Below are 57,671 nucleotides of genomic sequence, written 5' to 3' on the forward strand. Positions count from 1 at the left end.
CCGGTCGCCCGGCCTTCCCTGCGCGGATGGTTTTAACGGTGTCCTTCGTGCTCTCCTCGGGGAGCGTTGCACTATTGCCCCCGTCGTCTCACGGATGGTCGATGTGCCGCCGGTTGGCGGCCACATCACCGCGAGCCTTGACGCCAGAACCCCGGGCGTCGGGACCACACGACTTCTCCGTCCGCGGACGGCCCTGCCGAAAGCATCGGAGGCTCGCGTGTGCTCGCCCCCGAAGTCCTGCCTGGCCGCTTTGACGGCGCCGTGTCGTAGCGCGTCGCGCATGACTCAACGGTCACCCGTCCCTGTCATCGCGTTCGCGCCGGCGCTGCCGCGTCCACCGCACCCCGACCCGCATCTCGTGACGATCGCGAAGCGCCCCTCTGGCAGGGCCGGGATGAGCGCTCTATGCCATAAATCCGAAATTCGGGAAAGTGGAATATTTTTGCAGCGAGGGGTTGACGGGTGTTGGGGTGTTTTGCCCGACGGGTCGTTTTGACCAGCCGCTTGGCGCCCCTGTCGTCCGACGAGATCGAGGTGCGCGGCAAAGTGAAGCCGTCCTACTTTGCCTCTCAGCGGGAGCGCCGCCGGGACCAAGCATCGCTTCGAGCAGCGGTCGAGCGCGGCGTCAGCCTTGATTCCACGGCAAATAAACGGACGGTCACCCGTAATCCGACAAGTGACGCTGATTAAGCTATAGAATGGGTTGACCTCCTGCGAAACCTTCCGCGTTGGGCGAAGCTATCGTACTGGCGGATCATGCCGCGCTACTCAGCGCGGCGTTTCACGAGACACACAAACAGCTCCCAATCGACGCTGCCACGGCTTCAGAGAGCGGGAGGCAATGGGTTGTTTCACAAAGACTTAACCCGATCCTACGGAGGGGTGCAGTCCAGCGCTGCCACGGCAACGTCACGTCACGTCCGGAATGACAACACTTCTACCCAATGGCCACCGTATATTCGGCTTCGAGATTGTCCTCATTTACATCAACGTCTTCGCCTTCCTCGGCTTCTGTTCCGGAATAGGCTTCTTTCCCTGTGGCCTGCTCAATAAGAGAAAGCAATCGTCTTTGCCGGTCCGCTAAGAATTCGTCGAAGCGATCAGCCCGCAGTAGCACGGGATCGATCAGATGCGTCTGGAGATATCTATCGAGATTGCGAGCATCAATGGGCGGCGTAATACGGCCGCCCTTCTCTAGCTTTGCAAGATACTCCGACGGAGCCACGCCCCCAATGATGATATTTGTACGGGACGAAAGCGGCGTCTTATTTATAATCGAGTCATAGACCTTGGGTTTAAGGCCTTGTTTTTTGCACCAATCTTGCGGAAAGATGTGATGGATGTCGACATTCTCGCCGAAGAAAACTGTGTGATCGAATTTTTGACCTGAGCGAAAATCCTGGGCGCCCACCTTCATAAGCAGCGCGTTCATGCCCTTGTAAGCTGCGGACAATCGCATACGCATTGATTTGAGGCGATCGGCGCGAAACAGTGTTTCGCTCACGGTCGATGGTTCCGGGCCGCCCTTTAGCCAGACCGGCACCTCCAAGAAATCCTTGGCAATGCGGGACTCTACAGCGGATCCGTAAAGCTCACCAAACACGCCATTCCAGTACCAGCGCTCGATTTTTGCGCGGGTGGCGTCATGCTCCCAACTATCACCAATATCGGCCAAGATCGCGGCAAGCGGCACTACCTGAGACTGATAGGGAAGATCAAATATCCGGTAGATGTGCAGCATAAGGAGGAATTTGGCGGCTTGAATAAAGCCGCGCTCTACCTGAGCTTCATACTTTTTGTATTCGGCCAGCGGCAAATTCAGGAGGGCTTGGCGATTGGCGGATACAGCTGGCAACTCCCTGCCCTGCTTGCCCGCGGCTTCGGCAATGCGTCGGCAATCGCGCGTGTAAAAAAGGGAAATGGCTTGCAAGAAGTCGGTGTTTGAGACGCCGGCGATAATGCTAGTTGTTGCGCCAGGCGCGCGTAGCGTCTCAGAAAAACGCTGCAGGCGGCCGGGTGTCTGTTCGTCGCCATACCAGTCTTTCCGCAGTTCGTGTCCTGACGCGGCATACATGGCCGTAACGAGTTCGAAGGCATCGAGCGCCTTGCCACCAGTATTCACCTTTTCGAAGACGACGCAGACCGCCTCCTTCGAAGTCGAGCGGTCGAGTGCAATTACGGGGACTTGATATCGCTTGAAGTTCTCAAGAATCTGTCTCTTGAAGGCACGAAATTCTTCGCGAACGACTTCGTTCTGATCTCCGCGCCAGTGCGCATCAAATCCATCTTGCCACCTATCCCAATCAAAGACTTGTGTGAGGGGATACATCAACAGGGCGAATTCAGCGGCGGGCGTTGAGAGATCCAACTCGACTGTCCGGCCAAAATCCTTGCGGATGATTTTGTCCTCGGGAACACCGATGATGGCCTCTTCCCGGTCTACAGATGGATCGAGAGCCTTTCGGATATCAATGTAAAACCAACGCTTGACCCTTTTCTTTTTGGGCGTTTCGGTTTCAACAACCTTGTTGCGCAAGGTCACCTGATAGAGCGAAGTCATTCGCTGCTGCCCATCGAGCAACAACGACTGAGGAGCTGTTTTCTTGGCTTCTGGAGGCGCCCCTTCAATGGGCCGCGGTTTGAAGTTTACCGGCCCGCCAGTCTCCAGAGACATCAACGCGCCGACCGGAAAGGCTCGCGAGACGGATGCGATGAGGCTTTTGATGCGGTCTTCGTCCCAAACCCAGCTACGCTGAAAATCGGGCAGTTGAATAATGCCCTCGGCACACTCCTCAAGAAGCTTGTTCAGTTCAAACGGATTGGTCTTAAATGTCGAACCGGCCATTTGCCTCCCCACAAGGGCGCACCCGGTGATTCCCTACCTTGGCCCCACACTTATTCTGCTATTGAGAATTGAACCTGAAAAGATATTAACTGTCAGTTGTAGAAGAAAAAGCACCTATGAGCGCCCTCTTTGCGTCTATGAGCGCATGCCTCTAACGACCCTCGGGAGTTTCGCTCGTATGACTGCCGGTGCTTGAAGCGCGGGTGACCTAAGACCAAGATAGACTAACCGGCATCATGATTCCCAAGTAGGCCACCGTGAATTGAGCGCACTGGAATACGATAGACAGGACGGGTGAACTCTTCGCGCAAATCCATCACCACCGCACCACAAATCGATGGATTGTCTTCTGTCTGCCCATCACACCATCGGCTCGCCCGACGGGGCGGTTTCGAAAGCGCTCCGCCAATCCTAGGACCTGCTTCGCTTCAACGAAAAAGGCCCGGTCGCGCGACCGGGCCTTTTCCTTATCTCACCCTCCGACGCCACTCACGCCGCCTTCGACACCAACGCCTCGCTCTCGATCAGCTCGGTGCCGATCAGATAGTCGCGGCAGCCGCGCAAGCTCCGCAGCGCGCGGTTGAAGTCGATACCGGTCGAGACCAGGGCATGCAGCGTCGCCGGATTGCGGACGATGCCGCGAAGCACGGCAGCGAGGTCGATCTGGCCATTCGGCTTGATGGCGGCGCGGGCGAGCGCCGGCAGCGCGCGGTGGGCGGGGTCGCTGATGACGCGGACCGCGGCAAAGGGCAGCCCGGCCTCGGCGGCGTAGGCGGCCGCGATGTGGCTTTCCATGTCGACGGCGGAGGCGCCGGTCTCGGAGTGCAGCGCGGCCTTGCAGGCGCGCTTGGTGACCACTTCCTCGGCACCGGCGAGGCTGCCGCGCACCACGCGGCGGCGGCCCGAGGTCAGGCGGTCGATGAGGTCGTCGCCGAGCGAGAGGCCGGCGGCCCAGCGGGTGTCGCCGGACAGCACTTCGGTCGCCAGCACGACGTCGCCGGAGCGCAGGCTCGGGTCGAGCCCGCCGGCCACGCCGAACGAGATCACGCCGCGAATCGTCTCGGGATCCACCACGGTCAAAAGCGCCCGCAACTGGGTCGGGCTGCTGGATGAGCAGATGACAGCCATGCCGGGGCCGGCCGCGATGCGGGCCTCCTGCACCAATCCAGTCACGATCAAGATCGGCCGCGGATCAATGGCATTGCCCGCGGTAAGATAGTCCCCCGTCCCCAAAGTCACATTCCGACCCCTACCACCCTGCTGTTGGTGCTCCGCAAGTTCCGATACCGCGCCAGTGCCCACAGCGGAAAGAACTTTGGGTAACCATGATACCGCAGATAGAACACGCGGGGGAAGCCTGTGGCGGTGTACCGCTGCTCGTCCCACAATCCTTTTTTGTTTTGTGTTGCAATCAGGTACTCCACCCCGCGGGCGACGGCCGGGTGATCAACCTCGCCTGCCGCCATGAGGGCAAGCAAGGCCCATGCCGTTTGCGAGGCGGTCGAGGGGGCGGCTTCCCAGCCCTTGTAATCGAGCCGGTAGCTGACGGCGTCCTCGCCCCAGCCGCCGTCCTGGTTCTGGATCGAGGCCAGCCAGGCTGCGGCCTTGCGAATCATGGGGTCGTCGTGACGGACGCCGGCCATGTTGAGGGCGCAGAGCACCGACCAGGTTCCATAGATGAAGTTCATGCCCCAGCGGCCGTACCAGGACCCCTCGGGGTGCTGGGTCTTGCGCAAGTAGGCGACGCCGGCGGCGACGTGCTTGCTGGTCGTCTCGGTCTCGCCGAGCTGGGCCAGCATCGAGATGCAGCGCGCGGTGACGTCCTCGGTCGGCGGGTCGAGCAGCGCGCCGTGGTCCGAGAACGGGATGTTGTTGAGGTAATATTCGAGGTTGTTGACGTCGAAAGCGGCCCAGCCGCCGTCGTCGCTCTGCATGCCCTCGATCCACTCCCGGCCGCGGGCGATCGCCGCGTCATAGCCGGTGGCGCCGTGCTCTCGGCGCATGCGGTCCATCGACATCACCACCACGGCGGTGTCGTCGAGGTCGGGGTAATGGGCGTTGTTGTACTGGAAGGCCCAGCCGCCCGGACGCACGTCGGGCCGCTTCACCGCCCAGTCGCCCTTCACCTCGAGCTCCTGCTTCGGGATCAGCCAGTCGAGGCCCTGCTTCGCCGCGGGCACCGCCTTGTCGCCGCCGGCTTCCAGCAGCGCATGCGCGGTCAGCGTCGTGTCCCAGACCGGCGAGACGCAGGGCTGGCAATAGGCTTCGTCCTCGCCGATGACGAGCAGCTTGTCGATGCCACGGCGGGTGACCGCGCGCGGCGGATAGTTCTCGTCCTTGCCGAGCGCATCGTACATCATGACGATGTTGGCCATGGGCGGATAGATCGCGCCCATGCCGTCCTCGCCGTTGAGCCGCTCCTCGGTGAAGGCGAGCGCGGCGTCGATCGCGCGCTGGCGCAGGCTCTTGGGAAACATCGGCTCGACCACGCGCAGGATCGCATCGAGCGAACGAAACAGCAGGAACCAGGCCATGCTCTGGTGCGGCGCCTTGGCCGTCATGCCGATCGAGCGCGGATCCTGCAGGAACAGCTCGTCGATGCCGACGCCCTTCGGATTCTTCGCGCGCGGCTTCAGCGCGGCGATGACCATCAGCGGCACCATGGTGGTGCGCGCCCAGTAGGAAATCTTGTTGATGTGGAACGGCGACCAGAACGGCAGCAGCACGATCTCGATCGGCAGCACCGGCACCGCGCGCCAGGTCACCACGCCGAACATGGCGAGCATGAATCGCGTGAAGACGTTGCTGTGAATGGCGCCGCCACGGGCGTGGATCGCCTCGCGCGCGCGCACCATGTGCGGGGCGTCGACGGAATCGCCGATCATCTTCAGCGCGAAATAGGCCTTCACGCTGGCGCTCATGTCGAACTCGCCGTCATGCACCAGCGGCCAGCCGCCATGGGCGCCCTGCACGCGGCGAAGATAATTGCCGATCTTGGCTTCGAGCACGGCATCGACCGGCTCGGCGAGATAGTGGCGCAGGAGGACGTATTCGGCCGGAATCGTGCAGTCGGCCTCGAGCTCGAACACCCAATGGCCGTCGGACTGCTGGAAGTCGAGGACGCCCTGCGTCGCCGATGCAATGCTCGATTCCAGGATGCCCGACTGAATGGCTTCGCGGGTGGTGGCGTTCACGGAATCCATCTGGCTCGATTGCTCCGATAGTCGATTGAAATTGACCGGGACACTTGCCCGTCAGGGCCGCCTTTCAGGATGCTTTGGCGGCCAGCACCAGATCGGCGGCGCGATCACCCGACCGGACCGATCCCTCGATGGTTGCTGGCAATCCCGTAGCAGTCCAATCCCCCGCAAGGAACAGGTTTTTCAGCGCAGTGACCGGCCCCGGACGCAGGGCATTCTGGGCCGGCGTCGCCGCAAACGTGGCACGGCGCTCGCGCACGATCTGCCACGGCGGCAGCTCGCCGGACACGCCGCCCGCCTTGCAGACGTCGTTCCAGATCGTCTGCGCCAGCTCCTCGCGCGGCATGTCGACCAGACGGTCGCTGTTGCTGATGGTGACGGACAGCCGGTTCGGGAACGCGAACAGCCACTCCACCACGCCGCCGATCACGCCGAGGATCGGCGCCGAGCCGGGCGGCGGCTCAAAGCGGAAATGGGCGTTGACGATGGCGCGGAATTCGGTCGGCGCCTTCAGGCCCGGCATGAGACTCGTCGCCGCGCGCGGCGGCACCGCCATCACGACGACGTCGCCTTCGGCGAGCTGGATCACGTCCTCGCCGCCGAAATTCAGCGCAGCCGCCTTGCCGTCGCCGGTCGTGAACGAGCGCAGCTCATGGCCGAGCTGAACGGTGTGGCCGCGATCGCCCAAGAACTTCACGGCGGGCTCGATCAGCACGGCGCTGAGGCCGTCGCGCGCGATCAGCGGACGGCAGGCCTGCCCGCCCGCAAGCAGCGTCTCGCGCACGATCGCGCCGGCAAGTCCCGCCGAGCCCTCGGGCGGATCGACGTTGAGGGCGGCGAGCAGCAGCGGCTGCACCAGGCGCTGATAGAGGATGCCTTCGGTCGGAATGGACTTGCCGACCAGCGTCTCCTCCGACGCCCAGATCAGCGGCGCCAGCTTCAGATAATCGACAAGGCCGGTGTCGGGCACACGGCGGCTCTCGTCGAGCACCCAGGTCGGCAATCGGCCAGCGCCGAGATCGATCTGCCAGCGCTGCCCGGTCTTGATGTCGACGAAAGGAAACTGCGCGCTCTCGGGTCCGACGAGGCCGGCCTCGGTGCCGATCGAGCGCGCATAGGCGCGCGCGTGGCTGTTGCCCGACAGCAGCAGATGATTGCCGTTGTCGATGGTGAGGTTGGTCGCGCCGTCGAAATAGGAACGGCAGCGGCCGCCGGCCTGGTGCGTGGCCTCGTGCACGGCGACCTTGAAGCCGGCATTGGCGAGCCGCACGGCGGCGGAAAGGCCGGAAATGCCGGCACCGATGATGTGAGCTGTGTTTTGCATCAGAGAAAAGCGTAACGGAGCAGGATCAGGATGCGTGTGATCTTCGACACACGTACCGGCTGGCGCGGCGCGTTGAAGCCGCGCGCAATCAGGAGATCCAGAATGGAATGATAGTATTTCGACATGATCCGCGGCGCGCGCACGACGCGGCGCTTGTTGCGGTTCATGATCTCGTCCGACTTCTCGAAATGCGCCTTCGCACGCTGCGTCAGCGGCATGCAGACCTTCGGCAGCGCGCGCTCGGCAATCACGCGGTTCGGATCGTCGGAGGTGATGCCGGCATGCAGCAGCGCCTCGCGCGGCAGATAGAGCCGGCCGAGCCCTGCGTCCTCGTCGATGTCGCGCAGGATATTGGTGAGCTGAAGCGCGCGGCCGAGATGATAGGCGAGCTGGATGCCGTCCTCTTCCGGCAGGCCGAACACCCGCACCGAGAGCCGTCCCACGGCGCTGGCGACGCGATCGCAGTAGAGATCCAGCGTCGCCATGTCGGGCGCGCGGATGTCCTGCGGCACGTCCATCTCCATGCCGTCGACGATCGCCAGGAAATCCTCGCGCTTGAGCCCGAAGGTCTTCACCGAGGCGACGTAGTCCTTCAGCCGCGGCGGCGGATTGCCCTGATAGAGCGCCTCGATGTCGTTGCGCCACTGCTGAAGCGCGGCGAGCCGCTCCTCGCGCGGACCGTCGGAATCGGCGATGTCGTCGACCTGGCGGCAGAAGCTGTAGATCTGGAACATCGCTTCGCGCTGGTCATGCGGCAGGATGCGCATCGCGGCGTAGAAGGAGCTGCCGGATGCGGTCGAGCCATAATCGGCGCCGGGCGCTGTCGCCTCAAGCGTCATGGGCAGTCCCCGGTCTGGAAATGGCCTTGCGTCCGATCGCGCGGCGGCCGGCCTCACTGAGCATTCCGGCAAGGCTGAAGACGAGCAGCTCGAACTTGTTCAGATGCACCCGCTCGCGCAGGGGATCGCGCACCTTGAGCAGGCGCACGATGCGGTCGGCATAGGCCTGGATCACCGCGACGTCGATGCCGAGACGGAAATCCCGGATCTCCGCAGCGAGTGCCCTGCCCTCGTCGAGCAGCGCTTCGTTGCGAACGGCAAGCGCCTGCAGGCAGGCCAGCATCGCCGGCGGCGACTGCGAAAGCCCGAGCTGCTCGACCGAGGCACCGTGTGCTGCCAGCGCATCGCGCGGCAGATAGACGCGGTTGAGCTCGCGGAAATCCTTGCCGCAATCCTGGAGGTGGTTGTTGATCTGCAGGCCGGCGCAGAGCGCGTCCGATGCGGCCCAGGTCGAGGTGCTCTCGCCGTGGACGTCGAGCATGAAGCGGCCGACCGGCATCGCCGAGTAACGGCAATAGTGGATGACCTCGTCCCAATTCTCGTAGCGCAGCTTGGTGACGTCCATGCGGAAGGCGATCAGCACGTCGAGCGCGTGGCGCGGCGCCATGCCGCGCTCGGCCAGGGCACGGCGCAGGACGACGGCTTCGGCCTGGGTGTCGCCCTTGCCGAGCAGCTCCGCCTCGAGCAGGTCGAGATAGCTGAGCTTCTGGTCGGGCGGCAGCGTCGCGTGGTCGGCGATGTCGTCGGCGGTGCGGACGAAATTGTAATAGGCCAGGATCAGCGCACGATGACGCGGATGAATGATCCAGGACGCGACGGGAAAGTTCTCGTCGCGGTCACCCTTGCCGGATCGCAATTCGCTCGCAGAGGTCATCGAGGGCTGGTTTACAATCGTTTGGACAGAAAGGGCTTCTTCGCTCGCGGGCTCATGCCGGCGATCCGCCGCGGCCCCCATATAGGGGAATACGGCCGCAAAACCAATCCTGTCTGGCGATGGCTGCCCTTCCGCGGATCGGCCCGGAAAAGGCGGCCCTGGGGCCGCCTTTGTGGGCCAATGGCTTACTGGTTGTGGTTCTTCAGGACCTGGTCGCAAGCCTGCGAGATCTTGGGCCGGTTTTCCTTGAGGCAGGCCAGGATGGTGAAATCGCCCTGGTCGATGACCGGGCGGCAGAACTTCTGCACGTCACGCGTGCAGGCCTTCTGCTCGGCGTCCGTGCCACGCCCCTGCTGGGCGAACGCCGCCGTCGAAACAGATGCCGACAGCAGGGTGAGAGCGACGAGAAGCTTACGCATTGTATTCCTTCATTCTGGCGGCAGAATCGCACCGGCCCCGGACCGCGCGGGGCGGACGACCGGAACGGATTGTTCTGATAGCAAGTCGCCGCGACAGGTGCGGCCTCAGAGAAGGCACAAGCACTGGCAAATGCGGCCAAATTGGCGCCGCGTCCACCAAATCAGGTCTTCCCTCAACCTCCATTGACAGATGTAAGGGGTTGATACTACATCATAATTCAGATACATCGTATTTTACTGCATACCTGTTGCAGAGCTGCATCTGTCCGCACCTCGTTTCCCGCCAGAAACATGCCGAAACAAGGCAAATCAGCGGATCGGGCCTGGCACGCGGTGACGTGAACCACCATCTCTGGCGCCCTGGCTTTGAACCTGACACTGGCTCGGAGCACTAAACTTTCGATGTGGCGAGACGTTATCACGCGTAAGCGGGCGTCATTCCAAAACGGGATATTCGAGATGACATTCTTTGGGCGATCTGGACTGGCAATCAAGGCGGCCGGCATTGGGGCGGCACTGCTCTTCTCGATTTCGGCGAGCCACGCCCAGTCCTCCGGCCCGTTTGCCGGTTTCGACGGCGCATGGACCGGCACCGGCACGGTGTCGCTGTCCGACGGCTCCACCGAGCGCATTCGCTGCAAGGCCGACTACAAGGTCGCCGGCAGCGGCCTCAATCTGAAGCAGGCGCTGCACTGCGCCTCCGACAGCTACAAGTTCGACCTCACCAGCGACGTGACGAGCCAGGGCGAGCGCATCTCCGGCAATTGGAGCGAGTCCAGCCGCAACATCTTCGGCAATCTGCAGGGCACCGCCGGCGGCGGCCAGATCGACGTGTTCGTGGAGGCCAACGGCTTTGCCGCCAACCTCTCGCTGCGCACCAACGGCAGCAAGCAGACGGTGCAGATCTCCTCCAAGGGCGAGATCCGCGGCGTCAACATCACCATGACCAAGAGCTGATACGCTCTTCCCAGCCGAGAGACATACGGCCCCCGGTTCTCGCGAGCCGGGGGCTTTTTGCTGGCATGAGCTCATCCGCAACGGACGTGCCGAGATGGACCCGATACGCAGACATCTGCTCAAGGCCGCCGGGCTCTTCGTGGCCACTCGTGCCTTCGCCAACGATCAGCAGGGAGCGACCATGCAGCCTTCATCCGTGAAGCCGCGTCACGTCCTCTGCTTCCTCGGCAAGGACGACCGCCTGCTGCAGCCGCCGAAAGCGGTGGCCAAGACGATCGCTGATTTCGGCTTCGAGATCGACCGCACCTATTCGCAGGCAAAACCGGATCCGAACATGGCGCGGTCGTTCGGCGTGTGCTGGGACCGCGTCTTCCCGAAAGCGTGGTCAGCGGCAGACGAGGCCGCCGTGGCCAACCACAAATCGGTCCTCTACGTGCTCAGCCCGCGGATGGATCAGGAGAAAACAGCCGCCGGTTCGGCCGCAGCGCTGCAGATTGTGGACGAGATGTTCGACGCTGGCGCCATTGCAGCGAAAGGCGAAAGTGCCGGCGTGGCGCATGGCGTCGCGCGCTGGCGCAGCCTCGCCGAGCAGGCGCGCAACGGCGCGAAGACAGACCAAGGCCTCCGCATGACGCCCGCCGCCGCCAGGGCTTGTCGGCTTGCTTTCGCCAAGCGCCCGCTCGCGGGGGATCGCTATTTTGAGAGCGTCGGCTACCACCTCGTCGGCTTGCCGGACGTCTATGTCGCGAAATCGCGCGGCAACGACCGGTCCGCGGTGACGTTGATGGACGAGATCGCCGACGCCATGGCCGAGCGCGGCGTCGATGCGACGCTGCGCGAGCGCAAGCTCACGCTGTCGCGCGAGCAGGACTACGCCGAGCGCGATTTCAAGTTCAATCCGTACGGGATCGTCCGTATCGAAGCGTGAGCGCAGGGCGGCCTTCGCCGCCCCGCGCTCAGATCGCCGGCTTGTCGGTCCCCTGCAGCCTGGCGTGCAAATTGATCAGCCACATCGCCGTCGGCCTGAGGATGAAGAGGTCGGCGACCAGCGCCATCACCATCGAGAAGGCGCTGAGCCAGCCGAACAGCCGCAGCGACGGCAGGTCGGAGAACACGGTGACGACGAGGCCGCAGGCCAGCACCACCGTGGTCAGGATCAGCGCAGGTCCGACCAGCACGGTCGCCCGCTCCACCGCGAGCGCGGAGCCCACCCCAGGTTTGTTCTCGAGGCGCAGGCGGTTGAGGAAGTGGATGGTGGCGCTGAGGCCGAGGCCGAACGAGACGGTGAGCGCGACGACGCTGGCGAATTGCAGCCCCTCGCCCATCGCCCACAGCACCGTGCCCGACATCACCACCGGGAAGATGCCCGGCAGGATGCAGGCGAGCGTCACCACCCATGAGCGGAAGGCCAGACCGATGAAGATCGCGACCAGCGCGAATTCGATCGTGAGGCCATGATTCAGCTTCTCGATCATGCCGGCCGAGTTGCGCGCCGCGATCGCGGCAAGACCCGTCACTGCGATTTCGTAACCGGGATGCTTGTTGCGGACGGCATTGAGCTCGGTATCGAGCTTGTCCACGATCGGCAGGAGCTGGCTGGAATCCTTGTCCGGCACGCGGCCGGCGACCACGACGGCGTCCTGCTCGGCGTCGATGAAGCGCCGCACCAGATGCTCGGGGATGACGCTGACATATTCCTTGAGGGTCGCGACGTCGGCACTGCCGGCCTTCTCCGCCAGCCAGCGACGCAGCGTCTCCAGCGACCAGACGTTACCGACACCGGCGGCTTTCTCGACCGTCGCATGCACATCCGCGATGGTCTGGAGCGTCTCCGGCGAGTACAGCGTCTCGCCCTTGGGAAACGCAACGAGCACGTTGACGGGGTTGGCGCCGGTGAGCTTGGCATCCAGCCGATCGCTCGCGGCGACGGCCTGGCGCTTGTCCGGCACCTGGTCGGCAAGCCGGTAACGCGGCTCCAGATTGGCGTAAATGACGCCGAGGCCGCCGACGAACAGCACCGCGATCAGGCTGAACAGGCCGGGACGGCCCACCATGCGCACGGCGATCCAGTAGCAGAAATTGCGCAGCGCCTGGACGCCGGCATCGGCGCCCTGGAACTTGACCGCAAAGACCTTCTCGTTGCGCACGAACAGCACGCCGAACACCGGCACCAGCGACAGCACGGCGACCAGCGCGATGATGGTGGCGGCAAGGCCTGCCTCACCGAACTTGCGGATCAGGTCGGAATTGGAGAACTGCAGCGCGATGAAGGAAATGCCGGCGGTGCCGTGCGTCAGCACGCAGGCCGGGCCCACGACGAGGACCGCGTTCTTGAACGCGGTGAACTTGTCCTGGCCTGCGATCAGCCGGTCACGCGCGGCAAAGGTGAGCTGCATCGAGTCCGAGAAGCTGATCACCATGATGAGCGGCGTCATCACGTTCAGGAACATGTTGAGATTGAAATTGGCCCAGCCGAGCGCGCCCAGCGCCAGCAGGATCGCGATCATCGGCGGGAATGCCGCCGCGATCATGAACGAGATCTTGCGGAAGAAGATGATGGCGATGACGCAGCCGGCGAGAATGCCGAGGATGTTGTAGGTCAGCCCGTCGCGCTCGACGGCATTGCGGATCTCGAGCTGCATCACCGGCACGCCGGAGAGCTGCACGTTGAGCCCGGTCTCGCCGAGATCCTCCTTCATCAGCGCGCGGATGTCGCCGACGGTCTTGGTCAGCTTGTTGGAGGCGACGACCTCCGGATCGAGCGACAGCACGATCAGCGCCAGCGTGCCGTCTTCCGACAACAGCTTGCCGCGGATGATCTCGTTGTTCTTGACGGTCTCGATGAACTTGTCATAGGCCGCGCCCTCGGGCAGCTCGGCCGGAAACAGCGCCGCCGGCAGCTTGCCCGGCGCCGGCGCCTGGCGCGCCGAGAACAGCGAGACCAGTCCCCGCGTGCCCTCGACCAACTGCAGATCGGTGACGAAGTCGCGCAGCTTCTCGAGATTGTTCCGCGCCAGCAGGGTCTTGCCCTCGACCACGACGAGGACGTCGAATTCCTCGGCCGGGAACTTCTTGGTCACCTCTTCATACTGCTTGAATTCGCGGGTGTCGGAACGAAACAGCTGCGACAGCGAATCGTCGATCTTGATTCGGTGGATGCCGAACACGGCACCGACGATCAGCGCGAGCAGGATGATGCAGGAGACGATCGGCGCCCGGACGGCGATCAGCCCGAGACGTTCCAGCCCGAAGGCGATCGAGGACGCCGGTCCCTGCTCGACCTTGTCGACATGAACCTCATTCTCGCTGTGCTTTTCGAGCATGCCTTATCCAGTTCCTAAATCGGCTCGGTGTTGAGAGCTTGTTGCGCCCCGCGAACGGCTTGAAAACGCCATACCAATGGGAGGCTTGCCCCTTGAAAATGCGCGGAAAATCGCTGGCAGCGGTTTAGCAGGTCAATCGCCCCTCTCGCAAGCAGGCGAAGGGTGGGCAAATCGATCAAGATGCGGCGATTTCGGGTCCTGCTCCCGGTCAGCACGCCGAGAATGTGCCAATTCGACGCGGCGCGCGGTCCGCGCTCTCGTCCTTCAGCGCCACGCCACTAACCTCTCGGGCCAGCCCCTCGCGGACCAGCCAGGCGATCTTGAAGGCGCCCTCGTCATAGCTCAACCCGGCCTTGTGGATGTTCGAGACACAATTACGCTCGGCATCGGTGCGGCCGGGCTTCGGCGCGAAGGTCAAATAGGCGCCGAGACTGTCGGGTGCGGACAGGCCGGGGCGTTCGCCGATCAGCATCACGACCATGCGCGCGCCGAGAATGGCGCCGATCTCGTCACCGAGCGCAACGCGCGCGCCTGAGGCGACGACGACATGGCCGAGCGCGACGTGCTCCCCTTCCGCGAGCAGCGGCAGCAGGCGCCGCACCAGCGCCACCGCATGGGCATGAACCGCCGCCGCCGACAGGCCGTCGCCGATCACGAGTGCGAGCTGGCATGGCTCGGCGGCACTTTGCGCGAGCACTTCGGCGGATTCTGCATCGAGCCGTCGCCCGAGATCCGGCCGGCGCAGATATTCCCTGCGGTCGAGCGCCTGGCTCCTCACCTCGGTGACGACGAGACCCAGTGCGTGAAGATCCGAAACCAGCCGCGGCGCGTCGAAGGCGGCATGCACGGCGTCGCGCGCACGGGCATGGTCCAGCGTGAAATCGAGCAGCGGCTTCGTCGGCACGCTTGCCCCGCTGCGCCCGAGCGCGACGCGCGCGGGCGTGAACGACCTGAGATCGATGGTCGGGCGCGCCGGAGCGGACTTGTCGCTCATTCGGCGGGAACGGCGGCCTCGCGCAGCCGAATCGAATAGTTCGAGGCGTTCTGCGCGCCGCTGGAGGCCGCGCGCGCGAAGGTGATGAGATGGTGTGCGATCAGCGTGCAGCCAATCAGGCCTTCGAGGTCGCCGCGCCTGATGCGTCCGAGCGCAAACTTCCAGAACGCGCGCCTGTAGTCGCCGAGCACGCCGACCTTCCAGAAGATGTTCCTGATCATGATCAGGCCGCGCCGGATGTTGGCCCAGGTCTTCATCTCGTCAGGCACCGGCATCTTGAGACGGTTGGGATAGGTGTTGTCGCACTGATACTGGAAGCGCGCGAACACCTTTTCGGGCTCGTAGGCGACGCCCATGGCATGCTTCCAGGACGCCACGACCTCGTCATAAGGCAGCAGGAAGTCGACGTTGGAATCGCGCCCCTCGTCCTCGACCAGGCGGCCTTCCCGCTCCAGCCGGTCCCACAGCGGCGTCTTCGGCAGCGCCTGGAGCAGGTTGATGGTGAGCAGCGGAATCCGGGATTCCTCGACGAATTCGAGCAGCGCATTGGCCGTATTGGGGCCGTCAGTGTCGAGCCCCATGATGATGCCGGACACAACCTCCATGCCGTAGGAGTTGATCGCACGCACGCCCTCGAGAATCGGGACCATCATGTTGTGATCCTTCTGCATCGCATGCAGCGCGTCCGGATCCGGCGTCTCGATGCCGCAGAAGATGGTGATGAAATAGGCCTCGCGCATCTTCTCGAGGATTTCGGGCCGCTTGGCGATGTTGAGCGTCGCCTCGCAGGCGAGCCGCACCACATAGCCGGTCCGTTTCTGCCATTCGATCAGGTGCGGCAGCAGGTCCATCGCCGCCTTGCGGTTGCCGATGAAATTGTCGTCGACGAAATAGACCGTGTCGGTCATGCCGCATTCGCGCAGGCGGTCAAGCTCGGCGATGATCTGCTGCGGCGACTTGATGCGCGGGTTGCGGCCGTACAGGCCCGGGATGTCGCAGAACTCGCACTGATAGGGACAGCCGCTGGAATACTGAATGCTGCCGAGCATGTACTTCTTCACGTCGGCAAGTTCGTAGGCCGGGATCGGAAACTCCGTCATCGGCACCCGGTCCTTGGTCGTGAGGACCACCTGCTGCTCCGGCCGCGAGGGGTCGCGCGACAAAATCTCGATCAGCTGGTTGGTGGCGTCGCCGAGCTCGCCGACATGGAGATAGTCGAACGAGGGATAATAGTCCGGACAGGCGCTGACGGAGGGACCGCCGAGCGCAACGGCCAGGTCGAATTCATGCGCGCGGCGGCAGATGTCGTTCATCTGCTGGCGCTGGATATGCATGCCGCTGACGAAGACCGCTTCCGCCCATTCGAACTCTTCCCTGGTGGTGCTGCGGAGGTTCTCGTCGACGAACTTGACCTGCCAATCCGGCGGCAGATAGGCGGAGATCAGCAGCAGCCCCTGCGGGGGCATGAAGGCGCGGACACCGTCGGTCAGGGGATAGGAATGCTCGAACGTACCGAACGAGGAGGTGTAGCGCGGAAACACGCAGAGAATCCGCCGGGCCGTTCCGTTAATTGCAGCTCGCATCTAAGCTCCCCCGCCACGCTCGACTGATGGTGCGGAAATTGCCAGCCAGACATATAGCGTAATGCTGCCGCCGGAATTTCTCAATATTGTGGCACAAGCATAATTCCGGAGGATGCAGATAGTTTCCGAGGAGGGCGCGACGCTTCGAACCGCCTCAGGCGATCAGTCGCGAGGCAAAATCGGGCAACAGACCTGGATCGCCGGCAATGCGGAAATCGGCGCCTGTGATGCCCGACCGCGCCAGCCAATCGTCGAATTCCGGCGCGCGGTGCAAACCGAAGACGTCACGGACATAGAGCGCGTCGTGAAAAGACGTCGACTGGTAGTTCAGCATGACGTCGTCGGCCCCGGGGACGCCCATGATGAAGGTGACGCCGGCGGCGGCGAGCAGCGTCAGCAGATTGTCCATGTCGTCCTGGTCCGCCTCGGCATGATTGGTGTAGCAGATGTCGATCCCGAGCGGCAGGCCGAGCAATTTGCCGCAGAAATGATCCTCCAGCCCGGCGCGGATGATTTCCTTGCCGTCGTAGAGATATTCCGGGCCGATGAAGCCGACCACGCTGTTGACCAATAGCGGGGCAAAGGCGCGGGCGACCGCATAGGCACGCGCCTCGCAGGTCTGCTGGTCGACCCCGTGATGGGCGCCAGCCGACAGCGCAGAGCCCTGGCCGGTCTCGAAATACATCAGGTTCTGCCCGACGCTGCCGCGCCGCAGCGACAGCCCGGCCTCCTGCGCCTCTTTCAGCAGGGCAAGGTCGATGCCGAAACTGCGGTTGGCGGCCTCGGTTCCGGCGACCGACTGGAAGACCAGGTCGACCGGCACGCCCTGCCCGATCAGCGACAGCGTCGTCGTGACATGGGTCAGCACGCACCCCTGCGTCGGGATCCTCAGCCGCGCGATGATCTCGTCGAGCAGCCGCAGCAATTGCGCGATCACGGCCGGATCGTCGCTGGCCGGATTGATGCCGATGCAGGCATCGCCGGCCCCGAGCAGGATGCCGTCCAGGATCGAGGCGGTGATGCCCCTGGCGTCGTCGAACGGATGGTTGGGCTGCAGCCGCGTGCTCATCCGGCCCTTCAGGCCGATGGTGTTGCGGAAGGCGGTGGTGACCGCGCATTTCCGCGCCGCCAGGATCAGATCCTGGTTGCGCATCAGCTTCGAGACCGCGGCCGCCATCTCCGGCGTGATGCCGGGCGCGAGCGTCTTCAGGACCTCGGGCGTGGCAGCATCCGACAGCAGCCAGTCGCGGAAGCCGCCGACCGTCAGGGATGCCACCGGTGCGAAGGCCTTCGCGTCATGGCCGTCCATGACGAGGCGGGTGACCTCGTCGGCCTCATAGGGGATGACGGCTTCCTGGAGGAATTGGGTAAGCGGAACGTCGGCGAGCGCCATCCGCGCCGCGATCATCTGCTCGGCCGTGCCGGCGGCGATCCCGGCCAGCCGGTCGCCGGAACGCGGCGGCGTTGCCTTGGCAAGGAGATCGCGCAGGTCCGGGAACGTGTGGGTCGTGGCGTCGATGGTGTGGCGGTAGACCAAGGGTGTCTCCGGGGTTCGTCGGCCGGTGGCCGAGTCCGGTCGATCTTGAAGGCGATCCCTCCGTCAAGGAATACGCGCTTGGCGGCCGGCATGCACGCCAATGTGAGGGCTCTCCACGGGTTCGCCCGGGGGCGATCTGCCGAAAACCGACAGTCTCCCACCAACCAGCTGAAATAATTCGTCATTCCGCCGACCGGGCGCCCTCTTCCCGGGCCCCGCGTTAACGCCGCATCCATCTTCGCCCTGCATATTTTTGCATCAATTTTACACGATCCCGCTCACCGGCCACTTCAGGCCATTCCGGGCCCCTGAACACCATGACCTCAGACCGATCTGGGAATGCCGCCAAGCTGGCTGGCCGCTTCACGCTTGCCACCAAGCTCTATGCCATCTTCGCGCTGTTCGCGCTGCTCACGGCGGCGATCGCCATGCTGTCCGACTACAACAGCCGTCGCGGCGCCGACCTGACCAACGCGATCGAGACGGCGAACGCCGCCGCGCTGAATGTCGAGCGCGTCAACTCGCTGGTCTATGCGGTGGTGATGGAATCGCGCGGCGTCTACATGTCGACCGAGCCGGCCGTGGTGAAGAAATACGGCGAAGGCCTGCTCAAGTTCAACGCCCAGATCCTCGACGTCGTGAAGCGCTGGGAGACCATCGTCAGGGCCGACGATGCCGAGCAGTTCGCCACCTTCAAGAAGCGCATCGAACAATTCGTCGAATTCCGCAAGGAGCTGGTGCGCCGCGGCGTCGAGATCAATGCGGCCGCGGGCCGCGAATGGGGCGACAACGACGCCAACCGGGCCGTGCGTTCGGCGCTGAACAAGGATCTCGAGGCGCTGTCCAAGGTCTATGCCGAGCGCGCCAGGCAGATCGCGCGCGAGACGGAGACCATCCGCACCCTCTCCTTCGTGCTGACCTGCCTCGGCGGCGTGGCGCTGGCCCTGGTCGTGGTCGGCATCGTCATCATCGCCCGCTCGGTCGCCCGGCCGCTCGCCACGATCACCTCCACCATCAAGCAGGTCGCCGACGGGGCTGAGGGCGTCGTGGTGCCGCACGCCGACCGCGCCGACGAGATCGGCGCGCTGGCCCGCGCCATCCAGGTGTTCCAGGAGGCCATGGGCCGCAACCGCAACCTCGCCTCGCGGGTCTCGCAGGACTCCGCCGCTCGCGAGGAGCGCGCCCGCCACATCGAGCAATCCGTCGAGCAGTTTCGCGAGGCGATCGGCGCCATCATGCGCGGCCTCGGCGACAACGCCTCCGCCATGCGCGAGACCGCGCAGACCATCACCCGCGTCACGGCGGACGCGAACAGCCGTGCCGGCACGGCGGCCAACGCCACCGAGCAGGCCTCCCACAACGTCACGGCGGTGGCGAGCGCCGCCGAGGAGCTGTCGGCCTCGGTGGAAGAGATCGGCCGCCAGGTGCGCCAGAGCGCCGGCGCCGTCGAGCAGACCGGCCAGCGCACCGAGAAGTCGATCTCCGAGATCGAGAGCCTCGCCGCCGCCACGCAGCGCATCGACGGCGTGCTCAATCTGATCCAGGCGATCGCCGAGCAGACCAATCTGCTCGCGCTCAACGCCACCATCGAAGCGGCCCGCGCGGGCGAGGCCGGTCGCGGCTTTGCCGTGGTCGCCCATGAAGTGAAGACGCTCGCGGGCCAGACCGCCAAGGCGACCGCCGAGATCAGCGAGAACGTCGCGATGATCCAGGCCTCGACCCGCAACGCGGTCGACGCCGTGCGCGAGATCGGCGGCGCGGTGCGCGAGATCAACGAGGTCACCTCCGCAATCGCCGGCGCCATCGGCCAGCAGGACGCCGCCACGCGCGAGATCTCGTCCAACGCGCAAAGCGCCGCGCAAGGCAACGAGACGCTGGTCGCCAACATCACCTCGCTGCGCGACGCCATCGGCGAGACCGACACGGCGGCAGCTTCGGTGCTCACGGCCGCGAGCAGCCTGACCGCGACGGCGGACACGCTGTCACGGGAGGTGGAGACGTTCTTCCAGAACCTGCGCTCGGGGGCCACGGACGGCCGTATCACCAAGGCGGGGTGACGGCGCGCCCGCCGCAGCCGGGCGGCGGGTCCTCCAAACAAAAAACTGCAAAACAACCCCATGCACAGTAGCAGGGGGCAGGTTTTTCAATGAGTTGGTGGCCAGCGCAAAACCTGCTGTTCTTACCGGTATTGATTTTGACTCGTCGGGCAAAACAGAGGCACGATGCGGTCAAGCAGTGCCGGGCAGGACGCGGTGCGTGTCGGCGCGGCTGACTGCGATTGCATAAAAAAAGAACAAAGGAATTCCATGAGCCCGACGCGGCGCGTTCTCTCGGCGCAGGTCGCCCACGAGACCAACACTTTCTCGGTCATTCCGACGACACTCGAGGACTATCGCAAACGGCTGTTCCTGCGTGACGGCGAAATCGCCGCGGCGCTGGCCGACACCAGAATGGAGATCGCCGCGCATCTGGCCGCCGCGAAACGCTACGGCTGGACCCTGGTGCAGCCGGTCGCCGCCGCGGCCACCCCGTCCGGGAAGGTGACGGCCGCGTGCTGGGCCGAGCTGCAGCGGCTGGTCTTTGCAGCCTGCGAAACCGGGCCGTTCGACGGCGTCATCCTGGCCTTGCACGGCGCGATGGTGACCGAGACCGAGGACGACGCCGAAGGCGCACTGCTCGAAGGATTGCGCAAGCGTCTTGGCGACACGATCCCGATTGCGGTGACGCTCGACTTGCATGCCAACGTCACCGAGCGCATGGGCCGGCTGGCCAGCATCATGCTGCCCTACCGCACCTATCCGCATATCGACCAGTACGAGACGGCGTTCCGCGCCGCCGAGCTGCTGCAGTCGGCGATGGACGGCACGACCCGCCCGAAGGTCTTCCGCTCGCAACCGGCTCTGCTCGACGGCTGCAATCACGGACGGACCCAGGGCGGCGTGATGAGCGACCTGCTGAAGCGTGCCGCGGACATGCAGGCGCAAACGCCCGGGTTGCTCTCCGTCGACGTCTGCGCGGGCTTTAGCCGCTCTGATATCGCCGAGGTCGGCCCGAGCGTTCAAATCACCTACGATTCCTCCCACAACGCTGCCGAAACGGCGGCGCGGCAGGCTGCAGCGGCGCTCGAGGACGAGATGGTCCGCCGCCGAGCCGAAGTGACCGTCACAGCGCTCGATTTGCCGGCCGCGACGAGGCTTGCCGCGGCAGCCGCAGCCGATGTCGCCGACACCCGCCCCCTCGTGATCGCGGACTTCAGCGACAACCCGGGTTCGGGCGCCTACGGCGACGGCATCCGCCTGCTCGAGGCGCTGCTGCAGGCCGGGATCCGCGGCGTGCTGTTCGGTGTCCTCGGCGATCCCGAGGCCGCGGCGCGCTGCCATGACGCGGGCCTTGGGGCGAGCCTCGATGTCGTTCTCGGCGCCAAGCGCCACCCCGAAAGCTACGGACCTCCGCTCACGCTGACCGGGCGGGTCACCGGACTGTCGGACGGCGCCTTCGTCTGCGAGGGGCCGATGAATGCCGGGCAGCCCCTGACGCTCGGGCCGAGCGCCTTGCTCGAGGTCGACGGCATCTCCATCGCGATTTCGACCAACACGCTGCAGACCTATGATCAGGAAATGTTCCGGATTCTGGGAGCCGAACCGGCTCAATTCCGGATCGTCGCGGTCAAGTCTGCGCACCACTTCCGAGCTGCTTTCGGGCCCATGGCCAAGGAGGTGATCCTGGCCGATAGCGGTGGCCTTGCCACCTTCGATCACAGCAAGCTGTCGTACCGAAAAGTCCGCCGCCCGATCTGGCCGCTCGACGACGTCATGCCGGGGTGAACCTGCCCGCTCGGCCTTCGTCAGCATTGACATTCCCCGTAGGGTGCCGGCGAGACTGTTGGTGTGTCTGCGAAAGAGCGGCGTATTCTGACAAATTTTCCTAGTTTGCGTCGTTACCGATAGGGCAAGGCTTCATGGTCTTGGGCGGGGTTTGTCCTCCGCGATAAAAATAACAAAATGAGCTGTAGTGGACTTGTTCGAAAGTCAAATAGGTGACGCATCCGGTAAGGACGATCACTCTTTCTTTAGTGTTGATATTGCCCCGCATTGCGCCTTCGCTGACAGGAAGAGGGAAGCTTCCCTTACCCGGAAACACGACGCGGCCCGGTGGAGTGCTATTTGTGTAGCGGCATTGCGCTAAGTTTTTTTCGATTCTTGCCTTGCACGTTTCTCCGGTGGCTCGGCCCTCCGGGTCTGAGCCATCGATATTGCACTCGCTATCAAATCTCGGGACAAGTTCCGGGGGCACATTGGAAGGGATAGTAGCCGTAAAGCTGTCGGTTCTGTCGAAATTCACATTCTTTGCGGGCTCCTTTCCGAAGTTGGCATAGCCCACCGCGAGGACGAGAAGTTCTTTGACTCTAGGCGGGTCAGCCAATTCGATTTCGTTTATTCCCACCCAAGCACGCTGATCCGCCTTCATTATCTCGTTGGCCTGCATGTACGTGCGCAACTGCAACGCACCTATTATGACCAGCAAAAACGTGAAGAACGTTATTGGGTTTGGCACTCTGTCTTTCCACCATTTTGCAAGGCGGAATCGCCAATCGTCAGATGCCTCTTGATACTCGCTCGGGGGAGCGTTCTGTTTATCGGAAGCGTCACCGGGCATTTTAAGTCCATTAAGAATTTTGCTCTGCTTCCCTCGAGAAAGAAGCAAAGGGCTCCGGATGGTACCAAATCTCAGCACCCAAGTACCGCGTAATCTCCGTGAGGTCGCGACTTACATCACCCCACCGCGCTTGATCAGCTCCTTGCCCACCGCGGCCAGATGCACCTGGTCCGGCCCGTCGCCGATGCGGATGAAGCGGGCGTAGACATAGGCGCGCGCGAGGAAGGTATCCTGCGAGACGCCGGCGGCGCCGTGGATCTGGATGGCGCGGTCGATCACGCGCGCGGCCATGCTGGGCACCACGATCTTGGCGGCCGCGATCAGGTCGCGCGCGGCCTTGTTGCCCTCGCGGTCCATCTTGTCGGCGGCCTGCAACGTGAGCAGCCGCGCCTGCGCGATCTCGCAGAAGGAGTGCGCGATGTCCTCGCGCACCGAGCCCTGCTCGGCCAGCGGCTTGCCGAAGGCGACGCGCGAGACGGCGCGCCGGCACATCAATTCGAGCGCGCGCTGGGCGCAGCCGATCAGCCGCATGCAATGGTGGATGCGGCCCGGGCCGAGCCGGCCTTGCGCAATCTCGAAGCCGCGGCCTTCGCCGAGCAGGATGTTCTCCGCGGGCACGCGGACATTGTCGTAGACGATCTCGGGATGGCCGCTAGGGGCGTCGTCATAGCCGTAGGTGAGCATGTCGCGGACGACGTGGACGCCGGGGGTATTTCTGGGCACCAGGATCATCGACTGCTGGCGATGACGGTCGGGATCGTCGGGCGCGGTCTTGCCCATCACGATCAGGATCTCGCAATCCTCGTTCATCGCGCCGGAGGTGAACCATTTGCGGCCGTTGATGACGTAGTCGTCGCCATCGCGCGTGATGGCGCACTGGATGTTGGTGGCATCGCTGGAGGCGACCTGCGGCTCGGTCATCGAGAAGCCGGAGCGGATCCGCCCATCGAGCAGCGGCTTCAGCCAGCGCTCCTGCTGCGCCTTGGTGCCGTAAGTCGCCAGCACCTCCATGTTGCCGACATCGGGCGCCGAGCAATTGAAGACCTCGGGCGCCCAGAGGATGCGACCCATGATCTCCTTCACGGGGGCATATTCGAGATTGGTGAGACCCGGACCGTGCTCGCCTGACAGGAACAGGTTCCACAGCCCCTGCTCGCGCGCCATTTGCTTCAGGTCCTGCAGCACAGGCGGCGTCTTGTAGCGCGAAGCCTCCGGCTTCACCTGCTCGTAATAGAGCTCCTCGACCGGCTCGACATCGGCGCGCATGAATTGCCGCACGCGCTCTTGCAGCTCCAGCGAACGGGGAGAGTGTTGAAAGTCCATGGGGGTCTCCTCTTTCCTTCTCCCCTTGTGGGAGAAGGTGGCGCGAAGCGCCGGATGAGGGGTTCTCTCGACTCGTGAAGCTGCTCACGAGGATAGAGACCCCTCACCCGGCTCGCCGCTTCGCGGCGATCCACCCTCTCCCACAAGGGGAGAGGGTGCACCGTCTCTGCTGCTACTCGCGTCCCACTCCTCACGTCCCCTTCAACAGCTCGCTCGCCACCACCCAGTCGTTGCCGTCGAACTGCAGCATGTAGCCGTCCTTGATCGGGCGGAAATCCTGCGGGGTGGTGTTCAGCGTGATGCCGGGCATCAGCAGCGACAGCGGCACATTCTTCAAGTTCGCCGCCTGCGCCATGATGTTCTCGCGCGTCAGATTGTCCTTGCACTGCTTCAGCAGCACCACCAGCGCCTCGGCGACGGTGTAGCCGTAGAGGCCGGCGACGTTGTTGACGTCGGCGTTGGGCAGGCGCTTCTTCATGAAGTCGATATAGGCCGTCATCGCCGGATCGTCCTTCGGCTGCTCGACGAAGGGTTTTAGCGAGCCGAGCGACAGCACGCCCTTGCCGGCCTCGAGACCCGCCGGCACCATCACGGTCGCCTTGTTGGCGCAGCCCGAGGCGAGGAAGCGCGTCGGCTGCCAGCCGACCTCATGCGCTTTCCGGATCGCTTGCGCGCAGGCGCGCGGCGTCACCGAATAGATCATGAAGACGTCGGCCTTGGTATTGGCCAGCGTCAGCATCTGGGAATCGACGGTGGGGTCCGTGACCTCGAAGCTCGAGGCCATCGCGATCGCCTTGTCGGCGTCCGCGCCGAGCGCTTCCTTGACGCCGCGCAGATATTCCTTGCCGGCATCGTCGTTCTGGTAGAGCACCGCAAAGCGCGCGTTCGGGTTCTTGGCGCGGGCATAGGCGACGTCGATCGCGGCTTCGCTGGTGTAGTTCGGCGCCCAGGGCAGCGCCATCGACCACGGCATGTTGGCGGGATCGTTCCACTTCGAGGCCGAGCTGATCAGGAACAGCTGCGGCACCTTGTTGCTGTTCAGATATTTCGCGATCGCCGAGCTCGGCGCCGTGCCCATGGTCGCGAAGATGAAGGCGACACCATCGCCTTCGACGAGGCGCCGCGCCGCCTCCATGGTCTTGGGCGGCGAGAACGCATCGTCCAGCGAGATCAGATTGAGCTTGCGGCCATTGACCCCGCCCTTCTCGTTGACCTCGTCGAAATAGGCCGCGATCACCCGGCCCGTGATGCTGAGCGGCGAGGCCGGCCCGCTATAGGGCATGGTGTTGCCGATCTTGATCTCGGTGTCGCTGACACCGGGGCCGTAGGATTTTTGCGCGGAGACGGAAGTCGGCAGACAGGCGGCGGCCAGCGCCGCGGCCAGGACCAAGGCAGCTCTCATGGTTTCTCCCCGATGATCATCGTCCGCGCGAGACAACCGCGCGGCGTGCTGCTTTTTGTCAGCACGTCAGATCAGCGGAGTTCCGCAAGATGGTCTTGCGTCGAGTTGCTGATGGACCCGGCACGCACCACGCAGGATCTCGAGCGTTTTCGAGCGAAGTGGACACCGGTTCGCGTGAAGAAAACGCGTCAAAACAAGAATCTAGAGCTTCGGTTCTGATTCAACCAGAACCGAAAATGCTCTAGTGACGCCGCTTCAGGCTGAAGCCGAGACCGACCCATCCCGCACCCGCCATGATCAGGTCGATGCCGAGGAACAGACCGAGGATGTAGACGCTGTTCACCGGCCAGCGCGCCAGGATCAGCAGCCCGAGCAGCAGCGTGACGACGGCCGACAGCGCCACCCAGACCCACGGGCTTTCGCGCTTCATGCTGAAGGCGAGAAACAGCCTGACTGCGCCGGAGGCCAGCAGCGAGGCGCCGAGGAACAGCGTCAGCAAAACCGCGGCGAAGAGCGGGTTCTCGAAAGTGAGGAAGCCGGCGATGATGTAGAGCACGCCCAGCAAGGCCCAGATCGAGAACTTCCCCCAGCTCTTCATCTGGAAGGCGCCGATCACCTCGGTCACCCCGGCGACGATCATCATCGCGCCGACCACGATCACGCTCGCTACCGTCGCCATCACCATGCTGCCGAGCGCAACGAAGCCGGCGATGAGGTAAACGACGCCGAGCGCAACGATCCAGCCCCATTTGGCATGTAGCGCAGAGATACTCGAGCCGAGACTGTGGGGCGCGTCTGAAGCACTTGTCATGGGCCACTCCTGCATGCGAAGCCCGCGGGCACGCGCCAGGATAGCACGCACCCGATCGGGACGACAGCCAGCAGAGCAGCCCTCACCTGCTGCAACCTTGACGCAAATCAAGATCGAATGCGGCGCGTCGGCCGCGCGAGCCAGCGCCGGTCATTCGTCCGAATTGGCGAGCCCCAGCAGTTCCTGGCGCGTCAGCGCATCGTCGCGGAACACGCCCCCGCGCGCGGTCATGCGGTGATGCATTGCCTTGATGATGACGCCGACGCGCTCGGGCTTGAGCACGTCGTTGAGACTGCCTATGACGCAGCCGTCTTCCGGACGTCGATCACGGCCTGCGCCCATTCGGCGGGCCGTTCCTGCGGCAAATTATGTCCGGCATCGGTGAAGACGCGGCGCTCGAATGCGCCCTCGAACTTGCGCGCGTGATGGGCGGTGCCGGGATTGACGCCGTCGCTGTCGCCGTCGATCGCAATGGTCGGGACGCGGATCAGCGGCTGGCCGGCCAGCCTCGCCTCGATGGCGGCATAGGCGGGGTCGCCCGCGACCAGCGCGTAGCGGTGGCGGTAGGAGTGGATCACGACGTCGACGAAATCAGGATTGTCGAACGATGCCGCGCTTTTCTCGAACGTGGCGTCGTCGAATTTCCATTTCGGCGACCACATCGCCCAGAGCTGGCGCGCAAAGCCGCGCCGGTTGCGCTCCAGCGCACGGCGGCCGCGCTCGTTGTGGAAGAGATATTGATACCAGAGCGCCGCCTCCTCCGGCGGCGAGGCCGGCTCCATGGCGCGGGCGATGTTCTGGATGTTGTAGGAATTGCCGGAGACGAGGCCGATCACCCGCTCCGGATGGAGCGCTGCGACCACGCAGGCCGCACGCCCGCCCCAGTCATAGCCGCCGACGACGGCGCGCTCGATGCCGAGCGTGTCCATGAAAGCCAAGAGATCGGCGCCGAGCGCCGCCTGCTCCCCGGAGCGCAAGGTCGACGCGCTGCGGAAACGCGTCGGCCCATAGCCGCGCAGCCACGGCACCAGCACCCGCGCGCCGGCCTCTGCAAGGATCGGCGCCGTCTCGGCATAGGCGTTCACGTCGTAGGGAAAGCCGTGGCCCATGATGCAGGGCCAGCCGCCGGGCGCGCCATATTCGCGATAGGCGATGTCGAGGACGTCCGTGGTGACGGTTTTTTCTTGCATGGTTTTCTCACGGAATTGGGAGGCCGTAGCCCGGATGGAGCGCAGCGCAATCCGGGATTCTACAACATGCACCGGCCCCGGATTGCGCTGCGCTTCATCCCGGCTACAAGAACGGCCTATTTCTGCGGCCCCGACAGCGAGATGTCGCGCTCGGCGCGGAACACGTTGCTGTAGAGGTTGGCGATCCATTGCCGGCCGATCTCGGTCTTGTTGAGATAACCGATCTCGGTCTGGATGTGCGGTGCGACGCTGTTCCAGTAGAACTGTGGATAGCGGTTCACGATGTCGGCCGGCGAATCGTAGCCGAGCTGGCGATTCATGCCGACCTCCTCGAACTCGTAATAGAGCGCGTTGGCCTTGCGCAGATAGTTGGGGTCGCCGAGCTGGCCGATGAAGTCGGCCGCGCGCAGGATCGAGGCCTCGTCGTCGTATTCCTGTCCCTGGCGGGCCGGAAAGCGCGTCCCCTCGATGGCGCGGGCAACGCGCTCCGGATCGACGCCGGGAATATGCCGCAGCCGCCGCGTCACATACAGCTTCGAGCGGTCGACGTGATACATCATCAGGCTCGCGTCCGACGCGCCGCGCGGCAACGAGATCTTGGTGTCGGCCGCGTCGATCACGAAGCCGTCGGAATCGTCCTCCTCGAACAGCCCGCGCACATAGCCGATGTCGTGGGCGAGGCAGGCGATCAGGACGTGGACGTAATCCTCGGCCGACAGATGGGTATGAAGGCTTCGGCCGCCGAGGATGGCCTGGGCTGCCAGCGTCACCAGCATCGTGTGCTCGATATTGTGATAGAGCGCATCGCTATTGCCGATGCATTCCATCGCGGTGCGGGTCGCGCTCTCGACGATATTGGCGGACGTCTCATCGTACCGGCGACGCATGAACTTCCCGAGGAAGTCCTCGAGGGATTCAGCCGCCAGTCTCGGCAAGGTTATCATGGATGCAGCCCCGTCCGCCGCTGGTGTCCCATGCCATCTCCCGACGTCTCTGTTGTTCTCGGCGCGGCGCCAGCATAGCCCATCTTGGGCCGGCTGACCAAATTCCGTATCAAAAATTCGTAAATATGTTACATTTCCGCTGCGCAACATTGCGGTTGTGGTTATGCTTCGCTACAGCCTGAAGGCGATTGCACCGGAAGGGCCCGGGCCTGCCTGTCGCTCTACGGGGCCGACAGGATGTCGGCGCCGTCTGCCGAGCGCGACAGGCTTCTGGCCAGATAGAACAGCTCGACCAGCTTGCCGCGTTTGCCGGCCAGCGAGAAGATGTATTCGGGCGATTCCGCCTCGATTTCCGCGATCGCCACCTTGGCGATGCGATCGACGCGGCTCGAGCCGTGCTCCCAGACAAAGCCGACACCGAGCCGGTTGGCGACCGCCTCCAGCATTCCTTCGCGCGTGTTGACGACGATCGCCGGAGCAGCACGCAGATTGACGGCGCGAAACGCCCTGTCGACGACGCGCTGCGTCGCGGAATCCCGGGTCCGAAACACCAGCGGATATTGCATCAGGCTGACGGCGGACACGCGCGATTCCCGACTGAGGTCGTGAACGGGATGGCAGATCGCGACGACGCGCTGCTGCACGCAGGGCTCGCGACGGAAGCGATTGTCCTGCGGCACCTCCGGCAGCACGGCGACATCGACGCGCTGGTCGACCACCGCCGCCATGATCGCAGACCAGCTCCCGATCTCGATATTGATCTGGATCTTCGGATACAAATTGCGAAACGCCGCGATCAGCGCCATTCCCGGCATGGCGTTGCCGAGCCCGATGCGAAGCTCGCCCCCCGACAGCTCATCGCGCTGCTCGAGGATGGCCTGGGCATCCGCCTCGAGTGCCTGCATACGGTTCGTTGCGGCGTAGAGTCGCCGGCACAGCGGCGTCGGGATCAGGTTCTGTCCGTGGCGGTCGAACAGCGCAACGGCGAACTCGGCCTCGAGATCGCGCACCAGCTGCGCAATTGCGGGCTGCGACACGCCCAGTTTCCTGGCCGCGGCGGCAAAACTGCCGGTGTCGAACACCGCGTTGACCGCCCGGACACGCGACGACGTCAACGCCACGACAAGAACTCCAAGACCGGCATCCCGGATTCAGGACGCCGCAAAAGCAAAACCTGGGATCAGCATAGGCAATGCCATTGACCGTTATGTGAATGTCAGATGCCGTCCCTACTCCTCATGCGCCGCAACAGGCAGCAGGGGACCAGCGCGAATGGCGCAAATCGAGCTTTCCACGATCCGCAAATCCTTCGACGGGACCGACGTCCTGAAAGGCATCGATTTCCGGATCGAGGACGGCGAGTTCATCTCGCTGGTCGGTCCTTCCGGCTGCGGCAAGTCGACCCTGCTCCGCATCATCGCCGGGCTGGAGCCGCAGAATTCCGGCCAGGTCCATATCGACGGCCGCCCCGTAGACGGCATTCGCCCGAGCGCGCGCAACCTCGCGATGGTCTTCCAGTCCTATGCGCTCTATCCGCATTTGAGTACCTTCGACAACATCGCGGTGCCGCTGCGGATGCGGCGCCTTTCCGCGATCGAACGGCTGCCGCTGCTCGGCCCGCTGCTGCCGGGCCGGCGCGCCAAGGAACGGACCATCCGCGCCGACATCACGGCGATCGCCGAGCAGCTCGACATCGCGCCATTGCTGCGGCGCAAGCCAGGGCAATTGTCCGGCGGACAGCGGCAACGCGTCGCAGTCGGACGCGCCATGGTGCGCGAGCCCCGCGCCTTCCTGTTCGACGAACCGCTCTCCAACCTCGACGCGAAGCTGCGTGTCCACATGCGCGCCGAGCTCGCCGAGCTGCATCGCCGCCTCAAGGCAACGTTCGTCTATGTCACGCACGACCAGGCCGAGGCGATGACCATGTCGAGCCGGATCGCCGTCATGATGGCCGGTGAGCTGATTCAGGTCGGGACGCCCGCAGAGATCTACGACGACCCCGGCGACATCCGTGTTGCCGAATTCATCGGCAGCCCCAAGATCAACATCCTTCCCGGGCGGGTCCGTAAGGACGGCGGCATCGACGTGCTGGGCACCGCTCTGCGGCTTGGGTGTGGCGCGGCCGCGGGCGACTGCCGTGTCGGCGTGCGTCCGGAGCGGATCGAGCTGGGCGCGGGGCCATTCTCCGGAAGTGTCGTTCATCTGGAAAACCTCGGCGCCGAGGCCTTCGTGCACCTTGCGATCGAAGGCGCCGGGGCACGCCTGATCGCGCGGCTTGGCGACGTCCGGCAGTTGCCTGCGATGGGCCGTGCCGTCACGTTCGGCTTCGCGCCCGACGCGGTGCGGGCTTTCGATCCGGCCGGGAAGCGGATCGAGCTCAGGGTCGAGCAGGCCGAGCGCATCCGTGAGCCCGCCCATGTCTGACGGCTCCATCACCATCGACGCGGCGATCGTCCCCGCCGGCACCGCAAGGCGGTCGCTGCCGGCGCATGGCAGCCGGCGCACATATTCCGCTTACGCGCTGGTGGCGCCGGCCGCCGCGCTCATGCTGGTCATGCTGCTCGGTCCGCTCGCCGGCGTGATCGCCCTCTCCTTCACCGATTATCAGCTGGGCGCGCCGCACTTCTCCTGGATCGGGCTCGCCAACTACCAGGACCTGTTCGCCGACAAGGTGTTCTGGACCGCGCTGCGCAACACGCTGACCTATGTCGTGGTCGTGGTGCCCGGCGCCGTGATCGCAGGCCTTGCGATCGCGCTTCTGATCCAGAGCGGCACCAGCCTGCGCAGCCTCTATCGGACCATCTATTTCCTGCCTGTCATGGCGACCCTGATCGCGATGGCGGTGGTGTGGGAATTCATGCTGCATCCGCAATTCGGTCTGGTGAACGGGCTGTTGCGCGGCGCGGGCCTGCCGGCCTTCGCCTGGCTGCAGGATCGCAGCACCGCCCTCTATGCGCTGTGCGCGATCGGCATCTGGCAGGCGGTCGGCTTCAACATGGTGCTGTTCCTCGCGGGCCTCGTCTCCATTCCCAGGCAACTTTACGAAGCGGCCGAAATCGACGGTGCCTCGAGCGGCTGGGCACGCTTCCGCCTCGTGACATGGCCGATGCTGGGCCCGGTCACGACCTTCGTCGTCGTGATCTCCGGCATCCGCTCGTTCCAGGTGTTCGACACCGTGCATGTGCTGACCAAGGGCGGCCCGTCGAAATCCACCGAGGTCCTGATCCACACCATGTACACGGAAGGCTTCGAGTTCTTCCGTTCGGGCTACGCCGCGGCGATCACGGTCGTCTTCCTGGTCTTCGTCCTCGCGCTCACGCTGATCAAGTCGAGGCTCGCCGATCGCGGCGTGCATTACACATGAGCAACACACATTCCGTCACGTTCCGGGCGATCCTGCGCCACGTGCTCCTGATCGCGGGCGCCGCGCTCATGCTCGCGCCTTTCATCTGGATGATCTCGACCGCGTCCAAGCCGCAGACCGAAATCTTCTCCAGCGAGCTGCATCTGATCCCCCACCGGTTCGCGCTGTGGGACAATCTGCGCGAGGCCTTCGCCAAGGCCAATCTGCTGCGCTTCCTGCTCAACGGCGTCATCGTCACGGTCTCGATCTTCGTGCTGCAGGTCATGGTGGCGCTGCCGGCGGCCTACGCGCTGGCAAAGCTTCGCTTCCTCGGCCGCGAGACGCTGTTCGCCCTGGTCCTGTTCGGGATCCTGATCCCGCCGCAGGCGACCGCGATCCCGGTCTTCCTGCTGCTGCACAAGGTCGGCCTGCTCGACAGCTATGCCGCGCTCGTCCTGCCCTTCACGATCTCGGTGTTCGGCATCTTCCTGATGCGCCAGTTCTTCAAGACCGTGCCCGACGATCTCGTCGATGCCGCGCGCATGGACGGCATCTCCGAGTTCGGCATCGTCTGGCGGGTGATGCTGCCCGCCGCGATCCCGGCCGTGACCGCGTTCGGCATCTTCTCCGTGGTCGCGCATTGGAACGACTATTTCTGGCCGCTGATCGTGCTCAACAGCGAGCAATTGCGGACGCCGCCGCTTGCGGTCGCGCATTTCCGCAACAACGAGGCCGGTACCAGCTACGGCCCGCTGATGGCCGCGGCGATGGTGATCATCGCGCCGCTCGTGATCGCTTTCCTCTTTGCCCAGCGCCGCTTCATCGAGGGCATCACCCTCACCGGGATCAAGTAACCGCGTCACCTCAAACAGGAGTCTATCCATGCTGAAGTCCATCATCGCCGCGGCGGCTCTGTCGCTTGCGGCCGGCTCTGCGCTCGCGCAGACCCAGACCGAGATCGTGATGCAGTATCCGTATCCGGAGCTGTTCACCGAGACCCACAAGCGCATCGCCGATGAGTTCGCCAAGGTGCACCCGGAGATCAAGGTGACGATGCGGGCGCCTTACGAATCCTACGAGGACGCCACCCAGAAAGTGCTGCGCGAAGCCGTCACCAATCAGATGCCTGATGTCTCCTTCCAGGGCCTGAACCGCATCCGCGTCCTGGTCGACAAGAACATCCCGGCCCCGCTCGACGGCTACATCGCCGCGGAAAAGGACTTCGACAAGCAGGGCTTCCACCAGGCGATGTACGACATCGGCACCGCCGGCGGCAAAGTCTACGCCCTCCCCTTCGCGATCTCGCTGCCGATCGTCTACGTCAATCTCGACCTCGTGAAGCAGGCCGGCGGCGACGTGAACAATTTGCCGAAGAGCTGGGACGAGCTGCTCACGCTCGCCAAGAAAATCAAGGCGCTCGGCAACGACACCAACGGCGTCACCTATGCCTGGGACATCACCGGCAACTGGCTCTGGCAAGCCCCGGTCTTCGCGCGCGGCGGCACCATGCTCAACGCCGACGAGACCAAGGTCGCCTTCGACGGCGTGGAAGGCAAGTTCGCCATCAACATGATCGCGCGGCTCGTCAACGAGGGCGGCATGCCCAACCTCGACCAGCCGTCGATGCGCGCGGCGTTCGCGGCCGGCAAGACCGGCTTTCACGTCACCTCGACCTCGGACCTCAACAAGGTCACGCAGATGACCGGCGGCAAGTTCGCGTTGAAGACGATTCCGTTCCCGGACGTGGCCTCCCCGAACGGCAGGCTGCCGGCCGGCGGCAATGTCGTGCTGATCCTCGCCAAGGACAAGGCCAAGCGCGACGCAGCCTGGGAAGCGGTGAAGTTCTGGACCGGCCCCAAGGGCGCTGCGATCATGGCGGAGACCACCGGCTACATGCCGCCCAACAAGGTCGCCAACGAGGTCTATCTGAAGGACTTCTACGTCAAGAACCCCAACAACTACACCGCGGTCGGCCAGCTCCCGCTGCTCACCAAATGGTACGCCTTCCCCGGCGACAACGGCCTGAAGATCACCGACGTCATCAAAGATCACCTCAACACGATCGTCTCGGGCGCCCGCGCCAAGGAACCCGACGCGGTCCTCGCCGACATGACGGCGGACGTGCAGAAGCTGCTGCCGAAGACCACCGGCACGGCGCGCTGAACATCACGACACCGCCAACCACGGGGCGCCGCCGGCGCCCCGTGCCGCAGGAACGGGAAAGAACGATGAAGCTGCTTCACTTGAGCGACATTCACCTGACGGCACCCGGCTCGACCATCGGCGGGCGCGATCCGCGCACCAATTTCGAGCGGGCGCTGGCGCATGCCTTGAAGGATCACCACGACGCCGAGTTGATGGTGATCACCGGCGATCTCTCGGATTGGGGCGATGCCGCCGACTATTACTGGCTCAAGCAGCGCCTCGACGACTATCCGCTGCCGGTCCGGCTTTGCATCGGCAACCATGACCGACGCGCCGCCTTCCTCAGCGTGTTCCCCGATCTCGCCGACGACAATGGCTTCGTCCAGGGCATCCACGACACCGCTGCCGGCCGCTGCCTGTTCCTCGACACCGCCCATCCCGACACGCATGCCGGCCGCTATTGCGACGACCGCCTCGGCTGGCTCGAGGCACGGCTTGCCGAGCATGACGGCCCGCTCCTGCTGTTCATGCATCATAACCCCATGCCGGTGCATCTCGCCCCGCTCGACCAGATCCGCCTGCTCGACGACGCACCGTTCCGGCGTCTCGTCGGCCGCAACCGGTCGAAGATCCGTCACGTCTTCTTCGGGCATTGTCACTTGCCTCTGGCCGGATCCGTCGCAGGCGTTCCCGTCTCGTCGCTGCGCGGCACCAACCATGCGAGCTATCCGCTGTTCTCCGAGACCAAATTGCTGAGCGCGTCCGACCTGCCGCAGGCCTATGGCGTCGTGTTCTTCGGGGAAGACTATGTGACCGTGCACATGGTGGAATACGGCTACGACGGTCCCATCCGCGTCGAAGGTTCGCCCGACTACCAGGCCTGGGATCGCGCGACCATGGTTCGGTGACCGGCGAGCGGCGAGCATCGGGGCGTGTACTCATAAACCGCGCGACACTTCTTGGAGAGTCCGCTCCGCCTCTGACAGCGGCGCGTTGGCGTCACTTCACCCAAGGTCGAAGATGGGCCAGAAGAGACATTCGCCTTGACGCCATTTCCACGGCCGGGTGCGTCCGCTGCTGACGCTCAGTCAGCGGACGCGCCGTAGCGGCTGAGCACCGGATCGATCTCAAGTTCGTTGGCCAGGAAATCGATCATTGCTCGCACCTTGAGCGGGACGAAGCGGCGTGACGGGTATACCGCATTGAGCGGCAGAGGCTTGGGCTCGTACGACCTGAGCAGAACCTGCACCTTCTTGTGCTCCACCTCATTCGAGAACGCGAATGCCGGGATGACGGCGATGCCGAGATCGGCAAGCACGCCCTCACGCACGGCTTCCGAGTTGTCGACGCGATAGCGGCCAGAGACATCCACCACCAGCGGCCCATCCTTGCTCTCAAAGTGCCATCGATTGCCCGTGGCGAGGCGCGTGTAGACGATGCACTGATGGCGTGCGAGGTCGGCAGGCGCGCGTGGTGTGCCGTGCGCCTTGAGGTAGGCCGGTGAAGCTACCGTAACCCGGCGCACCATGCAGATCTTGCGCACAACCAGGCTCTGGTCGGTGATCTCGCCAACGCGTAACGCCAGGTCGATGCCCTGCTCGACGAGATCGACGAAGCTATCGCTCATCGTCACGTCGATCGACAGATCCGGATAGCGCGAGAGGAAGCCGGCGAGGCGAGGCACGATATGTCGACGGCCGAGCACAACAGGTACCGCGAGGCGCAGCGTCCCGGTCGGCTTCGCCTGTCGCCGGCCGACCGCGTTTTCCGCCTCGCCGACGGCCTCCAAAGCGCGCAGCGCATGCTCGTAGAATGCGCGGCCGTCGTCGGTCAGCGTCAGAGCACGCGTCGTGCGGGTGAGAAGGCGCGAGCCGAGATGCTCCTCAAGCGCTGCGATCTGCCGGCTGATCGTCGGCTGCGTCGAGTTCTGTTCGATAGCGACCGCGGTGAAGCTGCCGGATTCGACCACGCGGACGAACGTCTTCATCGGGCCCAGCAGATCCATATCATTCATACGCCTTTCGTATCAATCATATGAAATCTGTAGGCGTTCCGCAAGTTCTAGACATGTTTCATTGATGCATCGCAGGCGACGACGGCGCCGCCGGGACGCAACGCTACGGAGATGATCATGAGCGCAGAAACCAACTCAGTACCGGCCTATTTCAGCCGCTACGCCCACCTCCGCATGAGCCGTGACGCAGACGGGATATTACTGGTCGAGATGCATACAGACGGCGGCCCGATCAAATTTGATGCGCGCGACCATGAAGGGTTCACGGACGCCTTTTACGAGATCAGCCGCGATCGGGGAAATAAGGTCGTCATCCTGACTGGCATCGGCGACTACATGGCCGAAATCGACTTTGGCAGCTTCGGCAATGTCGGCGATGCAAATGTCTGGTCGAAAGTGCACGACGAAGGCACCCAGATCCTCGAGAACATCGCCAACATTCGCGTGCCGATGATCGCCGCCATCGAGGGCAAGGCGCACATCCACACCGAGTATGCGCTGCTCGCCAACGTGATTGTTGCTTCCAAGACGGCGACTTTCCACGATCTGCCGCATTTCGCCGGCGGGATCGTCCCAGGCGATGGCGTTTACACGACGTGGTCGTATCGCGCTGGAGCGGGCCGGACCGAGGCGTTCCTCCTCAGCCCGCGTCCGGTCGCGGCTGAGGAAGCCGCAGCATGGGGCGTCGTGAATTATCTGGCGGATGCCGGCTGTGCCGTGACGGTCGCCCGTGATCTGGCGCAGCAATACCTCAAGCAACCCGAGGTGACGCGCCGCAATACCCGCATCCACTTCATCCAGCCCCTGAAAGAGCGGATCGTCCGCGAAGTCGGCTACGGACTCGCACTTGAAGGCGCCAGCGCGAACGCGCTCGTTCAACAGATGATGGCCGCGTCAAAAACCTGAGCACCGGTCGAAATTGGCCGGCTTCAATACCTTAGCCACCGAACATTCCGGAGAACGATCATGTCCCTGCAAACCGAACTCGACTCCTTCAAGACATCCTGGCGCGAACGCGTCGGCGCTGAAACCGCGAAGCTCGTCGACGACGACAATGCGGCGCTGCAGTCGCTGGCCGATCGCGCGCTCCAGGCCGGTGCACAGTTTCCGGAAAGGCAACTGCCGAACCAGATCGGTGGCGCGACGGATCTCGGCGCTCTGATCGCGAGCGGCCCCCTCGTTGTGACTTTCTATCGCGGTGGCTGGTGTCCCTATTGTAACCTCGAACTGCGCGCCTACCAGAAAGCACTGCCTGAATTCAAGGCGCTTGGCGCCCGCCTCGTCGCCATCTCGCCGGAGACGGCAGACAACACGCTGACGACCGCGGAGAAGAACGCTCTGAGCTTCGACGTGTTGAGTGATACGGACGGTGCGCTGGCGGATGCACTCGGCATCCGCTTCCAACTCTCGCCAGCCATCAAGGCACTTTACCAGAAATTCGGCCACGACCTGCCGACCCGCAACGGGGACGGACAGTGGTCGCTGCCAATGCCGGCAAGCTACGTCATCGAGAAGGGCGGCCGCATCGCATTGGCGAGCGTCGATCCCGACTACCGCAACCGGATGGATCCGGCCGTAGCGCTCTCGGCGCTGCGCAAGATCGCCGTCGCGTCCTGATCTGAGATCTTAAGAGCAAGAGAGATGGTCATGAGCACGTCCCTTTGCACGGCCGCCGTACCGAATTTGCCCTCGCAGGTGGCTCTGCGCGATCGCCCGGAAGTGCGCGGCCTTGCGCTCGGCTTACTGGCGGCGAGCATATGGGGCTCCTATCTGGCCATGGCGCGCGCCGGTGTCTCGGCGGGTCTCCACGCCACCGACATCGCAGCGATCCGGTACGGCGTCGCTGGATTGATCATGCTGCCGTGGTTGTTGAGGCGCGGGATCATGGACATGGCCGGCATGGGTATGAAGAAGGGCGCCTCCCTGACACTGCTGGTCGGGCCGCTCTTCGTCATAACCGGTGTGTCAGGCTATTCATTTGCGCCGCTCGCCCATGGTGCCGTCATCCAGCCGGCAGCGCTGACGCTCGGGTCTATCGGACTGGCATTTCTGGTCCTGGGCGATCGGCCGACGATTGCACGCGTTGCAGGTGTCGCCATAATCCTCGCCGGGCTCGCCGTGATTGCCGGGCCTGGCTTGATGACCGGGACGGCATTGACGCCGATCGGCGACCTGTTATTCGCGGCAGCCGGCCTGATGTGGGCAGTGTTTACGGTCCTCAGCCGCCACTGGGGCGTGTCGCCGGTCGCTGGCACCGCTGTTGTCTCGGTGCTTTCAGCAACTGTCTACGTTCCCGGCTACTTCCTGGTGATCGGAGCAGATCGTCTCTTGGCAGCTCCCTTGCCGATGCTCGCAGCGCAGATCCTGGTGCAAGGCGTTCTTTCAGGCGTCGTTGCTGTCATCGCTTTCTCGAAGGCCGTTCAAGTCATTGGTGCCGGGCGCGCCGCCGTCTTTCCGGCCCTCGTCCCAGCCGTCGCCATCCTGATCGGCATGCCAATCACAGGCGAGGTTCCGAACAGTCTCCAACTCGCAGGCTTGGCCCTGGTCAGCACCGGGTTGCTGGTGGCGCTCGGCGCGATCGCTCTGCGCAAGCCTCGGAGTCACTGAGAACCTGAGGCAACAAAGAGTTTGAAAGTCGGCAAAATGGAAACAACGACGCAGCCGTTGCGGCCGTCAGCGACAGCGCCGACTTCCGCAGCGGGTCACCAGTTACCGATGACATTCAAGATGGCAGACTTCCGCCCTGCGCTGGTACGCTCACGATTCTGAGCACACGCCCTACTCCACCAGCAGCACATCGACGGCGACGCCGAGCTTCTGCTTCGGCGAGCCGACGATGATGCCGTCGACCGGCGAGACGTCGGAGAAATCGCGCCCGACCGCAAGCACGATATGGTCGTTGCCGATCAGGAGATCATTGGTCGGATCGAGATCGACCCAGCCGAGCTCCGCCCCGCACCACAGCGACACCCAGGCATGGGTGGCGTCGGCGCCCTGCAAACGCGGCTGGCCCGCCGGCGGAATGGTGCGTAAGTATCCGCTGACATAGGCCGCCGGCAGGCCGAGCCCGCGCAGCCCCGCGATCATCACATGGGCGAAGTCCTGGCAGACGCCGTGGCGCTTGTCGAACACCTCGTTCAGCGGCGTCGAGATCACCGTTGCCTTGGCGTCGTAGCGAAACTGGTTGCGGATACGATGCATCAGATCGACCGCACCTTTGAGGACGCCAGCGCCCGATGGAAAGCTCTCGGCAGCATAGGCGCTGACCGGACGCAGCACCGGCACCAGCGGACTCGCGAAGACATAGCCGACCGGCGAGGCCGGTCCGAGGCTGGTCGCTTCGAAGGCAATGTCGCGAACGCTCTCCCAGGGTGGACTCGCGGCATCGCGCGGCCGCGGCTGACGCGACACCGAGACGCGCGAGCGCGAATCGATCCGCAAGTTGCGATGCGCGGCCTCGATCACGATGCTCTCGGTCAGCGCACCGAAGAAATCGCGCCGCACATTGCGCTCTGCGGGGCGCGGGCGGATCTCGACGCTGTGCGAGATCAGCTCCTGGCCGCCGCCGCTGCGCGGCTCCAGCCGCAGCGTACAGCGGGCGAAGCTGACCGGGTTCTCGTATTCGTAAGTCGTGACGTGACGGATGTCGTAGATCACGCCAGCCCCGTCAGCTTTTCCGGCCGGGCGGCATTGGGACCGTGCGGGAAGTAGTGCTGCCCGATCGCATCCGCGAGGTTCAGCAAATCCTGCTCCAGCCCGAACAGGGTCTTGACCTGGAGCTTCTCGGCCTCGGCCGTTGCAAGCATCGCCTGCAGCGCCACCGCGAGCCGCTGCGGCTTCTCGATCAGGCCGTGCTCCTTCAGGCTCGGGAGCGCGGCGATGTGCTCGTTCAGCGTCGCCACCTGGAACGCCACCGAGCGCGGATTGTAGGGATCGAGCACCGCGAGGTCGCGCACCGGCGCCAGGATCGGCGCCAGCAGATAGCGCGAGCGGTAGGTGATCTGGCAATCCACCAGCGTCAGCAGGATGTCGAGGTCCTCGTCGCCGGCCTCGTCATAGGCGAACTGCCGTGCGAAGCGCGTGGTATTGATGGCGCGCTCGGTGCGGCGGCCGATGTCGAGGAAGCGCCAGCCGGCGGCGCGGTTCATGTTCTCCTGCGCAAGGCCGGCGAAGCTCGCCAGCTCCTGCAAGGTCAGCTCGGCCGCGCTCAGCACGCTGTCGTCGTCCTCGACCTCGTAGGCAAGGCGCTCGGCCATCTCGGTGATGACCTGCCAGGCATCGGGCGACAGCCGTTCGCGCAGGGATGTCGCCGTGCGCTGCGCCGCGCGCACCAGCGACAGCGCCGAGCCGAAACGGGCCTCGCTCTGCAGCGCTTCGGCCACGATGCGCCCGGGGGCCGCGCGCGAGGTCTGCGAGACCGCGCCCCAGGCCACCAACAGGCGCTGGATGCGCTCGCCCGATTGCAGCGAGGCCGCGGTGCCCTTGTTGGGTCCGCTCGGCGAGCCCAAGGCGCGCACGAGGCGCAGCGTCGCCTCGGCGCGCTCGAGGTAGCGGCCGAGCCAGAACAGATTGTCGGCAGCCCGGCTCGGCAGCACGCCGGCGATACGGCGGATGCGGACCTTGTCGGTCGCCGGCAGCAAGGTCGCGGTCGAGACCTGCTTGTCGGACACGATCCAGACGTCGGCGGCGCGGGCGCCGTCGCCCATCGACACCGCGCGCGCATCCGGCTGTTCGGCGATCCGGCAGAAGCCGCCGGGCATGATGGCCCAGCCGTCGGGCGTGGCGGCCGCGAACACGCGCAGCACGAACGGACGCGGCATGATCTGGCCCTGCTCCCACACCGGCATGGTCGAGAGCCGCACCACCTCCTGGCCGACATAGTCCATGCCGCGCGCGGCGATGGCATCGATCAGGCGCTTGCGGTCGTTCGCATCGAGCTCGCTCGCGAGCACCGGCCCCGCACTGTCGAAGCCGGGCACCCCGCGCCGATAGGCGCCTTCGATCGCGACCTCGTCGAGCCGCGCCAGCACTTCGTCGCGCGCGACGCGCTGGCCGCACCACCAGGTCGCGATATGCGGCATCTTCAGCTCTTCGCCGAGCAGGCGGCGGCTCAGCGCCGGCAGGAAGCCGAGCAGCGCCCGCGCCTCGAGCACGCCGGAGCCCGGCATGTTGGCGACGACGACGCCGTCCTTGCGCAGCACGTCGATCAGGCCGGGCACGCCGAGATGCGAGGAGGCGTCGAGCTCGAGCGGATCGAGCGAGTTGGAATCGACGCGGCGGAGCAGCACGTCTAACCGCTTCAGGCCGGCGACGGTGCGGATGTGGATACGGTTGTCGCTGACGGCGAGATCGTCGCCCTCGACCAGCAGGAAGCCGAGATAGCGCGCCAGCGTCGCGTGCTCGAAATAGGTCTCGCTGAAGCTGCCGGGGGTGAGCACGCCGATCCTGGGCTCGTCGCGGTCGGCACGCGCGCGAAGCGAGTCGCGGAACGCCTCGAAAAACGGCGCGACGCGCGGCACGTTCATCGACTTGTAGAGATCGGAAAAGGCGCGCGAGAGCACCAGACGGTTCTCCAGCGCGTAGCCCGCACCTGACGGCGCCTGGGTGCGGTCGCCGAGCACCCACCAGCGCCCGTCGGGACCGCGGCCGATGTCGGCGGCATAGAGCGACAGATAGCGCCCGCCCGGCGGCGGCACGCCGCAGACGGGACGGAGATATTCGGGACTGCCGGCGATCGCCGCCGCCGGCAGCGCGCCCTCGGCGACCAGCCGGCCCTCGCCGTAGATGTCGCGCAGCACCCGCTCGAGCAGCTCGGCGCGCTGGGTGATGCCGGCGCAAAGCTGCTGCCAGTCGGCCTCGTCGATCAGGAGCGGCAGATGGCTGATCGCCCAGGGCCGGTCGGCACTGTCGCCGGGCGCGCGGTAGGTGACGCCGGCCTCGCGCAGATGGCGGTCGGCCATGCCGAATCGGCGCTCGATCTCGTCGGGGGCGAGCGCGCCGAAGGCATCGAAAAAGCGGCTCCAGACCGCGCGCGGGGCGCCGTCGGGGCCCAGGAACTCGTCGGGAATGCCAGGCAGGCGCTTATATTCGCGGACCCATTGCGCGAAGCGGCGCTGGCCTTGCACCTTGCCCGCCTTGTCGTCCTCTTCCACTGCGCCCTCGGCCATGCGCCTCTCCCTGCCCCACCATCATACTCATTGCAGGAGCGGAGTCCGCAAGTCGAGGGTCAGCGGGAACTCATTTGTGCGTTCCTCGGGGGGCGGCTGGACCGGCCCCGGCGTATGACCGTGGTCCTGGAAGCGCGCCAGCCGCCGCGCCTCGGCCTCGTAGGTGTTGACCGGCTTGGTGTCGTAGCTGCGCCCGCCCGGATGGGCGACGTGGTAGACGCAGCCGCCGAGCGAGCGGCCGTTCCAGCTGTCGATCAGGTCGAAGGTCAGCGGCGCGTGGACGGGAATGGTCGGGTGCAGGCCGGAGGCCGGCTGCCAGGCCTTGAAGCGGACGCCGGCCACGGCCTCGGCCGAGCGACCGGTCGAGGTCATCGGCAGGCGGCGGCCGTTGCAGGTGACGATGTGGCGCCCCTCGACAAAGCCCTCCGCCTTGACCTGGAGGCGCTCGACCGAGCTATCGACATAGCGCACGGTGCCGCCGGCCGAGCCTTCCTCGCCCAGCACGTGCCACGGCTCCAGCGCCTGGCGCAGCTCCAGCGTCACGCCGCCATGATGGATGCGGCCGAAGGCGGGAAAGCGGAATTCGAGCTGGGCCAGATACCATTCCGGCTCGAACGGATAGCCGAACTGCTTCAGCTCGCCGAGAACGTCGAGAAAATCCTCCCAGATGAAATGCGGCAGCATGAAGCGGTCGTGCAGCGCGGTGCCCCAGCGCACGAACTTGCCGGCCTGCGGCTCGCGCCACATCTTGGCGATCAGCGCGCGGATCAAGAGCTGCTGCGCCAGCGACATGCGCGGGTCCGGCGGCATTTCGAGCGCGCGGAATTCGACGAGGCCGAGACGGCCGGTCGGACCATCGGGCGAATAGAGCTTGTCGATGCAGATCTCGGCGCGGTGGGTGTTGCCGGTGATGTCGACGAGCAGATGCCGGAACAGGCGGTCGACCAGCCACAGCGGCGCCTGGTAACCGGGCGGCGGCACGTGCGAGAGCGCGATCTCGAGCTCGTAGATGCTGTCGTGCCGGGCTTCGTCGATGCGCGGCGCCTGGCTGGTCGGGCCGATGAACAGGCCGGAGAAGAAATAGGACAGCGAGGGATGCCGCTGCCAGTACAGCACCAGGCTCTTGAGCAGATCGGGCCGGCGCAGGAACGGCGAGTCCTCAGGACTGGAGCCGCCGATCACGACGTGATTGCCGCCGCCGGTGCCGGTGTGGCGGCCGTCGACCAGGAAACGGTTGGCGCCGAGACGCACCTTGCCCGCGTCCTCATAGAGACCGGTGGTGATATCGACCGCTTCGCGCCAGCTCTTTGCCGGCTGGATGTTGACCTCGATGACGCCAGGGTCGGGCGTCACCTTGATGACCTCGATGCGCGGATCGAACGGCGGCGGATAGCCCTCGACATGGACGGAGAGTTGCATCTCCTCGGCGGTCGCCTCCAACGCGGCGACCAGTTCGAGATAGTCCTCGATGCGCTCGACCGGCGGCATGAAGGCGCAAAGCACGCCGTCGCGGACTTCGACCGACATCGCCGTGCGGACCGGGACGGACGTGTTGAGTTGTTCGGGCGCGGCCCGCGGCGGAGCTTCCGGGCGCGCTTCGAGGGTGAACACCGGAAGCTTGCCGCGCGCCTCCATCGGGTCGCGCTCGACGACGTAGGGATATTGGTTGGGTGGAACGTAGCCGAGCGACCCGATCGGCAGGCGCAAGCCGAGCGGTGAATCGCCGGGCATCAGGAACAGGTGATTGCGCCGGAGCTGCCAGCGTTCGCTGCGCCAGCGCGGCGGCGCGTTCCAGCGCTGCACCGGCAGCACGAAGCCGCGCGGCGTGTTGAGGCCCTGCTCGAACACGCGCGCCATGCGTGCGCGATCCTCCGGATTGGCCAATTTCGAGTCGGTCGGATCGACGTTGACGGGAAGCTCGGCTTCCTTCTGAAGCCAGAGCGCGGTGTCCTCGTAGGCCGGCATGATGTAGCCGGGATCGAGCCCGAGCCGCAGCGCCGCGCCCTCCATGAAGGTCTCGGCGTCCTTCGCCTCGGCGCGGCGTGGATTTTGGATCCTGGCGATGAGATCGCCATTCTTCCAGATCGGCGCGCCGTCCTTGCGCCAGTAGAGACCGAAGGCCCAGCGCGGCAGGCTCTCGCCCGGGTACCATTTGCCCTGGCCGTAATGCAGCAGACCGCCGGGCGCGAAACGATCGCGCAGGCGGCGGATCAGATCGTCGCCAAGCGCGCGCTTGGTCGGGCCGACCGCTTCCGTATTCCACTCCGCCGCTTCGAGATCGTCGACGGAGACGAAGGTCGGCTCGCCGCCCATGGTGAGCCGCACGTCCGCGCCGGCGAGATCACCATCGACCTGCTCGCCGAGATCGTTGAGCCGGGCCCAGGATTCGTCGGAGAAGGGTTTTGTGATGCGCGGCGCCTCGCGGATGCGCTTGACGCTCATGTCGAAGGCGAACTCGACCTCGGCAAAGCCGGCCCCGCCGGAGATCGGCGCGGCCGAGCGATAATGCGGCGTGGCGGCGACCGGGATGTGGCCCTCGCCCGCGAGCATGCCGGAGGTGGCATCGAAGCCGATCCAGCCGGCGCCCGGCAGATAGACCTCGGCCCAGGCGTGCAGGTCGGTGAAGTCGTTCTCGACCTCGGGCGGGCCCTCGATCGGATCGATGTCGGGACGGATCTGGATCAGATAACCGGAGACGAAGCGCGCCGCGAGCCCGAGATGACGCAGTGTCTGGATCAGGAGCCAGGCGGAGTCTCGGCACGAGCCGGCGCCGGAGGAGAGCGTCTCCTCCGGTGTCTGCACGCCGGGCTCCATGCGGATGATGTAGCGGACGTGCTTCTGAAGCTCGCGGTTGAGATCGACCAGGAAGTTGACGGTGTTCGGGGCTTCATGCGGGATCGTGTCGAGAAATTTCGCGAACAGGCGGTCGGGCTTGACGGTCTCGAGATAAGGCGCGAGCTCGGTTTTCAGGTCCTTGGTGTATTCGAACGGGAAGCTGTCCGCATACGGTTCGACGAAGAAGTCGAACGGGTTGACCGTGGTCATCTGCGCCGTGAAATCGACCTCGAATTTCAGCTCGGTGGTCTTCTCCGGGAAGACGTAGCGCGCCAGCCAGTTGCCTTGCGGATCCTGCTGCCAGTTCACGAAATGGTTGGATGGCGTGACCTTGAGCGAATAGCTCAGGATCGGCGTGCGTGTATGCGGCGCCGGGCGCAGGCGGATGGTTTGCGGTCCCAGATCGATCGGGCGGTCGTATTTGTAGTGCGTGACGTGATGCAATGCGACGTAGATCGACACGGGGTGCGGTGCTCCAGCAGCTTTTTTGAGCAGAACACCTGAGATGGATGCGATCAAGCACTAACAACGGGCAGCGCGTGCCTAGGAAGTATCCCTGCCGTTCGGGCGATCGACCGCACACGATGTCAGCGTTGGCACTCTGAAGCCTCTACGGCGTCATGGCCGGGCTCGTCCCGGCCATCCACGACCTTCTATTGCGGTCACCAAGAACGTGGATGCGCGGGACAAGCCCGGGCATGACGACATCTGGTGGGTGCGCCCTACGCCGCCGAGGTCAGCCGCTGCAGGAACTGCGTCACCTCGCGGCGGAGCGTCTCAACCTCGCCGTGGACGCGTTCGGAGGCGCTGTTGACGCGGCTGGCGACGCGGCCGGTGTCGGCGGCGGCCTCGCTGATGCCTGACACGTTGGAGGACACCTGCGAGGTGCCGGCGGAAGCTTCGTGGACGTTGCGGGCGATCTCGCGCGTCGCGGAACCCTGCTGCTCGATCGAGGCCGCAATGCTCGCGGTGATGCCGTCGATTTCGGCGATGGTCTGCGCGATCGCTTCGACCGCCGCGACCGAGTTGCTGGTCGATTGCTGCATCTCGCCGACCTTGGCGCTGATCTCCTCGGTCGCCTTTGCGGTCTGGTTGGCGAGGCTCTTGACCTCGGAGGCGACCACGGCGAAGCCGCGGCCGGCCTCGCCTGCCCGCGCCGCCTCGATCGTGGCGTTGAGCGCCAGCAGGTTGGTCTGCGAGGCGATTTCGCTGATCAGCTTGACGACGTCGCCGATCCGCATCGCGGCCTCCGCGAGGGTACGGATTTCGTTGCCGGCCCGGTTGGCTTCGTCGACGGCGCGTCCCGTGCTCGTGGTCGAGCCGGCCACCTGGCGGCTGATCTCCGCGATCGAGGATGCGAGCTGTTCCGCCGCACTCGCCACCGTCGCAACATTGCTCGAGGCCTGATCGGACGCACTGCGCATGCCGGAGGTCTGACGGCTCGTCGTCTCCGCCGCCGCCGCCATCTGGCCGGCGTCGGATTCAAGGTCGGTCGCGGCGCTCATCAGGCTGCCTGCGACCTCGTCGAGATGCGTGCCGAACTGTTTGGCAAGGCCTGCGATCTCCACCACGCGGCGGCCGAGGCTGTCGGTGCCGGCATTGATGACGGTTGCCGAGCGGCGGAACGAGCCGGGCAGTCCGCGCGCGAGGATCTTGCGGAAATACTTGCCGCGGCTGGCATAGTCCATCGATGCCGAAGCCTCGCGGACGAAGGCGTCGGCGATGTCGAGCATGTCGTTGACGGATTTCTGGATGGCGCCGATCCGCCCGGCCTGGCGCTCGCTCATGACCCGCGCTTCGAGATCGCCGCGCGCCGCCTTGCGGCAGACGTCAGCAACCTCGTCGACGGCCACGGCAACCCGGTGCTGGCACCAGAGCGCGTAGCCGAGCAGCAGGATCGCCGCTCCGAGCGGCGCGGCACTGATGATTCCGCTTCCGCCGAGCAGCGAGACGACGAACGCGATGCCGGCGAGAAGGCACGCGACTGCAGTCGCTCCCTGCGCCTTAGAGAGAGAGCACAAATTCATCGTAGCCAACACCGTTTTGCTTGAGCAGACCGACCATCATGTCGAAGCTCGCACGCATGCCGTCCTTGGCATTGGCGTGGCGCGCCTCTTCCGCGCAGAGCGCCTTGTAGATCGGTTTGATTTTCTCGACCGGCGCCGGATCGGGCCGGCGTCGATTGGAGTGATAGCCGATGATGTTGCCGCGATCGTCGAACGTCGGAGTGACGTGGGCGAACACCCAATAGTGGCTGCCGTCGCCGGCGAGATTGACGACGTAGGCGAAGATCTCCTGCTTGGTCTGGAGCGTATCCCACAGCAGCTTGAAGACGCAGCGCGGCATGTCCGGGTGGCGGATCAGGCTGTGGGGCGCGCCCATCAGCTCCTTCCAGGAGTACTTCGCCATGCGGAGAAAGACATCATTGGCGTAAGTGATACGGCCTTTGAGATCGGTCTTCGAGACGATCAGCTCCTCCTCGCCGAGGAGATTTTCCACGCCAGTTGGCCGTACCGCATGCGTCATCGTTGACGTGTCCTGTCAAAGGGGCAGCGCCCTCGAAGGAGTGGCCCGCATTGCTCAAGGATTACGACGGGAACTATTAATCATAGGTGACCAGAGGAATCCGTGCGGCTACGCGGTACCTCCGTAAAGTTACGTAAGCCCTCGCTGCGATGCCGCAAATTTCGGCAGCGATTTGCGCCAAGTTCAATTACATCGTTGCTCCGAGCACCCAGGGCGCGAACTCGGCGCCGCCGAAATCGAAACTCTCGCTCTTGGTCGGCTGTCCCGAAGCCGTCTTGAGAATGAGATCGAAGATGCGCTGGCCGCATTCCTGCACACTCTCCTCGCCTTCGAGGATGGTGCCGCAATTGACGTCCATGTCCTCTTCCATGCGCTTGTACATCGGCGTGTTGGTGGCAAGCTTGATCGAGGGCGCCGGCTTGCAGCCGAACACGCTGCCGCGGCCGGTGGTGAAGCAGACGAGATTGGCGCCGCCGGCGACCTGGCCGGTCGCAGCGACCGGATCGTAGCCGGGCGTATCCATGAAGACGAAACCCTTCTTGGTGATGGGCTCGGCGTAGCGCAGCACCTCGACGAGATTGGTGGTGCCGGCCTTCGCCATCGCGCCGAGCGACTTCTCCAGGATGGTGGTGAGGCCGCCGGCCTTGTTGCCTGGGCTCGGATTGGCGTTCATCTCGGCACCTTCGCGCGCCGTGTATTCGTCCCACCAGCGCATCAGGTCGACCAGCTTCTCGCCGACCTCGCGGCTGACGGCGCGACGCGTCAGGAGATGCTCGGCCCCATAGGTCTCCGGCGTCTCCGACAGGATCACGGTACCGCCGTGGCGCACGATGAGGTCGCTGGCCGCTCCAAGCGCGGGATTGGCCGACACGCCGGAATAGCCGTCCGAACCGCCGCATTGCAGAGCGACCGTGAGCTCGCTCGCCGGCACGGATTCGCGCTTGACCTTGTTGGCGTCAGCCAGCGCCTCGCGCACGAAGGCGATGCCGGCTTCTACGGTCTTGCGGGTGCCGCCGACCTCCTGGATGTCCATCGCGCGCAGGCGTCCCGCGAGCTTCTGCTCTTCCATGAGACCGCCGATCTGGTTCACCTCGCAGCCGAGCCCGAGCACGATGACGTGGGAGAAATTGACGTGCCGCGCGTAGCCGCCGAGCGTGCGGCGGAGCAGCGCCAGCGGCTCGTTCTGCGTCATGCCGCAGCCGGTCTTGTGGGTGAGTGCGACCACGCCGTCGACATTGGGGAATTCGGCCAGCGGATTATCGCCGGTGAATGGATTCTTCTTGAAGACGTCGGCGACGAGGCTCGCGACATGCGCGCTGCAATTCACCGAGGTGAGGATGCCGATGTAGTTGCGCGTGGCGACGCGGCCGTCCGGGCGGCGGATGCCCTCGAAGGTCGCCGGCAGGTCGAAATTCGGCGTCGGCTTGACGTCGGCGCAATAGGCATAGTCCTTGGCGAAATCGCCCATGCCGATGTTCTGCACATGGACGTGCTGGCCCGGCGCGATGGCCTGGGTCGCAAAGCCGATGATCTGGCCGTAGCGGATGACAGGCTCGCCCACCAAGAACGGCTTGATCGCGACCTTGTGGCCGGAGGGAATGCGCTCGACCGTGGTCACGCCGTCGGCCACCACCGTTCCCGGCGGCAGGCTGGCGCGCGCGATCAGCACGCCATCATCGGGATGCAGGCGGATGACGGGGCTGATGGTCATGGGAGGTCTCCAAAAAGCGAATCGTGAGTAGCGAGTGCGAATGGAAAAGGGGAGCAGCGCTATTCGCTACTCCCCATTCCCCATTCGCGAGTTTCTTAGGCCTTGCCGCCGGAATCCTTGCGGGTCGCGTTGACCTGCATCTTGGCGTAGGTCGTCATCAGGCCGACCTCGTTCGAGAGCGTCACAAGCTTGAAGCCCATGTTGATGGCGCGTGCCGCGCCTTCGGCGCCGCTGCAATGGATGCCCGGGTTGAGACCGCGCTTGCCGCACTCCTTGATGATCTTCTCGTAGATCGCGAGGATCTCGGGCTCAGAGCGATCGAGCTTGGGCTCGAGGCCGTAGGAGAAGCCGAGATCGGACGGTCCGATATAGACGCCGTCGATGCCCTCGACGTCGAGGATGGCTTCCATGTTCTCGACCGCGGTCTTGGTCTCCATCATCGGCAGCAGGATGGTGTCGGCGTTCGCGGTCTTCTGATACGAGCCCGCGGTGCCGTACATGCCGGCGCGGATCGGGCCGTTGGAGCGCACGCCCTGCGGCGGATATTTCGAATAGGAGACGAGGTTCTTCGCCTCCTGCGGCGTGTTGACCATCGGGCAGATCACGCCATAGGCGCCGCCGTCGAGCACCTTGCCGATGATGCCGGGCTCGTTCCAGGGCACGCGGACCATCGGGGTCACGGGATGCTTGTCCATGGCCTGGAAGCACTGCACCATCGACAGATAGTCCTGCACGCCATGCTGCATGTCGACGGTGACGCTGTCGAAGCCGCATTGCGCGATCATTTCGGCCGAGAAGCCGGAGGGAATTGCGAGCCACGCGTTGACCACGGCCTTGCCCGACTTCCAGATTTCCTTGACCTTGTTCGCCACGTTGCCTTCCTTCTTTGTTGTTTGGACCGTGTTATTTGGACCAGCGTCACCACGACGAGCGCCGCGACAGCACGAACCTGCTGTTACCGCGAACCGGGCCGCCGCGCTACGCTCGCAATGACGCAACGCCCATGCGGCCGCCTTCTGGCGCCGGGAATCGGCGCCTGATCGACCGCCAGCCCGGGCCACTATTTGCGCGAAAATGCGCATTCATGTCCATGGCTTGCGGCACCCGGACGTGCATATCTGCTGTCACTCCTCGGAACTTGCCTCCTCGGCGCCGCCGAGCTCCGCAAGACTCTGTTCGAGCGCGCCCAGCATGTCCTGCAATTCGGCGAGCTTGCGCGCGCCAAAGCGCCGCGTGATCTCGGCATAGATCGCCTCCGAGGTGGGCGCGACCGACGCCATCAGCTTCACCCCCTCCTTCGAGATCGAGACCATGCTGCGGCGCTGGTCCGCTTTTGCCGTCTTGCGTTCGATCAGATGGCGCGCCTCGAGATCGCGCAGGATGCGCGACAGGCTCGGCCCGAGCAGGAACGCAGTGCGCGCCAGTTCCGTGACCTCGACCGCTTCGATCGCCGCCAGCGCACGCAGGATGCGCCATTGCTGCTCGGTCAGGCCGTGCTCGCGCAGCGAGGGGCGAAACTGCCGCATCACCGCCTCGCGCGCCCGCAGCAGCGACATCGGCAGCGAGCGCGAGAAATCGCGCATCGGCACCTGCCTTGCGACAGGTTCTGCGGCAGGGGCGCTTCCGTTGGCTGGATCAGCCGGTCTCTTCACCATGACGCCCTTTCAAACCGCGAAACGTTTGCAGTGCAGCAAGCCGAAATTGTGTTTGACGCATTCACTTAACATGTTAAGTATTTCGCGGCACCCCAATTTGTAAGATCACAAATGGCGCTTTCCAACGACGATATCCAAGCTTGCGCGCGGCGTCTGCACCAGGCGGAGAAGACCCGCACGCAGATCCGCCAGCTCTCGCAGGATTTTCCCGAGATCACCATCGCCGATGCCTACGCGATTCAGAAGGCCTGGGTCGACGTCAAGATCGCGGAGGGGCGCCTCGTCAAAGGCCACAAGATTGGCCTGACCTCGAAGGCGATGCAGAGCGCGCTCAACATCGACGAGCCGGATTCCGGCGTGCTGCTCGACGACATGTTCTTCGCCGATGGCGGGATCGTTCCGACCGAGCGCTTCATCGCGACGCGTGTCGAGGCCGAGCTCGCCTTCGTCATGAGCAAGCGGCTCGCAGGCCCCGACTGCACCCTGTTCGACGTGCTCAACGCCACCGATTTCGTGGTGCCGGCGCTGGAGATCCTGGACACGCGGATCGAGCGCGTCGATCCCAAGACGAAGGCGACGCGCAAGATTTTCGACACCATCGCCGACAACGCGGCCAATGCCGGCATCGTGCTCGGTGGACGGCCGATCCGCCCGCTCGACGCCGACCTGCGCTGGATCGGCGCGCTGTGCTTCAAGAACGGCCAGCTCGAGGAGACCGGCCTTGCCGCCGGCGTGCTCAATCATCCCGCCACCGCCGTCGCCTGGCTCGCCAACAAGATCGCGCCGTTCGGCCTTGCGCTGGAGCCCGGACAGGTCGTGCTCGCGGGCTCCTTCATCCGTCCGATCGAGACCCGCAAGGGCGACACAATTCAGGCCGACTATGGCGCCTACGGCTCGGTCAGCTGCTACTTCGCGTAAAGCAACAAGACGACACAGGGAGTGAAACCGCGATGCCGCATTTCACGATCGAATATTCGGCCAATCTCGACAGCCGTCTCGATATGAAGCTGGTCTGCGAGGTCGTGCGCAAGGCGGCGGTCGAGACCGGCATCTTCCCGCTCGGCGGCATCCGCGTCCGCGCTGTCAGGTGCGAGCACTATGCGATCGCCGACGCACGGCAGGACTACGGCTTTCTCGACATGGTGCTGCGCATCGGCGAGGGCCGCGACCTTCCCACGCGCCAGAAAGCCGGCGAGCACGTCTTCCAGGCGCTCTCGAAGCATCTCGATCCCGTCTTCGCCGCCAGCAAGTTCGCTTTGTCGTTCGACATGCAGATCAACGACAAGGACACCAGCTGGAAGCGCAACAACATCCACGACGCCCTGAAAACGGAAGCTGCCCATGGATAAGCCCAGCCCGAAAGCCGATGTGTTCCAGGCCAACCGCGATCGCGCCGCACCGCTCCTGAAGTCGCTGCGTGCCGACGGCATCGGTCACATGATCGACGGCAAGATCGTCGCCTCGATTTCCGGCGAGACCTTCGAGACCAGGTCGCCGGTGGATGGCGCGGCGCTCGCCAGTGTCGCGCGCGGCAATGCGGAGGATATCGACGCGGCGGCGACGGCCGCCTCGCTCGCCTTCAAATCCTGGCGCGACATGGGCCCGGCGATGCGGAAGAAGCTGCTGCATCGCGTGGCCGACGCGATCGAGGACAATGCCGAGGACATCGCGGTGCTCGAATGCATCGACACCGGGCAGGCCTATCGCTTCATGGCCAAGGCGGCGATCCGCGCCGCCGAGAATTTCCGTTTCTTCGCCGACAAATGCGCGGAGGCGCGCGACGGCCTCAACACGCCGAGCGACGAGCACTGGAACATCTCGACGCGCGTGCCGATCGGCCCGGTCGGCGTGATCACGCCGTGGAACACGCCGTTCATGCTCTCGACCTGGAAGATCGCCCCGGCGTTGGCGGCCGGCTGCACCGTCGTGCACAAGCCGGCGGAGTGGTCGCCGGTGACGGCGTCCATTCTGGCCAGGCTGGTCAAGGAGGCCGGCGTGCCCGACGGCGTGCTCAACACCGTGCACGGCTTCGGCGAGGAGGCCGGCAAGGCGCTGACCGAGCACCCCGCCATCAAGGCGATCGGCTTCGTCGGCGAAAGCGCGACGGGCTCGGCGATCATGGTTCAGGGCGCGCCGACCCTGAAGCGCGTGCATTTCGAGCTCGGCGGCAAAAATCCCGTCATCGTGTTCGACGACGCCGATCTCGACCGCGCGCTCGATGCCGTCGTGTTCATGATCTACTCGCTCAACGGGGAGCGCTGCACCTCGTCCAGCCGCCTGCTGATCCAGCAGAGCATCGCCGACAAGTTCATCGAAAAGCTGACCGCGCGCGTGAAGGCGCTGAAGGTCGGCCATCCCCTCGATCCCACAACCGAGATCGGGCCGCTGATCCACGAGCGGCATCTTGCAAAGGTCTGCTCCTATTTCGACGTCGCGCGGCAGGACGGCGCAACCATCGCGGTCGGCGGCAAGGCCCATGACGGCCCGGGCGGCGGACATTATGTCGAGCCGACCTTGGTCACCGGCGCGAACGGCAGGATGCGCGTGGCGCAGGAGGAGGTGTTCGGCCCCTTCCTCACCGTGCTGCCCTTCAAGGACGAGGCTGACGCGATCGAGATCGCCAACGACATCCGCTATGGCCTCACCGGCTATGTCTGGACCAACGACGTCGGCCGCGCCTTGCGCGTGGCGGACGCGCTCGAGGCCGGCATGATCTGGCTGAATTCGGAAAACGTCCGCCATCTGCCGACGCCGTTCGGCGGCATGAAGGCCTCCGGCATCGGCCGCGACGGCGGCGATTATTCGTTCGACTTCTACATGGAAACCAAGCACGTCTCGCTGGCGCGGGGCACGCACAAGATTCAGAGGCTGGGAATTTGAGTCGTTCCGGGGCGCGCGACGCGCGTGTCCGGAATCCATTCATCCACCAACTCTGCTGCGCGATGGATTCCGGGTTCGGCTCTGCGAGCCGCCCCGGAATGACAGGACCGAGGGGAAACGCCAATGCCCATACCACAACATATCTTCGAGCCGCCGTTCAACATCATCCGCTCCAGCCACGTCGTGCTCGACGTCACCGATCTGAAGCTGAGCCGCGAGTTCTACGAGACCACCGTCGGCCTGCATGTCGAGGATGCCGACGACAAGGTCGTGTATTTGCGCGCGGCCGAGGAGCACCAGCATCACTCGCTGGTGTTGCGGAAGGCCGCGGCGCCCGCCTGTAACAGGCTCGGCTTCAAGGTCGGCAATGACAAAGACCTCGACAAGGCTGCCGCGTTCCTGTCCGAGAACGGTCTGAGCTACGCCTTCGTCGACCAGCCGTTCCAGGGCCGCACCCTGCAGTTCACCGATCCCTTCGGCTTCCAGATCGAGCTTTATGCGGCGATGGACAAGCGCCCGCATCTGCTGCGCCGCTACGATCTCTACAGGGGCTGCCACCCGCAGCGGCTCGACCATTTCAACGTGTTCGCCGCCGAGGTGCAGGACACCGTCGATTTCTACGCGCGGCTCGGCTTCCGCCTCACCGAATACGCCGAGGAGGATGGACCGAACGGCCGTATCGCAGCGGCCTGGATGCATCGCAAGGGCAACGTCCACGACTTCGCCATCACCAACGGCAAGGGCCCGCGCCTGCATCATTTCGCCTACTGGACGCCGACGGCGATGAACATCATCCATCTCTGCGACGTCATGGCTTCGCAGGGCTTCGTGAAGAACATCGAGCGCGGCCCCGGACGCCACGGCATCTCGAACGCGTTCTTCCTCTATGTGCGCGACCCTGATGGCCACCGGCTCGAGCTCTACACCAGCGACTATTTCACCGGGGATCACGACCACGAACCGCTGCGCTGGTCGCTGCGCGATCCGCGCCGCCAGACGCTGTGGGGCGCCCCCGCCCCGCGCTCCTGGTTCGAGCAGGGCTCGCCGTTCACCGGCCAGGCCGTGCGCGAGCCGAAATTCGTGGCCGACGTGCTGGTGGCGGATTGATGCTCGCGAGAACCTCTCAGGCCGTCGTCCCTGCGAACGCAGGGACCCATAACCACAGGACGTGGTTTGGTGAAGACTGGTCGTTCGGTACGGCCGGCGACCACATCGTTAGATCGCGCGGTATGGGTCCCTGCGACAGGAGAGATTGCCGATGAAGCTCCCTCGCCTCGCCACCTATTCCGTCAAGGGTGACGTCAGCTACGGTGCCGTCCTGGAGGGCGGCATCGTCGACCTCTCCGGGCGTTACGCAAAGCACTATCCGACGCTGCGCGAGGTGATCGCGGCCGGCAAGCTCATCAGCCTTGCCGAGGAAGCCGCGGGCCGCAAGCCGGACCACGCGCTGACCGACATCACCTGGCTGCCGCCGGTGCCCGCGCCGGAAAAGATCATCTGCATCGGCGTCAACTACCCTGATCGCAACGCCGAGTACAAGGACGGCCAGGAGGCGCCGAAATATCCGAGCATGTTCATGCGCTCGCCCCGCTCCTTCGTCGGCCACGACACGCCGCTGGTGCGCCCGCGCGCCTCCGCTCAGCTCGATTATGAGGGCGAGATCGTGCTGGTCGTCGGCAAGGCGGGCCGCCACATCCCGGAGAGCAGCGCGCTCGACCACATCGCCGCGCTCACGCTCTGCAACGAAGGCTCGGTGCGCGACTGGCTGCGCCACGCCAAATTCAACGTCACGCAAGGCAAGAACTTCGATTCCAGCGGCAGCCTCGGCCCGTGGCTGGTGCCTTACACGCGGGAATCGCAGATCGCCGACATCAGGCTCACCACCCATGTCAACGGCGAGCTCAGGCAGGACGATCGCACCAGCCGGCTGATGTTTCCGTTCCGCTATCTCTTGAACTATATCTCGACCTTCGCAACCCTCGTCCCCGGCGATATCATCGTCACGGGCACGCCGACCGGCGCCGGCGCCCGGTTCGATCCGCCGCGTTACCTGAGGCCCGGCGACGTCGTCGAGGTCGCCGCCGAGGGCATCGGCTTGTTGCGCAACGGTGTCGTCGACGAAGCCTGACCAAAAAAATCGAAGTGGAATGATGCAATGACCACCCTCACCGGCGGCGAAGCGATCGTAAGCGGCCTTGTCGCCCATGGCGTCGACACCGTGTTTGGCCTGCCGGGCGCGCAGGTCTACGGGCTGTTCGACGCCTTCCACCAGGCCCAGCTCAAGGTGATCGGCGCACGGCACGAGCAGGCCTGCGGCTACATGGCGTTCGGCTATGCCCGCTCCAGCGGCAGGCCCGGCGTGTTCAGCGTGGTGCCCGGCCCCGGCGTGCTCAACGCCAGTGCGGCGCTGCTGACCGCGTTCGGCTGCAACGAGCCGGTGCTGTGCGTCACCGGCCAGGTGCCGACGTCATTCCTCGGCAAGGGCCGCGGCCATCTGCACGAAATGCCGGACCAGCTTGCGACCTTGCGCACCTATGTGAAATGGGCCGACCGGATCGAATATCCCGCCAACGCGCCGACGGTCGTCGCGCGCGCCTTCCAGGAGATGATGTCGGGCCGGCGCGGCCCCGCTTCGGTCGAGATGCCCTGGGATATCTTCACACAGCGCGCCGCAACGGCGGCAGCTCCGGTGCTGGAGCCGCTGCCGGCGCCGCAGCCTGACCCTGACATGATCAAGCAGGCCGCAGCCCTCATCAAGAACAGCAAGGCGCCGATGATCTTCGTCGGCAGCGGCGCGATCGAAGCAGGCGAGGAAATCCTCGAGCTCGCCGAGATGATCGATGCGCCCGTCGTCGCCTTCCGCAGTGGTCGCGGCATCGTCTCCAACGCCCATGAGCTCGGGCTCACCATGGCCGCCGCCTACAAGCTATGGCCGAGCACCGATCTCATGATCGGCATCGGCACGCGGCTCGAGCTGCCGACCATGTCGCGCTGGCCGTATCTGCCCCCTGGCCTGAAAAGCATCCGCATCGACATCGATCCGGTCGAGATGCGACGGTTCATCTCGGATACCGCCATCGTCGCCGATGCGAAGTCCGCAACCGCAGATCTCGCTGCCGCCGTCAGCAGGGCCGGTTACAGCAAGATGGCCGGCCGCCGCGCAACCATTCGTGACGCCAGCGCGGCGGCGCAGCAGGAGATCCAGCGCATCCAGCCGCAGATGGCCTATCTCAACATCCTGCGCGAGGTGCTGCCGGCGAATGCGATCGTCACCGATGAGCTCTCGCAATTCGGCTTCGCCTCCTGGTACGGCTTTCCGATCTACCAGCCGCGTACCTTCATCACCTCGGGCTACCAGGGCACGCTCGGCTCGGGCTTCCCGACCGCGCTCGGGGCCAAGGTCGCCAATCCCGACAAGCCGGTGGTGGCGATCACCGGCGACGGCGGCTTCATGTTCGGCGTGCAGGAGCTCGCCACCGCCGTTCAGTTCAACATCGGCGTGGTGACGCTGGTGTTCAACAACAACGCCTACGGCAATGTCCGCCGCGACCAGCGCGAACGCTTCGACGGCCGCGTGGTGGCCTCGGATCTCGTCAATCCGGATTTCGTCAAGCTGGCGGAGTCCTTCGGCGTCGCGGCCGCGCGCGTCACTGCGCCGGACCAGTTCAAGGCCGCGATGGAGAAGGCGCTCGCGCATGGCGGGCCGTATCTGATCTCGGTCGAGGTGACCAGGGATTCGGAAGTCAGCCCCTGGGCGTTCATCCACCCGCCGAAGCCTTGACGTGAGCAACGCCCTGTAGCTGGGCCGCCGCGATCACGAGCAGGCCCGCGCCTGCGACCGACCAGCAGGCGACCGGCGCCCAGTGCAGCAGCGGTGCGTAGTCCGGCATCTTCTGCAGGCCGCCGGCGACGGCCGCCATCCGCGCGAAGGTGCCGAGCGCGAGTGCGGAGAACACGAGGCCGGTGACCTTGCCCTCCGCGCCGGTCGAGCCGATCGCAAGCGCCGCGGAGATCGCACTCATGAGCATGCAGCCCCAGGCGGCGCCGGCGAGGAATTGAGCGGCGATCAGGCTATTGAGGCTGCCGGCAAGCTCGGCCGCCGCGATCGCGACCGCGCCGAGCAACCCGGCAGCGCCCATCACGATCAGGCCGCCGCGGTGCTTGACGACGAGGC

The 57,671-nt window shown here is 64.9% G+C and carries 47 protein-coding genes (1 of these 47 running past the window's edge); 18 read left to right on the top strand and 29 right to left on the bottom strand.

Going from position 1 to position 57,671, the window contains the following annotated elements; translation table 11 throughout:
• Positions 1-937 precede the first annotated feature (937 nt).
• From UNPF46_RS30470 to UNPF46_RS30500, 7 genes are all read right to left on the bottom strand, one after another.
• Positions 938-2,845, bottom strand: coding sequence for a GmrSD restriction endonuclease domain-containing protein (locus UNPF46_RS30470; protein WP_181770183.1), 1,908 nt, complete (start codon positions 2,843-2,845; stop codon positions 938-940).
• A gap of 489 nt (positions 2,846-3,334) precedes the next feature.
• Entirely contained in the window at positions 3,335-4,084 is a 750-nt protein-coding gene (locus tag UNPF46_RS30475) for a phosphorylase (RefSeq protein ID WP_181770184.1), read from the bottom strand.
• Complete coding sequence (gene shc, locus UNPF46_RS30480; RefSeq protein ID WP_142252458.1) at positions 4,081-6,048, bottom strand: squalene--hopene cyclase; 1,968 nt, start codon at positions 6,046-6,048, stop codon at positions 4,081-4,083. Before shc ends, UNPF46_RS30475 begins: the two co-directional genes overlap by 4 nt.
• Before the next feature lie 64 nt (positions 6,049-6,112).
• Positions 6,113-7,369 carry a hydroxysqualene dehydroxylase HpnE gene (hpnE, locus tag UNPF46_RS30485; RefSeq protein WP_142252459.1) on the bottom strand — a complete coding sequence of 419 codons (1,257 nt, stop codon included), beginning with the start codon at positions 7,367-7,369 and terminating at the stop codon, positions 6,113-6,115.
• Entirely contained in the window at positions 7,369-8,208 is an 840-nt protein-coding gene (gene hpnD, locus UNPF46_RS30490) for a presqualene diphosphate synthase HpnD (protein ID WP_100178898.1), read from the bottom strand. Before hpnD ends, hpnE begins: the two co-directional genes overlap by 1 nt.
• Entirely contained in the window at positions 8,198-9,082 is an 885-nt protein-coding gene (gene hpnC, locus UNPF46_RS30495; RefSeq protein WP_100178899.1) for a squalene synthase HpnC, read from the bottom strand. The genes hpnD and hpnC overlap by 11 nt, the downstream gene beginning before the upstream one ends.
• A 185-nt stretch (positions 9,083-9,267) precedes the next feature.
• Positions 9,268-9,501, bottom strand: a complete 234-nt coding sequence (locus tag UNPF46_RS30500) for a hypothetical protein (protein ID WP_142252460.1) — start codon at positions 9,499-9,501, stop codon at positions 9,268-9,270.
• Between the two features lie 459 nt (positions 9,502-9,960).
• Here UNPF46_RS30500 and UNPF46_RS30510 point away from each other — a divergent pair, with 459 nt between their 5' ends.
• Together UNPF46_RS30510 and UNPF46_RS30515 are read left to right on the top strand one after the other, a co-directional pair.
• Entirely contained in the window at positions 9,961-10,458 is a 498-nt protein-coding gene (locus UNPF46_RS30510) for a hypothetical protein (RefSeq protein ID WP_100178900.1), read from the top strand.
• A 94-nt stretch (positions 10,459-10,552) separates the two neighbouring features.
• Entirely contained in the window at positions 10,553-11,386 is an 834-nt protein-coding gene (locus tag UNPF46_RS30515) for a hypothetical protein (RefSeq protein ID WP_142252461.1), read from the top strand.
• Positions 11,387-11,414: 28 nt separating this feature from the next.
• Here the strand turns inward: UNPF46_RS30515 and UNPF46_RS30520 are convergent, their stop codons facing one another.
• From UNPF46_RS30520 to UNPF46_RS30535, 4 genes are all read right to left on the bottom strand, one after another.
• A complete protein-coding gene (locus UNPF46_RS30520; RefSeq protein ID WP_142252462.1) occupies positions 11,415-13,781 on the bottom strand; it encodes an efflux RND transporter permease subunit in 2,367 nt (788 codons plus the stop codon).
• 208 nt (positions 13,782-13,989) lie between these two features.
• Complete coding sequence (gene eutC, locus UNPF46_RS30525; protein WP_142252463.1) at positions 13,990-14,775, bottom strand: ethanolamine ammonia-lyase subunit EutC; 786 nt, start codon at positions 14,773-14,775, stop codon at positions 13,990-13,992.
• A complete protein-coding gene (locus tag UNPF46_RS30530; protein ID WP_142252464.1) occupies positions 14,772-16,358 on the bottom strand; it encodes a B12-binding domain-containing radical SAM protein in 1,587 nt (528 codons plus the stop codon). The genes eutC and UNPF46_RS30530 overlap by 4 nt, the downstream gene beginning before the upstream one ends.
• A gap of 154 nt (positions 16,359-16,512) precedes the next feature.
• On the bottom strand, positions 16,513-17,895 hold the full coding sequence (locus UNPF46_RS30535) for an ethanolamine ammonia-lyase subunit EutB (protein WP_142252465.1): 1,383 nt from the start codon (positions 17,893-17,895) through the stop codon (positions 16,513-16,515).
• A gap of 317 nt (positions 17,896-18,212) precedes the next feature.
• Between UNPF46_RS30535 and UNPF46_RS30540 the strand changes: the two genes are divergently transcribed.
• Entirely contained in the window at positions 18,213-19,952 is a 1,740-nt protein-coding gene (locus UNPF46_RS30540; protein ID WP_142252466.1) for a methyl-accepting chemotaxis protein, read from the top strand.
• Between the two features lie 249 nt (positions 19,953-20,201).
• Positions 20,202-21,719, top strand: a complete 1,518-nt coding sequence (locus tag UNPF46_RS30545) for a M81 family metallopeptidase (protein ID WP_142252467.1) — start codon at positions 20,202-20,204, stop codon at positions 21,717-21,719.
• Between the two features lie 100 nt (positions 21,720-21,819).
• Here UNPF46_RS30545 and UNPF46_RS30550 read toward each other — a convergent pair whose 3' ends face one another.
• The 8 genes from UNPF46_RS30550 to UNPF46_RS30590 form a co-directional block, all read right to left on the bottom strand.
• A complete protein-coding gene (locus UNPF46_RS30550) occupies positions 21,820-22,551 on the bottom strand; it encodes a hypothetical protein (RefSeq protein ID WP_142252468.1) in 732 nt (243 codons plus the stop codon).
• A 111-nt stretch (positions 22,552-22,662) separates the two neighbouring features.
• The gene (locus UNPF46_RS30555) at positions 22,663-23,874 is read right to left on the bottom strand and encodes an acyl-CoA dehydrogenase family protein (protein ID WP_142252469.1); all 1,212 of its coding nucleotides are present in this window, start codon (positions 23,872-23,874) and stop codon (positions 22,663-22,665) included.
• 190 nt (positions 23,875-24,064) lie between these two features.
• Entirely contained in the window at positions 24,065-25,276 is a 1,212-nt protein-coding gene (locus tag UNPF46_RS30560) for an ABC transporter substrate-binding protein (protein WP_181770185.1), read from the bottom strand.
• 241 nt (positions 25,277-25,517) lie between these two features.
• On the bottom strand, positions 25,518-26,087 hold the full coding sequence (locus UNPF46_RS30570; protein ID WP_142252471.1) for an HdeD family acid-resistance protein: 570 nt from the start codon (positions 26,085-26,087) through the stop codon (positions 25,518-25,520).
• Positions 26,088-26,237: 150 nt separating this feature from the next.
• Complete coding sequence (locus UNPF46_RS30575; RefSeq protein WP_502705508.1) at positions 26,238-26,369, bottom strand: hypothetical protein; 132 nt, start codon at positions 26,367-26,369, stop codon at positions 26,238-26,240.
• A gap of 14 nt (positions 26,370-26,383) precedes the next feature.
• On the bottom strand, positions 26,384-27,277 hold the full coding sequence (locus tag UNPF46_RS30580) for an alpha/beta fold hydrolase (protein WP_142252472.1): 894 nt from the start codon (positions 27,275-27,277) through the stop codon (positions 26,384-26,386).
• A gap of 116 nt (positions 27,278-27,393) precedes the next feature.
• Positions 27,394-28,221: an HD domain-containing protein gene (locus UNPF46_RS30585; RefSeq protein WP_142252473.1), complete on the bottom strand. Its 828-nt coding sequence runs from the start codon at positions 28,219-28,221 to the stop codon at positions 27,394-27,396.
• 221 nt (positions 28,222-28,442) lie between these two features.
• Positions 28,443-29,342: a LysR family transcriptional regulator gene (locus UNPF46_RS30590; protein WP_100178916.1), complete on the bottom strand. Its 900-nt coding sequence runs from the start codon at positions 29,340-29,342 to the stop codon at positions 28,443-28,445.
• Positions 29,343-29,493: 151 nt separating this feature from the next.
• Between UNPF46_RS30590 and UNPF46_RS30595 the strand changes: the two genes are divergently transcribed.
• The 5 genes from UNPF46_RS30595 (at position 29,494) to UNPF46_RS30615 (ending at position 34,617) form a co-directional block, all read left to right on the top strand.
• Positions 29,494-30,645 (top strand): ABC transporter ATP-binding protein, encoded by a 1,152-nt coding sequence (locus UNPF46_RS30595; RefSeq protein WP_100178917.1) that lies wholly within the window; start codon positions 29,494-29,496, stop codon positions 30,643-30,645.
• Positions 30,638-31,585 (top strand): carbohydrate ABC transporter permease, encoded by a 948-nt coding sequence (locus UNPF46_RS30600; RefSeq protein ID WP_142252474.1) that lies wholly within the window; start codon positions 30,638-30,640, stop codon positions 31,583-31,585. The genes UNPF46_RS30595 and UNPF46_RS30600 overlap by 8 nt, the downstream gene beginning before the upstream one ends.
• The gene (locus UNPF46_RS30605; RefSeq protein WP_142252475.1) at positions 31,582-32,418 is read left to right on the top strand and encodes a carbohydrate ABC transporter permease; all 837 of its coding nucleotides are present in this window, start codon (positions 31,582-31,584) and stop codon (positions 32,416-32,418) included. Before UNPF46_RS30600 ends, UNPF46_RS30605 begins: the two co-directional genes overlap by 4 nt.
• A 28-nt stretch (positions 32,419-32,446) precedes the next feature.
• Complete coding sequence (locus UNPF46_RS30610; protein ID WP_142252476.1) at positions 32,447-33,727, top strand: ABC transporter substrate-binding protein; 1,281 nt, start codon at positions 32,447-32,449, stop codon at positions 33,725-33,727.
• 65 nt (positions 33,728-33,792) lie between these two features.
• Positions 33,793-34,617: a phosphodiesterase gene (locus UNPF46_RS30615; RefSeq protein WP_142252477.1), complete on the top strand. Its 825-nt coding sequence runs from the start codon at positions 33,793-33,795 to the stop codon at positions 34,615-34,617.
• 176 nt (positions 34,618-34,793) lie between these two features.
• On the opposite strand, the gene UNPF46_RS30620 is transcribed toward UNPF46_RS30615, so the two are convergent.
• A complete protein-coding gene (locus tag UNPF46_RS30620) occupies positions 34,794-35,723 on the bottom strand; it encodes a LysR family transcriptional regulator (RefSeq protein WP_246668765.1) in 930 nt (309 codons plus the stop codon).
• Between the two features lie 117 nt (positions 35,724-35,840).
• Here UNPF46_RS30620 and UNPF46_RS30625 point away from each other — a divergent pair, with 117 nt between their 5' ends.
• From UNPF46_RS30625 to UNPF46_RS30635, 3 genes are read left to right on the top strand one after another with little or no spacing between them, the layout of a single operon-like run.
• Positions 35,841-36,629, top strand: a complete 789-nt coding sequence (locus UNPF46_RS30625) for an enoyl-CoA hydratase/isomerase family protein (RefSeq protein WP_142252478.1) — start codon at positions 35,841-35,843, stop codon at positions 36,627-36,629.
• A gap of 60 nt (positions 36,630-36,689) precedes the next feature.
• On the top strand, positions 36,690-37,340 hold the full coding sequence (locus UNPF46_RS30630; RefSeq protein ID WP_142252479.1) for a peroxiredoxin-like family protein: 651 nt from the start codon (positions 36,690-36,692) through the stop codon (positions 37,338-37,340).
• A gap of 30 nt (positions 37,341-37,370) precedes the next feature.
• Positions 37,371-38,330 carry a DMT family transporter gene (locus UNPF46_RS30635; RefSeq protein WP_181770186.1) on the top strand — a complete coding sequence of 320 codons (960 nt, stop codon included), beginning with the start codon at positions 37,371-37,373 and terminating at the stop codon, positions 38,328-38,330.
• Between the two features lie 171 nt (positions 38,331-38,501).
• Here UNPF46_RS30635 and UNPF46_RS30640 read toward each other — a convergent pair whose 3' ends face one another.
• The 8 genes from UNPF46_RS30640 to hpaR all read right to left on the bottom strand — a co-directional run bounded on the left by UNPF46_RS30640 (position 38,502) and on the right by hpaR (position 50,617).
• Complete coding sequence (locus tag UNPF46_RS30640) at positions 38,502-39,380, bottom strand: transglutaminase family protein (protein WP_142252481.1); 879 nt, start codon at positions 39,378-39,380, stop codon at positions 38,502-38,504.
• Positions 39,377-41,890, bottom strand: a complete 2,514-nt coding sequence (locus UNPF46_RS30645) for a circularly permuted type 2 ATP-grasp protein (RefSeq protein WP_142252482.1) — start codon at positions 41,888-41,890, stop codon at positions 39,377-39,379. The genes UNPF46_RS30640 and UNPF46_RS30645 overlap by 4 nt, the downstream gene beginning before the upstream one ends.
• Before the next feature lie 27 nt (positions 41,891-41,917).
• Positions 41,918-45,187: a transglutaminase family protein gene (locus UNPF46_RS30650; RefSeq protein WP_142252483.1), complete on the bottom strand. Its 3,270-nt coding sequence runs from the start codon at positions 45,185-45,187 to the stop codon at positions 41,918-41,920.
• A 260-nt stretch (positions 45,188-45,447) separates the two neighbouring features.
• Complete coding sequence (locus tag UNPF46_RS30655; protein ID WP_174719090.1) at positions 45,448-46,752, bottom strand: methyl-accepting chemotaxis protein; 1,305 nt, start codon at positions 46,750-46,752, stop codon at positions 45,448-45,450.
• The gene (locus UNPF46_RS30660) at positions 46,730-47,251 is read right to left on the bottom strand and encodes a PAS domain-containing protein (protein WP_142252484.1); all 522 of its coding nucleotides are present in this window, start codon (positions 47,249-47,251) and stop codon (positions 46,730-46,732) included. Before UNPF46_RS30660 ends, UNPF46_RS30655 begins: the two co-directional genes overlap by 23 nt.
• A 187-nt stretch (positions 47,252-47,438) precedes the next feature.
• Complete coding sequence (locus UNPF46_RS30665) at positions 47,439-48,962, bottom strand: UxaA family hydrolase (protein ID WP_100178927.1); 1,524 nt, start codon at positions 48,960-48,962, stop codon at positions 47,439-47,441.
• A 95-nt stretch (positions 48,963-49,057) separates the two neighbouring features.
• Positions 49,058-49,834 (bottom strand): HpcH/HpaI aldolase family protein, encoded by a 777-nt coding sequence (locus tag UNPF46_RS30670; RefSeq protein ID WP_100178928.1) that lies wholly within the window; start codon positions 49,832-49,834, stop codon positions 49,058-49,060.
• A gap of 252 nt (positions 49,835-50,086) precedes the next feature.
• A complete protein-coding gene (gene hpaR, locus UNPF46_RS30675; RefSeq protein WP_100178929.1) occupies positions 50,087-50,617 on the bottom strand; it encodes a homoprotocatechuate degradation operon regulator HpaR in 531 nt (176 codons plus the stop codon).
• A gap of 111 nt (positions 50,618-50,728) precedes the next feature.
• Here hpaR and hpaH point away from each other — a divergent pair, with 111 nt between their 5' ends.
• The 6 genes from hpaH (at position 50,729) to UNPF46_RS30705 (ending at position 57,278) form a co-directional block, all read left to right on the top strand.
• On the top strand, positions 50,729-51,535 hold the full coding sequence (gene hpaH, locus UNPF46_RS30680; RefSeq protein WP_142252485.1) for a 2-oxo-hept-4-ene-1,7-dioate hydratase: 807 nt from the start codon (positions 50,729-50,731) through the stop codon (positions 51,533-51,535).
• Between the two features lie 32 nt (positions 51,536-51,567).
• Positions 51,568-51,966 (top strand): 5-carboxymethyl-2-hydroxymuconate Delta-isomerase, encoded by a 399-nt coding sequence (locus UNPF46_RS30685; RefSeq protein ID WP_142252486.1) that lies wholly within the window; start codon positions 51,568-51,570, stop codon positions 51,964-51,966.
• A complete protein-coding gene (gene hpaE, locus UNPF46_RS30690) occupies positions 51,959-53,497 on the top strand; it encodes a 5-carboxymethyl-2-hydroxymuconate semialdehyde dehydrogenase (protein WP_100178932.1) in 1,539 nt (512 codons plus the stop codon). Before UNPF46_RS30685 ends, hpaE begins: the two co-directional genes overlap by 8 nt.
• Positions 53,498-53,620: 123 nt before the next feature.
• On the top strand, positions 53,621-54,604 hold the full coding sequence (gene hpaD / locus UNPF46_RS30695) for a 3,4-dihydroxyphenylacetate 2,3-dioxygenase (RefSeq protein WP_142252487.1): 984 nt from the start codon (positions 53,621-53,623) through the stop codon (positions 54,602-54,604).
• A 151-nt stretch (positions 54,605-54,755) separates the two neighbouring features.
• Entirely contained in the window at positions 54,756-55,625 is an 870-nt protein-coding gene (locus UNPF46_RS30700; protein ID WP_142252488.1) for a fumarylacetoacetate hydrolase family protein, read from the top strand.
• A 27-nt stretch (positions 55,626-55,652) separates the two neighbouring features.
• On the top strand, positions 55,653-57,278 hold the full coding sequence (locus tag UNPF46_RS30705) for a thiamine pyrophosphate-dependent enzyme (RefSeq protein ID WP_142252489.1): 1,626 nt from the start codon (positions 55,653-55,655) through the stop codon (positions 57,276-57,278).
• Here the strand turns inward: UNPF46_RS30705 and UNPF46_RS30710 are convergent.
• Positions 57,256-57,671, bottom strand: partial view of an MFS transporter gene (locus UNPF46_RS30710; RefSeq protein WP_142252490.1) — the 3' end only. It continues 829 nt past the right edge of the window; only the last 416 of its 1,245 coding nucleotides appear in the window; the start codon falls outside the window, past its right edge — the gene reads right to left on this strand; the stop codon is at positions 57,256-57,258. The two genes, UNPF46_RS30705 and UNPF46_RS30710, sit on opposite strands and share 23 nt — an antisense overlap.

The organism is Bradyrhizobium sp. UNPF46 (assembly GCF_006658625.1).
In the GTDB taxonomy this organism is placed as follows: domain Bacteria; phylum Pseudomonadota; class Alphaproteobacteria; order Rhizobiales; family Xanthobacteraceae; genus Bradyrhizobium; species Bradyrhizobium nitroreducens.

Coding starts and splice junctions, on each gene's coding strand:
- hpnE (WP_142252459.1), bottom strand. CDS start 7,369: ATGCAAAACACAGCTCACATCATCGGTGCCGGCATTTCCGGCCTTTCC.
- hpaE (WP_100178932.1), top strand. CDS start 51,959: ATGGATAAGCCCAGCCCGAAAGCCGATGTGTTCCAGGCCAACCGCGAT.
- UNPF46_RS30545 (WP_142252467.1), top strand. CDS start 20,202: ATGAGCCCGACGCGGCGCGTTCTCTCGGCGCAGGTCGCCCACGAGACC.
- UNPF46_RS30585 (WP_142252473.1), bottom strand. CDS start 28,221: ATGATAACCTTGCCGAGACTGGCGGCTGAATCCCTCGAGGACTTCCTC.
- hpnD (WP_100178898.1), bottom strand. CDS start 8,208: ATGACGCTTGAGGCGACAGCGCCCGGCGCCGATTATGGCTCGACCGCA.
- UNPF46_RS30630 (WP_142252479.1), top strand. CDS start 36,690: ATGTCCCTGCAAACCGAACTCGACTCCTTCAAGACATCCTGGCGCGAA.
- hpaR (WP_100178929.1), bottom strand. CDS start 50,617: ATGGTGAAGAGACCGGCTGATCCAGCCAACGGAAGCGCCCCTGCCGCA.
- UNPF46_RS30580 (WP_142252472.1), bottom strand. CDS start 27,277: ATGCAAGAAAAAACCGTCACCACGGACGTCCTCGACATCGCCTATCGC.
- UNPF46_RS30645 (WP_142252482.1), bottom strand. CDS start 41,890: ATGGCCGAGGGCGCAGTGGAAGAGGACGACAAGGCGGGCAAGGTGCAA.
- UNPF46_RS30520 (WP_142252462.1), bottom strand. CDS start 13,781: ATGCTCGAAAAGCACAGCGAGAATGAGGTTCATGTCGACAAGGTCGAG.
- UNPF46_RS30665 (WP_100178927.1), bottom strand. CDS start 48,962: ATGACCATCAGCCCCGTCATCCGCCTGCATCCCGATGATGGCGTGCTG.
- UNPF46_RS30660 (WP_142252484.1), bottom strand. CDS start 47,251: ATGACGCATGCGGTACGGCCAACTGGCGTGGAAAATCTCCTCGGCGAG.
- UNPF46_RS30685 (WP_142252486.1), top strand. CDS start 51,568: ATGCCGCATTTCACGATCGAATATTCGGCCAATCTCGACAGCCGTCTC.
- UNPF46_RS30600 (WP_142252474.1), top strand. CDS start 30,638: ATGTCTGACGGCTCCATCACCATCGACGCGGCGATCGTCCCCGCCGGC.
- UNPF46_RS30550 (WP_142252468.1), bottom strand. CDS start 22,551: ATGCCCGGTGACGCTTCCGATAAACAGAACGCTCCCCCGAGCGAGTAT.
- UNPF46_RS30605 (WP_142252475.1), top strand. CDS start 31,582: ATGAGCAACACACATTCCGTCACGTTCCGGGCGATCCTGCGCCACGTG.
- shc (WP_142252458.1), bottom strand. CDS start 6,048: ATGGATTCCGTGAACGCCACCACCCGCGAAGCCATTCAGTCGGGCATC.
- UNPF46_RS30705 (WP_142252489.1), top strand. CDS start 55,653: ATGACCACCCTCACCGGCGGCGAAGCGATCGTAAGCGGCCTTGTCGCC.
- UNPF46_RS30500 (WP_142252460.1), bottom strand. CDS start 9,501: ATGCGTAAGCTTCTCGTCGCTCTCACCCTGCTGTCGGCATCTGTTTCG.
- UNPF46_RS30555 (WP_142252469.1), bottom strand. CDS start 23,874: ATGGACTTTCAACACTCTCCCCGTTCGCTGGAGCTGCAAGAGCGCGTG.
- UNPF46_RS30700 (WP_142252488.1), top strand. CDS start 54,756: ATGAAGCTCCCTCGCCTCGCCACCTATTCCGTCAAGGGTGACGTCAGC.
- UNPF46_RS30655 (WP_174719090.1), bottom strand. CDS start 46,752: ATGAATTTGTGCTCTCTCTCTAAGGCGCAGGGAGCGACTGCAGTCGCG.
- hpaD (WP_142252487.1), top strand. CDS start 53,621: ATGCCCATACCACAACATATCTTCGAGCCGCCGTTCAACATCATCCGC.
- UNPF46_RS30570 (WP_142252471.1), bottom strand. CDS start 26,087: ATGACAAGTGCTTCAGACGCGCCCCACAGTCTCGGCTCGAGTATCTCT.
- UNPF46_RS30560 (WP_181770185.1), bottom strand. CDS start 25,276: ATGAGAGCTGCCTTGGTCCTGGCCGCGGCGCTGGCCGCCGCCTGTCTG.
- UNPF46_RS30530 (WP_142252464.1), bottom strand. CDS start 16,358: ATGCGAGCTGCAATTAACGGAACGGCCCGGCGGATTCTCTGCGTGTTT.
- hpaH (WP_142252485.1), top strand. CDS start 50,729: ATGGCGCTTTCCAACGACGATATCCAAGCTTGCGCGCGGCGTCTGCAC.
- UNPF46_RS30540 (WP_142252466.1), top strand. CDS start 18,213: ATGACCTCAGACCGATCTGGGAATGCCGCCAAGCTGGCTGGCCGCTTC.
- UNPF46_RS30615 (WP_142252477.1), top strand. CDS start 33,793: ATGAAGCTGCTTCACTTGAGCGACATTCACCTGACGGCACCCGGCTCG.
- UNPF46_RS30635 (WP_181770186.1), top strand. CDS start 37,371: ATGAGCACGTCCCTTTGCACGGCCGCCGTACCGAATTTGCCCTCGCAG.
- UNPF46_RS30510 (WP_100178900.1), top strand. CDS start 9,961: ATGACATTCTTTGGGCGATCTGGACTGGCAATCAAGGCGGCCGGCATT.
- UNPF46_RS30515 (WP_142252461.1), top strand. CDS start 10,553: ATGGACCCGATACGCAGACATCTGCTCAAGGCCGCCGGGCTCTTCGTG.
- UNPF46_RS30620 (WP_246668765.1), bottom strand. CDS start 35,723: ATGAATGATATGGATCTGCTGGGCCCGATGAAGACGTTCGTCCGCGTG.
- eutC (WP_142252463.1), bottom strand. CDS start 14,775: ATGAGCGACAAGTCCGCTCCGGCGCGCCCGACCATCGATCTCAGGTCG.
- UNPF46_RS30625 (WP_142252478.1), top strand. CDS start 35,841: ATGAGCGCAGAAACCAACTCAGTACCGGCCTATTTCAGCCGCTACGCC.
- UNPF46_RS30470 (WP_181770183.1), bottom strand. CDS start 2,845: ATGGCCGGTTCGACATTTAAGACCAATCCGTTTGAACTGAACAAGCTT.
- hpnC (WP_100178899.1), bottom strand. CDS start 9,082: ATGACCTCTGCGAGCGAATTGCGATCCGGCAAGGGTGACCGCGACGAG.
- UNPF46_RS30595 (WP_100178917.1), top strand. CDS start 29,494: ATGGCGCAAATCGAGCTTTCCACGATCCGCAAATCCTTCGACGGGACC.
- UNPF46_RS30610 (WP_142252476.1), top strand. CDS start 32,447: ATGCTGAAGTCCATCATCGCCGCGGCGGCTCTGTCGCTTGCGGCCGGC.